Genomic DNA, 57,671 nt, shown 5'->3' on the forward strand with positions numbered 1-57,671 from the left:
TGTTTTGGGGACAGCTTATTTCAGTGCGCTTTTTCTGGCTGTATTCTGATTTTAAAGAGTACTGGAAGCCCAGTCTGTTTTATTGTATTGCATAATAATGATGAAATATGCATTGCAAAATGCATGACAAAATATATTGCAAATAAAGGGAGGATGTATTACACTAAAAGAAATACAACAGAAGAAGGAGGAAAATGAAATGTTCATTGCTCTGCTCAGCTAATGATTGAGATGCAGAGCAAGAAAAGCCGCCTTTCCATTGACGGAAGGCACCAAGGATCCTGAAGACAGCATAAGCGGCAGATATTCAGAGAAAAAGGATCGAAATTTTACATTTACGAGGGAGAAGACGTATGAAAGTGTGGAAGAAATTACAAGTTGTCTTTCTGGCACTGCTTTTATGCACCGGAATGATGACACAGCCTGCTCTTGCAGCATCGCTGCTTCAGGATGGAATAGAAGCAGCCTTGACAACAGACAAAGAAACTTACCAGCAGGGTGAAGAAATCAAAGTTACTTTAACTGTAACCAATACAAATGATACAGCAGTAACGAATCTGTCACTGGAAAATATTTTGCCGGAAAATTTTGTGCTGGCCGAAAATGCGGAGACAACAAAAAAGATGGAATCTCTGCAGGCTGGAGAAACCGTTACGTTGACAACGGTTTGTACGGTAAAAGCATCAGATGATAAGAAGGATGATGAAAATAAGGAAAATCCTTCTGGAGATGACAAAAAGAATCCGACAGATAATGAAAAGCCAGGAAATGGAAACGTAGCAAATGACACGAAGAATCCTGGTACGACAACGGGCAGCAAGGATTCCGGAACGACATTAACAAAAGATCAGGGAACTGGAAACGCAAAGCAAAATGGCCAGTCCTTAAAGGCTGAGAAACTGAAATCTGCACCGAAAATGGGTGACAACACCAAAATTATTGTTTGGGTTGTACTGCTGGTGCTGGCAGGAGCAGCCGTTGTTGTTGCACTGAAGAAAAAAAACAGAAGAAATAAAATGTTGGCGTGGTTTCTGTGCCTGATTATGACGGGAAGCACCGTTGCAGGCGTATTTCCGGAACGGGCAAGAGCAGAAGCACAAAGTGTAAACATAGGAAAGGTCATGGAGCTTTCCAAGAATATTCTTGTGGATCAGACTACCGTGGAGCTGAAAGCAAAAGTTGAATATACCTACGTGAAGTCAGATGATCCATCGGACGATACCAAAACATATACACGCGGTGAGTGGGTGCAGATGCTCGCTGAAAAGGTTGAAATGAACCTGGATACAGATCCGGATTCCTTAAACCATTATTATGCGGATACGGCAGGAAATGCGTATGAAGCAGCAATCGAAATTGCAGAGAAATATGGAATCCTGCCGCCACCGGATATCGAAGATCTGGAGCAGGATATCCCGTTTTTCTATCCAGATGAACCGGCAACACGCGAATTTGCGGCTTATACGGCAGTACATGCAATGGGATTCAATGGAATACATTCGTATGATACGAACAGTTGGACGGATTGGGATAGTATTACATATCAAAATGAAGCAGCAATTGCAGTAGGGAAAGGATTTTTGGAATTAAATACAGAAAACCAGTTCCAGCCGCATGCGTTGCTCTCCAAGAAAGATGTTAAATCGATTTTCTGTGAAATTGATGAAATCAGACAGGAAGACACAACAATTGGTGAAGAGCCGCATGATAATACACAGTACGTAGATGGTGTATTGAAAAAAGAACTGGAAAATATCACAGATTATACAGTTGTAGAGAATGCGGATGGAACCTATACAGTTACACTTCCGAAAACAACCGAGACAGAAAAAATCGGAGAAGGAAGTGTTATGATCCTTCCTGCGAATGAAGTTTATATTTCAGGTATCGCGCTCAAAGCAACTACGGTAACAGAGGATGGCGAGAAACTGATTCTGACATGCATAAAGCCAGAATTATGGGAAGTGGTCAGCAAAATTGATTTTGTCGGAGGCGGTACAGCACTTATCGGAGGAGCTGCCGACACGGATGAATATGGAATTGCAACACAGGCTAATATAGGAGCAGGTGGTGTTATTGATGTTGGCTACGAAAAGAATTTTGAATTTAATATTGGTTCGAATGATGAAGGAAAAGGAAAAATTGATTTTGAAATTCCTGAAATTCTGTGCGTTGTAAATGTTGACGTTGGAGTAAATGGTGTTTCGGTAAATGAACTTAAACTTGCTGTCACGGAAAATGCAAATGAAGATATTACGGCGGAAAAAGAATTTGCTGACAGTGGTCAGGTAGAATTAATGCGTTTTCCAATTACAATAGGGGCTACCGGTTTTACCTTTGATGTTGTACTTTTCTGTTCATACAAAGCAGATGGATCCTTACATATTTCATATAGCGTTGAATCAACACAGGGATTTGAATATAAAGATGGAACATGGAGAGGCATTTTCGATTTTCATCATGGTGTTGATACCCTTGAGGTAAAGGGAAATATGGAAGGCGGTATTGGCATAAAAGGTCTGTTGACTTTGTACAGTGTTTTTGATTTAGCAGGCTATTATGCAGATTTAGGCTTAGGCGTTGAGGCAGAATTTGCATACCATGATTTAGAAAATGGAAGTCTCGCATGCGAGGATATCAAGGTATATCCATACTCAACAAATGGACTCGATACAGATTCCCTGCTTGGAGATGTATTGAAGAAATATTTCGATTTTGATCTGGAATTCAAACCGCTTCAAAATGATGAAAACAACAACTTGAGAATAAAAATGCATAAGGAAAATGGAGTCCGCGTTGAAAAATGTACGTACGCCAGCGGCGGTATCACAGGATATGTTTACTCGGGCAAAACACGTTTGCCGATAGAAAACGCGAGAGTCAGAATTTCCAGAAAAGTCAGAGCAGGCAGCGGCAATGGTGGAAACAGCGTAGCCGGAGGCGGCAGTGGAGGCGGAAGCCATGGAGCCTGGAGCCTTGAAACAGAAGAAAATGAAATTGCTGTTTTTTCAGGAGGAGCTGGAGCCTGGAGAGAGGAAGGAACAGAAACAGAAAGAATTCTCTATACCGATGTGTTTGGCAAGTACAGCACCAAAAATCTGCAGGATGGAACTTATGAAATTACAGTATCCGCAACGTCTTATCAGACGTACAAGGTTGCGGAAGTTCTGGTTCAGAACAGTGAAATCAGATATGTAGAAGATATCTATATGGTGGAGCGCCATGATGATTTTAATACAGGCTCTGTAGAGGGAACGATAACCGATGCAGTCACGGGAGATGGTATTACAGAAACAGCCTACATTGTACGCAAAGGCTGGAACAATCAAACGGGTGATGCTGTGACAGAAGGAGTATTTGAAAATGCAGGCTATACTCTTTCAATGGAAAATGGAAATTATACGCTTGAAATCAGCAAAGAAGGCTATGTGACGAATTACAAAAATATCACAGTAGCGGGAGACCAGATTGAAACAGCAAATATTGTTCTTGTACCGGGAGATGGGGACGGTGAAACCGCAGGAGAATTCCGCATCGTATTAACCTGGGGCGAAGAGCCGTGGGATCTGGATTCTCATCTTGCATGCTACTCGTCGGACAAACCGTATCATATCTGGTTCGGACAGACAGATTTCGAAGGAAATTCTGTTGGAAACTTAGACGTAGATGATACAAGTAGTTATGGTCCGGAAACCATTACAGTACGTAACGTAAAAGCAGACGAAAAGTTCAGCTACTTCGTACACGATTATACCAACAGTTACAGTGAAGTGGCCAATGAAATGTCTCTTTCCGGAGCAAAAGTTCAGGTTTACCTCGAAGGCAAAAACATTGCAACATACACGATTCCGACAAATCAGCCAGGAACCTTATGGCATGTTTTCGATTTCGATGGAGCGACCAAAACCATTAAATCTGTAAACACGCTTGAATATCAGAATGACCCATACACCATCGGCGGAATTGATCAGGAAATGGATGATGTGGATGACACAGAAGAGATTGAAATGTACGCTGGAAAGGTACGAAACAAAAAACAGCCAGAGCAGAAAGTGGTTGTTGAGGAAACTCCATTACCGGAAACAACATCAGAGAGCGTGATTTCAGAGTCGGAAGCAGAAAAACCTGGTGAAGCAGTATCCAAATCAGAATCAGAGCCAGATGATGAAAACGTGGCAGAAGATGAAACGGTAACTCCGTAATACAAAGAAGCTTAAAATGTGGTGAATCAGTAAATCTGGTGCACCACATTTTAAACGAATCAAGCAAGTAGCGAAGCGGATTGCGAATATTCGCTTTGACAGGCAGAATAAGGAGCAGGTACAGATGAAAAAATGGATCCGCGCAGTATTGGCAGGCACAATCATTCTGGCATTGATTCTGTTTGGAATTTTTGCTGCTCAAAGTACACAGAAGAGTACAAAGCCGGAACAGAATCCGGAAGAACAGAATACAAGTGTATCGGAAAACAGCACATCGGATGAGAACACAGCAGAAAACAGTACGGATGATCCTGACATCATTGTAAAAGACAATGTAAAGGTGATTACCAATGAGATGAAATCAGAAGATCAGCCAACGGAAGTTTCTGACAACAGTCTCACCTTTGAAAAAGATCCTGGTTACCAGACCGGAGATGTTCTTGTTGCGGGAGAAATCAGTGCAGCGCCTTCTGGATTTATTCGAAAAGTAGTGCAGAAAGAAAAAACGAATCAGGGTTACCGGGTAGAAACAGAGCCGGCGACCCTGCTGGATGTATTCGAAAAGGCACATATTATCAAACAGTTCCGGCTGACGGAGGATGGTGCAAGTGAAACAGGAAATAACAGCGCTTATACCATTAAAAGACTGTCCGAAGATGAATCGGAAGAAGAGACAGAGGAAGAAAACAGTGATTACGATTACAGTGTCTCAATCAATGTTGAAGAAGAACCCGTTCAGTTTTCCGGAGAGGCAGGATGGGGATGCTGGCTGGAACTTCAGATTGATATCGAAGACGGTGAAGTCCAGTGTGGAATTGCAGTAAGGAGCAAAGCCGGTATTGCCCTGGAATGCGGCGCAAACAGCGAGAAAGAATTTGAAAAGGAAAAAACCGTTTACGAACGAAAACTGCCGAATATCGAGTTCAACGCCGGTATTGTACCGATTGTTATTACAAATCATCTGGAAGCCGTTGTCGGGGCAGCGGGAAGTCTGGAGGGCGGCATTCACAGCTCTTACGGTGCAACAGCCGACAGCACCCTGGGATTCCAGTATGACAGCAGAACAGGCAAAGTAGAAGAAGTCAAAGAAGGAAATCTGAATTCAGACGGACTTGAGTGGAGTACGGTTGAGGTGAACGGTAGGCTGGAAGCATACATTGCCATCCGGCCGAGCGCAAAATTATATGACAGCGCTGGCCTGAATCTTTCCGGCGGAGCAGTTGGAAAAGCAGAAGGCCAGGCAAAGGTATCCATGAAGGACGACCTGGGTGGATATGCGGGCTCACTGGAGCTTTCCATCAGCCCGAGAATCAAAGGAAAAGCAGTGGTTGATATCCCGGTCATTGATAAAAAAATGCAGGAAACAGATCTTTTTGACCGGACCTTTGATCCAATCTGGTCAAAACACTGGGAGTCAAGTGCAGACTGGCAGAAGGATATGGAATGGACGGAAACTGGGGAGCAGGGAGATATCTATGTTACACGGTATGGAGAAGTAAATCAGTGTGACAGCACGGCATTCCAGTTTGAAATCCCAAAAGGCTGGGAAATTCAGACGGAGGAAGTTGGCGGTTCCATGGATGCGGTCAGAGAAAACGTTGTTCTGACAAACGATAGAGGTGTTACCGTTTCGTTTTGGTACTGCCAAGGCGCGCTTGGCGGCTATTCGCGTGATATGCTGAAGGCACAGGTTTCACAGGCAGACACTTCTAATTTTGTGCCTGGATATCCATGGGGAACCGATCGTGACTGTTCAGATCTTGGCGAATTTATGGTAGCACGAGTACATATCACAGGCGAGATGATGGCTGGTATTGATGATGATTATGTTCCTGTAGACAGCACGTTGTTCGCAGTGATACCGACATCCCGTCTTGGCGAGATTGAATTTGCAGGTCAGGCTGGGGACGTAGACGAATTTTCTTTTGACTATCCGACACCAGTTGCATTTATCGCAGAAGCACCAGACGGTACATTTACAGAAAAAGAAGAAGAACAGGTGATTCGCATTTTGAAGAGCTTTAAAGTGGCTGAATTAGATTAAGAGGTACCCCGGAGGGCAGGAAGAGATGAACTGTGTTCCGGGGTATTTCAACATCACGTAAGATAAGATGGAAGGAAAGTACTATTTTAAAATCTTGTGAGATCAAAGAGTGGGGATTTTTTGGAAATTACATAAAAAGAAATAGTAAAGAGAAACGAGCTGCGATATAATGAATGTGATGAAAAATGAGTAACGAAGAATCAATAAAAATATGGAAAAGAACATAGAAAACATGGATTTTTCGGGAAACAAAAAGAAAAAGGGAGGAGTGTTTCGAGATGGAAACAAAGAACAAAAACAAAAAGAAAGCCATCATGCTTGCTGTAATTGGTATTGCGATTGTCTGCATTTGTGTCATCGGAGTTTTTGCAAAGAAAGCGTATGACCGCCATCAGGAGGAGCTTCGTTTACAGGCGATTGAAACAAAAAACAGTGAGATTGATGAGGAATATCAGAGATTTGAAAAAGGAGAAGACAGAGATAAAAAACTGGAAGCATTGAAACAAGAGATGGAGAGTGCGGAAAAATATAAAAAGACAGAAGGCGCTTATAAGGAATGCTCTGTACACTATGAAAAAATCATTGCGCAGATGAAGAATTCCTTTGTATCCGAATATGACGACACGATCAAAATAATTGCGGATAAAATTGGTGATGATGTTGAAAAAGTGGACGATAAGGAAGCACTCAAAAACGCTACCAGCGAATTTACGACATTCAAAGATACCTTGAAAAATGACTTCGAAAATTATAATACCGTTGAGCAGGACAGATTTGACAAATATAACAGTACGATTGATGATTATGTAATAAAATACAATGACAGAGTAACTGCTATTGAAAAAGCCGAGGAAGAAGCTCGTAAGAAAGCTGAAGAGGAAGCAAAGAAGAAAGCAGAAGAAGAGGCTGCTGCCAAAGCTGCTCAGGAAGAAGCAGAAAGAAAAGCTGCTGAAGAAGCTGCTGAACAAAGTTCCGGATCATCTTCAAGTGGTTCTAGTTACTATGACGACAGCAATGATTATAGTTACAGCAGTGGAAATTCCAGTTCTGGCTATAGCGATTCTGGTTCTGGTAGTGATTCCAGTGGTGGATTGAGTTCATCTGATGGAAGCTCAAGTAGCGGAAGCGGAATTCCTTCTGGCGCAAATTATGGTTGGGCTGAAGATGGGGCTGGAAGAGTTGAAAATTATTATGATCCATCTACAGGAGATACATGGGATGCAAATGGTAACTATAGTGGAAATATGAACGATTGGCTTTGGGACTAATATTTATTTCCTTTTACTGCCTTTAACACTTTTTGAGAGAACCATTCAGAACCAATATAAGATCATAAAAAATTGGACAGATTAGAAACCGATAAGAACCATTGCCAAAGCAAATAAAACCCGTTAAAATAGAGATCAGAACATAAGCACAGCCGCAGGTGTCAAAAGCCGCAAAAGTTGGAAAGGAAGGTTTCAAGATGAGAAAACCAAAACTCCCGACCGGGATTGACAACTTTAAAAAGATTCGCAATGGAAATTACTATTATGTAGATAAAACTTCCCTTGTAGAACAGATTTTAAATAACGGAAGTGAGGTCACGCTTTTTACGCGCCCACGCCGTTTTGGAAAATCCCTGAATATGAGTATGATTCAGCATTTCTTTGAAATTGGAACGGATCCAGCACTTTTTGACGGCTTGAAGATTTCTAAGAATACAGAGATTTGTGAACAATATATGGGAAAATATCCCGTTATTTCCATCAGCTTAAAAGGAATTGATGCCGATTCCTATGAAAAAGCCCGTGCGCAGCTCATAAAAACAATCAATCGTGAGGCAAGAAGATTTCAATTTCTTCTGGAAAGCGACAAATTGAGCCAGGTTGATAAAGCACTTTTTTCAGAACTTCTGACAAGAAATATGGAAGAAGACACCATTACCAGCAGTCTTCAGGAACTGACAGAACTGTTGGAAGTTCACTATGAACAGCAAGTGGTTGTCCTGATTGACGAATACGATGTTCCGATGGCAAAAGCCCATGAAAATGGATATTATGATGAAATGGTATTGCTGCTTCGAAATATGTTCGGAAATGTTCTGAAAACAAACAGCAGTCTCGCTTTTGCCGTTTTGACGGGCTGCCTGCGCATTGCAAAAGAAAGCATCTTTACCGGACTGAACAATTTCAAAGTATATTCGATTACAAATACAGAATTTGATGAAACCTTCGGTTTTACAGATGAAGAAGTAAAGACCATGCTGCATGACTATGAAATGGATGACCGATACGACGAGGTAAAAGAGTGGTATGACGGATACCGATTCGGAAAAGCAGATGTGTACTGTCCGTGGGATGTTGTGAATTACTGCAATGATCATATCCATAATCCAGAGGCCGAGCCGGAAAATTACTGGATGAATACAAGCGGGAACAGTGTGATTCATCATTTTATAGACAGTATCAACGAGCCGGATATGCTCACAAAAACAGAACTGGAATGGCTGATAAACGGAAAAACAGTGATCAAACCAATCGATGAAATGGTTACCTACAATGACCTGTATTCGACCATGGATCACCTGTGGAGTACACTTTTCATGACTGGATACCTGACACAGCGCGGAAGAGAAAGCGATGGCCGCTATTGCCTTGCAATTCCAAACCGGGAAATTCGAAATATCATAACAGAACGGATTCTTACACTATTTCAGCAGGAAGTGAAAAAAGACGGGAAAATGGCAGAACAGTTCTGCCAGGCACTCTTTGACGGAAAAGCAGCAGAGGTGGAAAGACTTTTGAATTTGTATTTGCAGAAGACAGTCAGCGTACGCGATACCTTTGTGCGGAAATCACTGAAAGAAAATTTCTATCATGGAATTCTGCTTGGAATCTTAAGCTATAAAAATGACTGGCGTGTATCTTCCAATCGAGAATCGGGAGAAGGATTCAGCGATATTGTGATTGAAACGGGAGATGCAGAAACAGGAATTGTGATAGAAGTGAAGTATACAGATGAGAAAAAAGATCTGGAAAGAGATTGCCGGAAGGCATTGGAGCAGATTCGAGATAAAGATTATACACAGACACTGTGGCAGGATGGCTATAAGAAAATGGTGCAGTATGGGATTTCATTTCATTTGAAACAGTGTTGTGTGATGGAAGAAGAGATGCAGCGCAAGCGGAATCGAGATGGGGATCTGAATAGTTATAATTTGTTATAAAATTCAGGGCAGAGATATTGCCCTGAATTTTATATACGGACAAGTTTCTGTCAACATTTTCCGTTCGACATGAGATAAAATGGCAATATTCAAAAGAAAAGGCCTATCATGAGGAGAAAAAAGATGGAAGAAAAGACAGTAAACATGGCAGAAAATATTCGCGTTACATTCACCGGATTCCACTACATAAAGGATGATGATTATCCAAATGACTTCGAGGTATACTTACTGATCCTGAAAGACAACAGCTTATCAGCAGGCTGCTGGGATACAGGATTATATGCCACGGAAGGCGGCAAGCAGCTAGGTGCATTCCGACAGGCAAGGGGCTGCTTTATCGATGCGGACTATGTAAAAGCCTGGACGAAGCTGGAGGATAAGGTGTATAATTTTCAGCAGAACAGCATTGTGTGACTGGGATACGAGAGGAGAATTGCAATGGACAGAAGAAGTAATAATATCGCGATCTTTCAGGACTCCATGGATTTGATAAAAGCAAACCAGAAGCTCCAGCAGGCAGTTCAGTTTTCGATTCAGAACCAAAAGCTGTATGTTCCATCGCAGGCAATTGCACTTCCAGAACCTGGAAAATTATCTTGCAAAACGATTGTTTCATCTAAAAGAAGCTTTGAAGCCGCCTCTGCATATGCAAAAGCCGGAAAACGAGTCTGTGTCCTGAATTTCGCCTCTGCAACCAACCCCGGCGGCGGTGTAACACGGGGAAGTACGGCGCAGGAAGAATGCCTTTGCCGATGCAGCACACTGTATCCATGCCTGGACACAGAAACGATGTGGCATCAGTTCTATCAACCGCACCGAAAAGCAGGCGATCCACTTTATAATGATGATCTTCTGTACACACCAGAAGTCGTCGTATTTAAGAACGATATCGCTGCACCGGAACGAATGGAAGAAAAAGACTGGTATCAGGTAGACATCATTACCTGCGCAGCCCCGAATCTCCGAAAGAAACCAAGCAATGCCATGAACCCGTCTGCAGGAAATGCGCCGGTTAAGATTAGTGAGAAAGCACTGTACGAACTTCAGATGCAAAGGCTGGAACGTGTTTTTCAGGCGGCAGCATCGAACGGAGCGGAAGTTCTGATTTTAGGAGCGTTTGGCTGCGGCGCTTTCTGCAACCCGCCAAGAATTGTAGCACATGCATTTCGGAGTGCACAGGAAAAATATGCATCCTATTTTGAAACGATAGAATATGCGGTGTTCTGCGGCAGAAATGATACGTTGAATTATGATGCATTCAATATGGTGCTTGGAAGTAGAAAATAGAATCTAAATGGTGTTCTGAAAGAACACAAAAGCGAACAGAAGATACGGGCGTATGAAAAGCACAAACAACAAAAATGAGAGGGACGGCTGTAGAATATGAAAGTTCTGAACTTCGAGGACAGTGTTTATAAGGCGAATGCAATTCGAAAAATATTAGGTAACCGCTGTGGTGTGGCATCGGTTGAGCAGGTGTCTAATGTGGAAGATGGTCTGAAGATGTTGAAAGATGCAGAAAACGCAGGAGAGCCGTTCGATCTGATTATCACAGATATGCATTTTCCAATGAGGTCAGGATCCATCAGCGACACAGAAGCGGGAGAAAAATTAGTTCGGATTCTACAGGAGCGGGGAAATCAAACCAACATTATCGTATGTTCCTCAAGGAATATGAAACTTCCAGGTATGTATGGATGTATCTGGTATTCGGAAATCAGCGACTGGGAAGAAGAACTTTGTGATCTTGTAAGAGAGATGGAAAAAAGTAAATGATTTATGCGATGAGTGATATTCACGGACAATATGAGCTGTTCAGGAACCTGATGGAGCAGATAACTCTTGGAAAAGATGATATACTCTATGTACTTGGTGACGTAGTCGACCGGGGGCCGGATTCCATGAAGATCTTGAAATATATGATGGCAAATCCTAATATCATTCCCATTATGGGCAACCATGAGCTCATGGCTCTTCCGTGTCTGAAACTTCTGGTACCGGGACTTTCGAATGGCTTTCTTCATAAACTGTCATCACAGGCACGTCAGTCTTTTGCAGAATGGACGTTGAACGGCGGAATCAGCACAATTCAGGAGTTCTTGAAACTTCCGCAGGAAGAGCGTCGACAGGTAGTGGAATATATAGAATCATTTCGTCTGTATGGGAAGAAAATCATAAATAATGGGGAATATTGGCTGATTCACGCAGGGCTGGAACATTTTTCGGAATCAAGGCGGCTTGAGGAGTATTCCGTGGAAGAACTTGTGTGGAAAAGAACCGATTTTGACATCACATATTTCAAAAACATTACTGTGGTAAGCGGACACACCCCTACGCAGAATATTCTTGGAAACAGCAGACCCGGATATATCTTTAAGAAAAATAATCATATTGCGATTGACTGCGGAGCAGGCGGAAATAATGGAAGACTGGCGGTGATTTGCCTGGATACAGGGGAAGAATATTATGCAAAATAAGATGCATCAGAACAAATTAGGCGGACAGAAGAGAAATACTTTATGGTGGAAAATATGAGAACAGTATTATGATAAAGTTGTAGAGAAATTTCTTGTTTTCGCTTGCAGAATAACGGAAAGTGCGACATAATTTGTTGTGGTCAAGCTTTTTTGTGAGAAAAAGTCTGTAAATAAGATTCTTCTATGATATGCAAGGGTGGCAAGCCTGAAAATCAGGCTTCTCACCCTTGTTTTATATATAACAGTTGTTGAATGGCATGTCAAGAGCAGGCGGTTTTCCGCCCGTCTTATTCGCCTGTTTATTCGTTACTCTGGGAGGCGTCCTTCGTACATAATACTTTCTACACTTTGAATTATACAGGAAGCTATTCAGCTCTTTTTTGTGACAGGAGCCAATATAAGATCATAAAAAATTGGATAGATTGGATAGATTAGGCTTTTTTCGACTGGTGGAGAGGTGGTTTGTATGGTAAAATAGAATCTAAGAAATTGGCAGTTGTTGTGCTAAAAAATGCCGTATTTCTGCAGCTTATGGCGTTTCGTAAACGCCTAGAATTTGAAAAAGAGAAAGGTTGATAAAATGACATTAGAACAATATATGAGAGAACTATGGCTGATGGATAAACAGTATGGACAAGAGGAAGAATTATATCCACTAATTAATATGCTTTTGAGAGATGGTGTGAACACGGAAAACCTTTCGATACGTGATGTTCATAAGAGTGAAAGAATCAAGGCGGATAATGAGAAGAATGTTAAGTCAAGAAAATATATAGATGGGTTTGGAAGTTTTCCAGATCTTGCGATTTTTGATGAAAGTTTTCCAGAGGGAAAGGAACCTAAAATTGATGAGGTAGAAAACACAATTTTAAAAAATATATATGGTTGCGTGGAAGCAAAGTGCATTGGCAAAGACCTCATAGAATGCCTAGACACAAACACAATTGATATAAGTTGTGATAAGAAGAAAAAATATTATGTAAATAAAAAAAATACAAGTTCTTTGAATAAATCGAATGGTGAAGCAAATGATGCAGGACAATTATTGGGAGAGTTATTATGGTATGGAAAAGTTCTATATACAAATGGAGTGATATGGAAATATTATAAACTTTCTCAAAAATCAGGAAAAAAGATTAATGCTTTACGGGGAAAATGGTTTACTGCTGATAGAAATAATGGTGATACTTCCCAAAACGGAATGCACCCGCATAAAGAGTGGAATGAAGAACGTAAAACATGGATTTTTGAACAGTGTAAAGAGGAAAATTTGGAGATTACAATTAAATCAGAGGAAATCGGAAATTTAACAGAAATATATGAAAAGATAAAAGATAAACCGAGTATACCAACATTTGATTCCCAAGATTCCCAAGAATGGAAAAATTTTAAAACAAACCTTGCAGCAATTGATTGGACTGAAGTTATTTTTTAGTGTAACAGGAGCTAATAGCCCTACTAACCAAAGAGGAGTAATATCATGCCAGACATTAGACAAAAAATTATAACGATTAATGCCCAGGCTTTTTTCAACTTTTGTTCAAAGAGGCCTGGCGAAGAAAAAGAACGGTTCAAGCTTTATCTTGAGAATTATTCGTTGCGAAGATACGTTATAAAACAGGAAGACGAGCGAGAAGACTGTGCGCTATTTTATCAATTCTGCAAAGAAATAGAATCTGTATGGCGTGATAAAGAGAAGCAATCTTTTAAACGTACAGATAAAACATTATATGACAAGTTAGTGATTGTAGATTTTGGTAAAATATTTCAGCCACTTGATAAAGAGAATGCTGGGGCATGGAAGATAGAGAACCAAAAAGTTTTGCTGAACGATTCAAAAGATCTTGTAAAAAATGGATTTGATATGTATTTTGAAGGTTTTGAAAATCCGGTCCATATGGTTGCTTTTGATAAGAGCGGAAGCATGAGCCGGAATAGTCGTATTTCGTTTATTGATGAAGATTTTTATGAAGGATTGAATACACGTCTTAACTTAGGAATGGATTTTTCAAAGATATCGGTAATTGAAAGTAAATATTACGCATACAGAGGTTTATATCTTTCTTCTTCTAAAAGAGTTAAACATCCAAAGTTTGTGATAAATCCGGAGGCTATTGTAATAATAAAGGATGTACGAACAAAGAGGGATAATCCTGAAATGCCAGTTACAAGGTATAATTATGAAAAAAAAGTTCCATTAGCAACTACAGAAATTAAAGTAGTAAAAGATGCAGATTTTAGAGAAGTGTTGCAATGCAATTTTCAGAAACCTCAAATAAAAGATTTTGAGTATGTGGATATCCCATTCGATGGTTCTGGTTTTATTACGCCGGAATATGCTTCTTACATTAATGAAGCATTGAACATAAAAGGAGCCACTTCCTTTCAGATTAGGTTACCGTTTATGAAGGGAATGCTTCATGAAGTGGATGTGCATGAGTTTTTAGAGACTTATAACGGAAAAAAAGGTGAACAGTTGTATGAAGATGCTTTTGGTATAAAGAGAGATTTGAGCAAGGCTCATATTTTTATCACAGAAAGTATGTTTAAAGGTATGAAATGGATCCGACAGTATTTGGATAGTGCATCTGATAAAGCTAATAATATGGATCCTATGGTATTCTATTGTGATGCAATGAAAAAATATGATCATGCATTGTATATTTCAGGGACAAATTTACCTTACGGAAACTCCCAATATACACATCTGAGCTATCAGATGATCAATACACTGCATTTTACGGAAGGGCAATTTAAAAAGATTGTAAAAAGACATTGTTTTTTTATACAAAATCCTATCGAGTATCTGAAAGATTGCGAAGAAATGACAGTGGATGATGATGATAACAATATCCAAGAGGAGGATAGTGATACACAGGAGAATGATGAGGAAACGATAGTTATAAGACAGATATCTAATTGGAAACGGGCGTTATTTAAGAATTCTGCTTTAAAAAGCGACGGATATATAAAATCACAATTAAAAAATGTACAGAAAGGACTTTTAACAAAGCTTGCAACAGGAAAATTAGTTGTGGAAGGACAGAATCGATATCTGTGCAGAGATTTACTGCCATTGCTTGCGAGTTTATTGGAGGATGAGAACGTTATATCTAAATTCTGGCCCAAATATAGATATTTTCGTTTTTATCTGCCTGTAGGTACACAGAGTGGTTGTTGGGAAGATTTGAAGTTAAATTGTGATTCTTATTATGCATTCTTTCGGAGTCCGCATTTGTCAAGAAATGAACAAGTAATAATGAAGCGTTTTGAAATGACTACAGAGGATTTATATGCAGACAGGGTCAACTATAACTCTTTCAAAGGACATATTGAATTATATGATAAGTATTTTAAGAAGCTGACTGGTATTGTCATGGTTCCGAGGGGATCATCGGCTCCGCTATGTCTGGGAGGTGCCGATTTTGACGGGGATCTGGTCAATGTTGTGGCGAATCAGGATGTAGTAGAAGCGGTTGCATCTGGAGCATATGAGGCTGGAAATTATCTGGGTTATAGAACGAATAGATTAGTACCGTATTTTAAGCGAACACTTCCGGTTATTAAAATACCTACTTCTAAAGGAAATCCAGTTACAATTCAGAAGCATGTTCCGTTTTTTCATATCCAGAATACATTTTCTAATCGGATTGGACAAATATCCGATGCTGCAATTGCTATCGGGCAGATAGAATATGAGAGAAATCAGAAATTACCAAGCAAAGACGAATCAGGTTTGGTATTTACCTCAAATAGTCCCACATGTGCAAAATGTACGATATTAACAGGGTTGGAGATTGATGCGGCTAAAAACGGCCTACATCCTGATTTAGACATTGTACTTAAAGCAGGGATTGATAAGAGTGCTTATATTATATTTTTGAGAGACATAGAAAAGTTGCGGGGAGAAGAAGGGTATAATCTTGATAATCTGTCAATGACTCGGAAAAATATTGTGGGAAAAAGATGTCTTTGCGTGTCTGCAAAAAATTGTAAAACACAAGCTACGTTTGAAATTCAGGATGGTGGTACATATATCAACGAATTACCATTATATTTTGAAGAAGGACTAAAACAATATAAAAAGAAGAAAGAAACGAAAAGGGTACAGTTCTTTAAATATTCAAAAAAAATCTCAGATACAGACAAAGAAAACATTGAAAGATTCAAATTAAGATGTCAAGGGATTTTAAATTCGTATGCGTTTTATGTAAATAAGTTTTTGCGAGTCTTAAAGAATGAAAAGAAAGATACTTTTTATGCACCGGAGAATCTGCAAACAATCTTATTTGAAATATATGATGAAGAAAATGTAATAAAAATTCAAAGAACAGTGCTTCCATGTATACAGAAAAAAATAGAAGCATGTTTAAGTAATGATAATATGATTGAAGATATGAGAGATCGCTTGAATCAGATGCAGTGGTTATTACAACCAATGCAAAATAGAGGAAAAGCATTAGAACAGATTATAGGTAATGGATTTAATGCTCAAAGTTTGAAAAAAGAAGAACAGGAAGTTCTGTTTCATTTTGAACAACGGGGATATAAAACTTTATGGAATGTACTTACTTTAATAGAAGGTCCAAAAGTTACACCGTTTAAGACTTTAAAAGAGAGAGTTGAAAAAAATAGAACAGAAATGCAAGAATTGGATAAATCATTAGAAAAAGATCTGGAAAGTATTGTTCAAGGATTTTATGAAAAAAATGAGACAGATCCGAAAAACAAATTATATGGGGTATGTCTTCAGAAACTTAAACAAATAGTGACGGAAACCCAAGAGTTACCTTTGAAATTAAAGATTGCAACATTATATGAAATTACAAAGAAGTCAGAAGATTATGGCAGATTTTTTTGGGAAGTATTTGAATGGAAAGAGATGGAACCATATATAGAAGAGGCAAAAGAAGATGTTAAATGAAATTTTAGAATTTGAAGCATATGTAAAGGCTCCGGAATCTGCTGACCCCAGAATTCAGCCTAAAATGTTAACTAAAAATTATGAAAGTGATGATTTGAATGGAATTGGAGGAATTCTTGTAATTCTTGCAAGAGGTTTTATTTTTGGATTTGAAACAGAACAAAAGATTTATAACGAAGATGGACTTGTTAATGAGAACATCTTAAATGATACAAAGTACATTTTACTTCAATGGTGTGGATTTGATCTTAATGTTTTAGAATCCAAAGAAAAAGCAATCAATGATGATTTGGAAAATCATAGACAGTGTATTTTAGAATGGCAAAAAACATATCCGGAAGCGGATGGATGGTTAAAAAAATATTGGTTACACCATTGTCCGGAAAAAAAGAAAGAACAGTGGGAAAACGTCGAAAGTGAGTGGAACAAAAAGTTATGCAGTAAGAATAAGGAGTATAGTCAAAAGCAAATTACTTTAACTTCAGTAATAGCCATTGCGTTGGAACGTGGCCCATTGCGGAAAAGATATATGACATTAAGAAAAGATACATCCGAAAAGCCGGAAAAAGATCCGAAGAAGCGTTTTGGGTATTTATATAGTAGGATAGAGCCGCATAAAGATGGATCGGGAACAAGTATTCACGAAACAACACGGGAACAAATATTAAAGAATATTGCAGCATATCTTATAGGTAAAGAATATCATCCGAAAAATCAAAGGTTTATTCTATTAGATAGAGGACGACTTATGGGGTGGTATGGGAAGGATGATTATGGTTATGCTGATGAAGCATGGTATAGGCCAAGAGTTATCTGGGAAGAAAAACAGATTATGGAGGCTCATAGTGGGGATAGAGGATGGAACTTCATCAAATTATCTATAAACCAGGAGTTTCTGGAACATTTTGAATTTCAATTAATCAGCGAAGAACAGATTGCTGATATAGACAAATCTGGATACTGGATTTTGGAAGATATAGGACATGGAACCAAGAGCTTAAAGTGTCTGGAATACTATTAAATAATACCCCAAAGAAAAAATAATTGCAGAAAAAGATCAGATATACTTAACAGATATCTGGTCTTTTTATATTGCGCTACGTTCAGTGGAAGTTGCTGATAATGGAGTAGATGGGAGTTTTATTTTTAAACATAAAAGAAAAGAGGTGGCAAGAAGAGATGTATAATGAAAATGAAGAAATTGAGAAAGAGTTGACATTATCTCAGTATATCGATGAACTGGACATTCCAGAAGAAGTCTTAGAAGACAATGTATTTGGATTGTAAAGAAAAAATCCAAAAGGACGATTTATGCATTTTTATAAACAGATTGCGGTGGATATTCTGGAGACTATGGAGATGTGCTTCTGACATCAGATAACGGAGCTTTGAACCGTCGGGTATAGGGAAAGTAGCAAGTTAGAAGAAATAAGATGCAGCTACCTTTATGGTGGCTGTATTTTATTGGTTGCAAATGGAGAAGAATATGACCTTACCCAAAAAGTGTTTTTGGCAGAGACAAAAAGTAGGTTATTGCAAAATGTCATGTATGTAGATTGTTGCAAACAGACCTTGGGGGCTACACCCCCAAGGTCTGTGAAATCAACGAATGCGGCAAATTAGAACCTCCATTTACCCCATCCGTTGATTTCGTCAGAGGATTTGATACTGACTACTTTTCGGGAAAAATAAAAAAATGGAGGACATCCAACATGTTAAATTCTAAGTTATTTGAAAATCCAGAATATGAAGAACTGCAGTTAAATCTGAATGTGTATTTAAGGGCACAGCGATATGCAGATGAATACGAGTGCCCACATTGCGGCTTCAAAGGCGGTCTGGTCGTGAGTCAATCTGATTGCGACAAATATGAATGCATGAACTGCGGTCATCAAGGCAGCTTCGATCAGGAAATTGCTGATCGAAATGATGTGGAGAGTGAGTGGTTGTCATCGTACACAGAAGAAGAGCGAGAAGAAGTATACGATAAGGACTGCAGTGAATGGTGATAAAAACACCAGATAATTAAAACAATAAAAATAAAACTCCCGGAAAAGCAGTCGGATAGATTTGATCTATTCGGCTGCTTTTTTGCAAGGGCAGGGAAAGGAGAACACAAATGGGCAAAAAACATAAGAACTTTGTAGTATTTCTGGATGTCGATGGCGTCCTGAATACCAGAACCACCGTCCGGCAAACCCCAAAAGGATATCAGGGAATTGACGATGCGCGCGTGGAGGTTCTGGCAAAGACAATCAGCAAGTTTGGCGGAGCGGATATCGTTCTGTCATCTGACTGGAAGGAACTAGAACCCACAGATGAAGATTACAGATATCTGTTTTCCAAGCTCGCCCGATATGGCCTGATTATATCGGGACACACGCAGGAAAGGATGTACAAAAGAGGTGCCGGAATTGCAGCATACCTGGAAGAACATCCAGAGATCAAAGAATATGTGATTCTGGATGATTGCAGATTTGATTTCCAGAGTTATCCAAAACTTTGGGAGCGGCTGTTACTTACCGAGGGGATAGAGCATGCTCGGTTCGCAGCCGGAACGCCGGCTGTGGAGACGATGGTATTTCTGGATTATGTAAAATTATTTTAATCAAATGGAGGAAAAGCAAATGAAGAGCAAAGTAATTGGATGGAACATCAATCAGCGCAGTGGTATGGGAAAGGGGATTCCACAGTTTGTGATCGATGAACTGATCGACCAGAATGCAGACATTATTGTGTTAACAGAACTGTTTCAGCACAGCACGATTGGCTATTTCTGGGCTGAGATGGAGAGAGCCGGATATCAGCACGCAGTCACACAGAATAATGGAACAAATGAAGTTGGAATTCTCTGGAAGAGGGACGTATATACTTTTCATGCAGTGGATGATTCGGTGGTTACAACGATGAAAAACAATCATCCGAATTTCTTACTGGTGGATCTGGAAGACCAGGACGGACAGCTTCTTACCATTGCCGGATTTCGGATTCGAATGGTGGATTACAGCCAGCGTGCCGAAGAACTGGAATTTGTTGTGAATAAGGCAAAGGAAAAGAAACATCCAGTGCTTATGATTGCAGACTGCAATAACCTGCGGCGGGAGACGACGGAGGCAAGCTGGAATCTGCAAGTGGTTGACCATATTCTTTCACAGGGTGGATTCGAGAGACACACGCCATGCGGTCAAAGCATCTTTGAGGAACACGCAGACAGAGGATATGCATATGAATTTGCAGAAGATCATTTGATTACACGCGATATTGTAGTTGAGCTTGGAGATTATGACAGAGAATTTGTAAGGCGCGATCGGATTGCGTATCTGTGGGGGAAAGATTTTCAAACCTATGATAAAGAACACAGCCGAAGAGTATCCGTGGAACCTGGATTTCCGGACCATGCGATCGTAAAGGGATATCTTAGTACAGAGAAAGATCAGAAAAAGTAAATCTGATGAAGCTGTAGACTATAAAGATAACACCCCCGGAAAAGTGTGACCGTTGTGTAGCAAGATGTTTGCTGATGCAGCGGTTACACTTTTTATGGGGCAAAAGGAAAGGAGGAGAATGAAAATGTTAGGAAAACTGCTTACCTTTTTGCTCACACTGTTCCTACCCTTTTTAGAAGGAACAAATATTGTATGATAAAATCGCGGATTAAAGAAAAAGGAGGAAGCGAAATGATGAAATTTGATAATGCAAAATATAGAACCGTACTCAATCTGATCAAGAAAACGGGCGAATTCAAGGGGAAAGCAGTACCCAGTAAGGCAAGGCTTCATGAGATGATTGGCGACGCACTTGGGATATCACATAATACGGTAAAGGACTGGGAAAGAGCAACATCAAATGGGCCAGATCCGAGAATTCCAGGCTTGCTGGAACAGCTGGAAGCATATCTGGAATTACCGGAGGGTGGACTGCGGGAAAGAACAGCTGAACCAATTAAACTGAATGAAGAGGAGAGAAAGATCATGAATACAACAACTGATTTTCAGAAACAGCAGATTATGGAGTGCTATGAAAGACTCAGAAAATTTGTCAGCGACATGGATATTGAGGATGAAAACGTATATTACGACATTCGCAATATGATCGAGGTGAAGAAAATTGCATTGCCGACAGCAGTATACAAGGCAATGATGAACTTCATGGATCAGGTCGTTGAACCATATGTATTTGAAGATACGACGGAGATCTTTTCCGAAGAGGAAGCAAAGCGCAATGAGAAAGGAATTGTGGAAATAAAGTCGGAGCAGGCATTTCAAAAGCTGATGGTTCGATTTATGGAGAAGCTGTCAGAACTGGATGAGAAGATCGAAACGTTTGCAGAGAGTGAGTTAAAGCCTTATCTCGAACGATAAGGCCGTGAAACAGGGCGGAGAGATATTGTCGATTTCGGTCGGGATATCTCTCCCACAACAAAGACAAGATCAGAAGAAAAAAGTTGGAGGGACAAAATGGGAAAACAAATTCAATTTACTAAGAAAGATGCTTATCATACCCCGGGCAAGGCAAAACGGGAGCGGATTAAAGTTACAACCATTCAGAAAGCCCATCTGCTGAAGAAATTCTCGAATGTCCTGCGGGATAACAAGGATGGTATCAGTTTCTGGTTCAATACAGAAAGATTCATGACAACGGCAAGAAGATATAATTTTGTAGCCTCCAGCATCCTGCGGGATATAGAATTATCAGAATATATTGAAGAGGATGAATCAGTGAGCCTCAAGACAATACGGAGATTGTTAAACTATTGTCAATACCCGGAGGAAGAGGAGCTTATGGTTGGAATTCAGGCGATCAAACATATTGGCAAGGCGTTATACGGGGATGAAGATGCCTTCCTGGAGGTCATTGACGAGGAAAGTCTGTGCTGCATGGCAGAGCAATATCTGGCAATGTAAGAGCCATAAATTTCAGAGTGCGGAAGTTCGGACAAAAGTCTGACACCAGAAGGACAGTGAGTCATGATAAGATACTGCACAGAACTTCAGTCTGTGCAGTATCTGGACCCACATGCAGTATCAGTACAGGAGGAAGAGCATATGAAAAAAGAGAGCATGGAAGTCGTAGGAAGAATTGTAAAACGCGAGAGGGAGCTATTTGGCATTCGTGTAATAAAAAAGGACAACACATCAAAAGTGCGTCAGATGTACCCGGAAGCATGGCACATGTTTTACTTGTTAGAGAATGAAAATAATCTGGTTCCGCCGCTGGAAATCCAAGGCACGATGGAGGTGCTGAAAAATGATCAGATCCGCCTGCTGTGGTTCATTCATCCCATCATGATCAATGAGTGGAATATGGAGAACTGCATTTTGTTTGCCAATGAAGTAAACAGAGAGCTTGGCAACGGCGGCCGTTTCTGGGTAGATACGGAGTATTTTGATTTTGCGTATGAAGAGCGTTTTGAAGAAGAAATGCTGCAGCTTAGTGGGATGAATGTATTAGAACGGCATATGTTCGAATGGCCGCTTGGACAGTTCCGGGATATTCACATTCCGCTTATGATGCTTCTGCAGGGAAAATGGGGAGCTGAAACAGCCATTCGGTTTATCAAAGAACTCAGAGAAAATGGTTTCGTCGAAAATGAAAAATACGATCTGTTTCCGGATGCGTGATTTGAGAGCTGTTTTGGAAATGCAGCGAAATAAATGAGTACAAAGAATGGAGAAAGAAAAATGGCTAAAAAAGTGGATTACAAAAAATATAACTGCGTATTAGAGATGAGCAAATGGATGGGAAGCACACCGAAAGCCTTTAAAGCGGCAATCCTGAAAGAGGCTGTGCGCCAGAATGCGAACAGCGGTGGGAAGGTGGAAAAGAAGGAAATAAGAGCATGCAGAGCCGAAAAGCATAAGAAAAGGACATGTAAATAAAAATATGGTGGAGGCGAAAGATATGACGACAATTATCTGTGAGATGGATTCTATGGAGTTGTGTGTCTGGAAGGAAAAGCATCTGCAAAGGGCATGCAGCGGAGATGAATGGATTTTCTGGGAGAAAGAAAAAGAACCGGAAGGCATCCGGGTGAATTTTGATGTGACGCATGCATATGAGATATTCAGCTGTCTGGGCAGGTATTGGGGCGATTTCAATTCTTGCCCGGACAGCGAAACCATGGGACGGGTGGCAAAAAGATGGGAAGAAAAATATGGATTAAAGCTGGTGGAGCTTTCGCATGATACGCTGACCTTTCAAAGTGATCGTCGGATTTCGAAAAAGGAGGCGGTCGAGATTACAGAAGAAACGGTGGAGCTTTGTGCAGAAATTGTAAACGGAAAAGAAAATCAGCAGATCGAGACAATCAGCAGAACAGGGAGGATTACATTATGGTGGGATTAGTGCATAGCTTAAAAAATAAAAAAGAGGTTTTTATGAATGTAAATGATCTGGCAAAACAAGTTTCTTCAATCATCACACCGCAAACCGACAATTTTTACCGCGACATCCGCATCTATGGTCATTTCTTCCACAATACAAACGACACGATGTGGTGGGGCGATGTAGGAATGAAATTTCTGACGCGCGCTCCGTTTGATGTCCGGTGGCTGCGAGAGGAAAGATTAGACGATCCATATGGCGGATTTCTGTATGACGCCACGGTAGAAGATAAAGCCCTTATTATGTTTAAACATAAATACAACCAGGAAAAATATGATAAACCTGGGGCTGATTTTTCATCCTGTTCCTACGAATTTTTCTATTCCAATCATCCGTTTTTGCGAACCGGATTGTGGAGTGGAACCATGCGTCCACGCTATGCGTATGTTGTCGATTTGAAAAACAAAAGCTTCAAACTGGCATCCCAATGGAAAACAAAGGTACCGCCTTACGACACGAAAGAGAAGTACGAACGCACGGAGCTGAATGAAATTTACAACACGCTGCAAAAGGAACTGGATGGAATCGCAGATCAGGTGCAGGCAGAATATCTTGAGATGCAGCGGAAAGCAGCCAGAGCAGCGTATGTGAGGGCATGTTTTGATCCGGTTAACGGACGTGAGGATAAAGAAGCCTTAGAAGAATATTATCGTGCCGAGCAGGAATTTGTGAAAGCTTTGTATACCTTGGCGGAAGCTGTCCTGAAAAGAAAGGAATGCACAGTGATTTATGATTTTCTGTCGGAATCCGGTACACTGACCAATAACAGAATTTCTATGCTGGCATTTCTTGCGGCAATTGAGAAAACAAGAATCTGGTAATGGACAGAAACTTCCCGATGTAAAAGAAAGGCAACAGAAGAAGTGGCCAAAAGAGTGTCCACATGCAGGAACGGTTCCATGATAAGATAAGGCATACCCGGAAAGTAAACCACAAGTTCAATGCAACCGCCGGGAAAAAGTGGAATAATAGGAGTACATCAGAACACCGGCGAATGCATTCGAATACCGAACAGATCAGGAGGAACAACTCGATATGACGTTGAACGAACTTTTCGCAATTCAGGAAGCAGACGTAACAGGAGAATTATTACTGAAAGCCGGCTAGAGTGAGATCGCAGAAGAACCGGCGGAGATATTCCGGCGGAGCAGGCTGGTTCCTGACGGGGTGGAATCACATAAGGAATACAAAAGTTAAAAGAGAAATATGAGTGAGGTAGCTCAGCCATGGTAGAGCAGAGAAACCAAGCCGATCATGGGTGTGGTCGGTACAGCAAAAGATCTATTGTCGCTGGTTCGATTCCAGCCCTCACTCCTGAAGCATGAAAACTCACAGCCAATGTACAAAAGAATGGAGACGAGATCACAAATGAACACAGGATCCGCAATCGAAACTGAAAGATTATTCCTTCTCCCAAGCCGGACGGACAGAGACTCCGAGGCATTTTTACAAATGCTGCGGGATGATGGCGACTTCTACATATTCTGCGGAGTCAGCCCATCCGAAAAACATGTGATGGGGTTTGCCAACTATTTTGAGAGAACTGATCACGAGCTTTGCACCTATTCCATTTTTCCCAAACAGCAGAAAGACAAGTTTATCGGCTACGTAGGCGTACATAGAGAAATGGAAGACGAATACAAAATTGAATTTTATATCGCCAGAGAATACCGAAGAAACGGCTACTGTGAAGAAGCCAGCCGAGAGCTGATTAATCAGCTCTTTGGTGATGGGGTTTCTGCAAACGGAAAGAATCTTTTCGTCGATAAGCTGTATGTGACGACCCAGACAGAAAATGAACCAACGATCAGCCTGCTGCGGAAGCTGGGATTCAGAGAAGTAGAGGACGGCCCGATCATGGTTGTGCTGGGTAACATTTTCGAAAAAGAAGATAATTTTTTCGCACACGAAGTAGTAAAACTGGTACTGACAAAGGAGGAGTTTTCTGATGGCAATTAAATTTGAAGAACTGAGAAAATATGTTGCACGCAATGTCTGCTTATCCATCTGTTTTGAGGATGGTTATTACCACGATTATCTGATGCTGTCAGACATTCCAGAACAGAAATATGCTGGCTTTTACATCTATGGAGTCGGAATGGTGGATGTGGAATTTTCCAGAGATGTCTATATGGCTTTGCCGGAACCGGAAGGAGAATGCTGGTGCAGCAAAGATGATACAATGAAACCTGCGATGGAACTTATGATTTCGGAAGAACCGCGGGATATCAAACGGAGTGTGGAACAGAAGCTTTTGTTCCGTGACCTAAAACCGTATCTGCAGATCGGCAGACATTTTTCTATCGTAAATAGAAATGACGGGTCATCTGAATACTATGAATATCGGAGTGAGATACCGGAGAAATACGATGATATGTATGTGTACGGCATCGGAATGGAAGAGTGTCCGCATGCTGAAAAAACGTGGATGGATGTTCAGTATGAAACGGTTCACAGAAAGCAGATGGTGATTGTGCTTTCCAATCAGCCGAGAGAAGATCTGAGAACAGAATAAAAGAGAACTTTTTATGCAACGGAAAAAGGAAAGGAAGAGAGCCAGAGATATGGATAGAGATCACACGTTTGATTTACCAGATTTAACAGAAGACTTCTGGAAAACCGTTGTGTTTGCACAGGAGGATCCCCCTTCTGGAATGGGCGGCCCGGGATGTGTATGTCTGCTCAGCAAAGAGGGAAAAGAGTATATTTTCGGATTTGAAGAGACACCATTTTACAAAAGTACCGAGCTTTTCCCGATCTTTGAGACGACCGATGAAAGAATTGGTTATCGTCATAAATATAAAGCAGAAGATCACGGCTGGAAATATCTGGAGAAAGAAAATGCACTGATCCGGGAAGATATTCTGGATGAGTACAGCAAAGCGGCTGCGGAGGCGAAACGGGAAAAGGAAAATTTCTGGCATTTTTATGCCATCAATCTGGCCGGCCGGGCAATTGGCGTGGAGCATCTGGAACGATATGATTACATCGGAAGCGTTCTGTACAGGGAAAGAATGGATCGGGAAATGGCGGAACGCCGGAAAAAACGCGAGAAGGAGAAACTGACGGAGAACGAATTTAACTGGAAGCCGATGCATGTGAACAATATTCCGGACAATTCTGAGATGGGCGTTTACGCACTGTTGATGAGAAGGAATGACGGAAAAATCAAGGGTGTAAAATACTCGATTCTGTATCAGTACGAGGAGCACAGCCCGATGCTGATATACAGTGATGCAAAGGTGGAAGCCTATATTCTTTTCTACGCGGATTACGATGATATCATCGGTCCGTGGGATTATCATTCTGTCAGCAGACAGGAATGTGCAGAGCTTTACGGAAAAGAAAATCATTTTCCGCCGGAATTGGCATATTATGACTGGATTACGTTTTCAGATGGTGATATTCATAACTTCGGCAGATTTCTCCGCACATTCCAAAGTCTGGAAGAAGCTAAAGCATATGCGATGTATTATGCGAATGTGAACAGCGGCGGAATCAACAAGAAAACAATTCTGAAACAGGAGGAGGAATCCAGAATCGAAGATCATGTGAACCGTATTGCACATTACGAAGCATATCAGATGTATCGAAAATATTATAAAAAAATTCTGGATGCCATCAGCGAAGAAAACTGTTTCCCGGATTCCTGCAGCGGAGGCGGTGTGTATCTCCGAGAGGCTATTTTAAAGAAAGTACCGGAAATCACAGAAGAACAGCTCAGAATGATCTGGAGAGAACTTCCATTTGTACTCGAGAAGAGAACACAGGACTGGATCGAACGGGAAAGGCAGTTCAGCGAGAAGTATATCCGGGAGCAAAGGAAAGAGACAGAAGGAGTTTTTTAAGACAAGAACCTGTCCACATACGGGATACGGCAGGTGGTAAGATAGCAGATAGAAAGAGACAACAGCAGGATTACCGGTAGAGCTCACAAGGGAGGTATCATCGAATGATTCTTTACAAATACACGGCAGACTGTTCAAAACTGAATCTGGAACAGGAAGGTACAACGAAGGAAGGATATGAGGGCCTCTATCCCCGGCGAAGTGACATTGCGGAATGGAACAGTAAATTTTACACAGCCTACCGTACAGAAAAGAAGTTTTTCATTATGATCAGTGATATTCGGAAGGATAAGATGACGATTGTAGCTGAACTTGAAATGGAAGTGGATCCTCGGGAATGTGTGGATTATATTCGGAAGATACTGCCAGAAATGGAGCTGCTTGCATGTGAGGAAATCACAAGTGATGAGTTTTACAAAGAAATGGTCCGGACAGAACGGAATAACTGGACGGAGTGCTATATCCGGTCAATGAAAGAGGACTTAAAGCTTGCTACGGAACCGGAGCACAGCTATTATGAACCTGTTGCGTATCAGGTAAGTGAACGGATTTACACGTCCCAAGATATGAACAGACAAAAGCAGTCAGAACAGATGCAGGAAATTATGGCATCGGAGAGTTTCTATGAAGAGATGGAGCGGATTTATGCTCTGGAAAATGAAAAACGTTTTGTTGGGCATCCCGTGCATTATCTGATCACAGCCGGGGACAAAGCGGCTGCGGATGATATGATTGATATTCTGATTCCAGCCCTTCTGGAGAATCAGAGACTGCTGAGTGGCAGGGCTTATGATGTACAGAAGATGACACATAAAGCAGAACAGGAAGGAAATTTTGAAAATATTTTCTCCGGTGCCAAAGGTGGTACGGTGATCTTAAGTCTGGAAGGTGAAAAGAGTACCGGAATGTATGCCACCGGCAATTATGATCTGGCGAAAGCACTTGGGAATAAGCTGAATGAGTATGGAAATTCTACCTTATTTATCTTTGTAGATATTTCCGGAAACCGCAGTGTATCGGATGATACGATAGCGGAAATTCTTTCCAATGCGGATCTGATTCAAATTCAGGAAGGCCAGGGAGATCTGAAGCGGGCGTCTGCTTATCTGAAACGTCTGGCGGAGAAAACGGAGTATCACGATTACACGATAGACGAGCTGACGCAGTATCTCCCGAAAGAGAAGAAGCTGTATTCGGTTTCGGATATTTATAACGCTTACAACCGCTGGTATGGCCGCGGATTGAAAACCCATATCTACAAGGCCTATAAGGAAAAAGACCTGATCAAAATTGAGCTGAAAAAGAAGACAGATAAGCCTTACCTGGAGCTGCAGAAAATGGTAGGCCTGTCGGAGGTAAAGAAAGTGACAGACGAGATTCTGGCGGCGGCCAAGATGCAGAAAATGCGGAAACAGATGGGTCTTCCGGGGGTTCAGTCATCCATGCATATGCTGTTTTCCGGAAATCCAGGGACAGCAAAGACAACCGTGGCGCGTCTGCTATCCCAGGTCTTGAAGGAAGAGGAAGTGCTGAAATATGGCCACATTGTAGAGTGCGGCAGGCAGGATCTGGTCGGAAAGTACGTCGGCTGGACAGCACAGATTGTTGAGAGTAAATTTCAGGCGGCGCGTGGCGGCATTCTGTTTATCAATGAGGCGTATTCTCTTGTAGAAGACAACCGCACGTATGGCGCCGAGGCAATCAATACCATTGTGCAGGAGATGGAGAATTACCGGGATGAGGTCATTGTCATTTTTGCAGGATATCCGGAGAAGATGAAGGAGTTTCTGGAGCAGAATGAAGGTCTTGCAAGCCGCATTGCCTTTCACCTGAATTTCCCGGATTACTCGCCGGAAGAACTGACGCAGATTCTGGATCTGATGCTGGAAAAATCGGAATACCGGATGGACGAAAGAACAAGGGAAAAATGCTTTTCCATCTGCGCCGATGCATGCCGGGAAGAAAATTACGGCAATGGACGGTTTGTCAGAAACCTGCTGGACCACGCTATCATGCGCCAGGCAGACCGCCTCATTCGGGAACATCAGAATGGTACGCTGGAAAAAGAGGAGGCCTGTCTTCTGACGGCGGACGATTTCGAGATGATCGGCCTGAAAAAGAAACCGCAGAGCCGGCAGATCGGATTTTGTGCCGGGTGAACAGCATAAAAAATCAGCAAAAAAAATTAAACCAGCGGTTAAGTGCAGAAAACGAAAGCATGTGATACAGTATATACATGAAGATTGCGGGAGTGCAAAGCACGTAGCAATCTGGTATCAAAGGGGTCAAAAAACCTTTTGACCCCAACGTCTATATATAACAAAACACAGATATTCACAAAAAGACCAGAAAGGGGGAGTGAACACATGAAGTTAAGCGAGCTGTTGAATGTGTTGAAAACAGCAGAAACTGCGGAAGAGATGGATGTGAGACGAGAAGAAATCGCAGCGCTGATTCCGGCCGTACGAACCATGTTTGGCTATGATCAGAAGAACAGTGCACATCAGTATGACTTATGGATGCATTCCCTCCATGTGGTCTGCAATCTTCCGCGGAGGATGGAAAATGACATGGTCTATCTGGCGGCGCTGCTGCACGATATCGGAAAGCCGGAAGCGCAGTGCAGGGGAAAACGCGAGGGTGATCCGGACATGCATTACTACGGTCATCCCGAAAAAAGCATGGAAATCGTGCGCGACATCGTGGTCCCGGAGCTGGACCGGCAGGGGTATGTGATTCCGTGTTTCGATGTACAGGAGCTCCTGTATTATGTGAAGTATCATGATGACCACGTCAGTGTAAAATTAAAGCACGTCAGACGCCATACGAAAATGGCCAGCTTTGCGATGTTTCAAAACCTGATGCTGCTACAGCTGGCAGATGCCAAAGCACATATCCAGATCCCTGTTATCGCCGAACGGGCAGAAATCTGCGGACGGCTTGCCGGGGAGGAAGGCAGACTTCTCTATCAGAAAATTCTGGATGGGGAGTAGGCTGATGAGCCGAAGCTGTAAAAAAACGCCCGTCAGCAAAGGCCGATGCAAAAATTTCCGTTGGGCAAAGCGCGCGGCAAATAAGAGGGTTCGACGGGCGAAAACACTGTGGGGAAAATCAAAAGCATTTCGAAAAATTTCTGAGACATGGGATATCTGCGACTGGAAATTTTACGGTGAGAGACCCTGAAATCCGAATCGGGAAGAAAAAAAATCACTGGGGAAAATGCTATTACAGAAAATGATCTGGAAAAGATGCATGAAACCATGGATGAATTATGAATCAAGATCCCGAAAGGAAATCCTGAGCTGGGGACAGAAGACAGAAACACTAAAATAACAGAATAAGGCGGTAGTTTAACGGGCAAAACCTGTGCAGAAAAAAAGGTTTCATGTTTGTGGAACACACAGCAACTTTTTGAGGAGAATAGGGAGGCACAGAATGCAGGTTCAAGTCCTGCCCGCCTTACGCGAGTGAGGTAGCTTAAAAGAAAGAGCGCGAAAAAACGGTCATGTGCGTGACCGTAACGGCAAACTTTTTTCCAGTGGTAATGGCGAAGATGCCGGTTCAAATCCGGCCCTCACTCAGAAAAAAACAGAAGAGCAAACGAGAAAGAATGGAGTCCATAGATCCAGAAAAGGATGTCTGGAGAAAACAGTGGAACGAAGGAAAGGAGCGGCAGCGATGGATTTTGCAGAATGGATACGGGAGCAGGCGACAAAAACTTATACAGAAAATGGAGCAGTAGCACGGAACACAACCGGCGATGCGCGGCTGGATCTGTTTGCGACAATTGGATCCCTGCGCAGAGCGGATCCGGAAAGAATTGAGCTTCTGTTTGCGGAAGCATATCAGGCAGACCCGCTGTTCGCATTGAAAATCCTGTTTTATGCGCGTGATATCCGGGAAGGTCTCGGCGAGAGACGTGTCTTTCGGATTCTACTACAGTATCTTGCCGAGTACCATCCGCAGGCAGTTATTGCCAACCTTGATCTGATTGGTGTTTTCGGCCGTTTTGACGACTGGTACTGCCTGATCGGAACTGGCGTTGAGGACGAGATGTGGAGTGCCATGAAGCAGCAGCTGGAAGCAGATCTGAAAAACTTTCAGGAGAGAAAAAGCGTTTCCCTGCTTGCTAAATGGATCAAAACGGCAGACTCTAAAAATACGGAGACGAGAAAACTCGGCATTCTGACGGCGCAGAAACTCGGCTATCCTGTTTACAACTTCAAAAGAATCGTCCGTTCTCTGCGGAAATATATCGGTGTGCTGGAAGTGAAAATGTCAGAAAGAAAGTGGGAGGAGATCGTTTACCCGGAGGTCTCCGGAAGAGCCATGATGATTTACAGGAGCGCATTTCGAAAACATGATGAAAAGCGTTTTAACCAGTATCTGTCGAAGGCACTGGATGGAAAAGAAAAGATTCATGCGGAGACGCTGTACCCGTACGATCTCGTGGAAAAAGTTCTGTATGGACGTCAATGGAATCAGGTATTGGAGGCGCAGTGGAGGCAGCTGCCGGATTATGTGGCGCAGGAAACGAATGCAATTGTCATTGCAGATGTTTCCGGTTCCATGAGTGGAAGACCCTTGGCGACATCCATTGGTCTTGCTATTTACTTTGCAGAGCGGAACCGGGGCGCTTACCACAATCTTTTCATGACGTTCAGCCAGAAGCCGGAATTTGTTTCTCTGAGAGGGGAAACCTTGCTGCAGAAAATCAAATACGTCGAGCGTACGGAATGGGGGATGAATACTAATCTTCAGGCTGCATTTGAGCGGGTTCTGGAAACAGCGATGGATCACGATGTACCGCCGGAAGAAATGCCGAAAGCGCTGATCGTTGTATCTGACATGGAGATCGACAGATGCGGAGACCGCAATTGGATGTTTTATGATCATATGAAAGAAAAGTACGAGTATTGCGGCTACCAATTACCGAATATTATTTTCTGGAATGTAGACAGTCGAAACGATATTTTCCATGCCGACAGTCGGAGAAAAGGTGTCCAGCTATACAGCGGCCAGTCGGTTACGACATTCCAGAATCTCCTGAACAATATTGACAGCACGCCGGTTAAATCGATGGAAAAAGTGATTGAGAGCGAGCGGTACGCATGCGTCAGAATTGGAAATGCGGCATAAAAATGTTAAAGTTAGCAGTATGGATAGAAAGCTTTCAAAAGATGTAAAGCTGATATTGAAAAAAAGAATGCAGAAGAATAAAGGAAAAGAGGACACTATGGCATCAAGCATGATTCACTTGGCAATTGTACAGGAGATGAGAAAGAAAGTCTCGTTTCGAGATATCAACCGCCTGTTCCTTGGGGTGATTCTGCCGGATGGGGCGGTGGCGGGAAATAGCCATTTAAAGAAGAAAATCTGCGAAAATACCAGATACACATACGATCTCGAATGTTTCCGCGACAGATACGGGAAATACATGGAGAAGGATGATTTATATCTCGGCTATTATCTTCATCTGATCCAGGATATGCTGTATCGGAGATTTATGTATGGGGAGCATGGCTGGAATTCGAGCGTTCCTGGAAATGTAGAAAAACTGCATCGTGACTACGAGATATTAAATGAATATGTTTCGAAAAAATATGGACTTTTCCAGGAAATGATCCAGGAGCTGGATCTTACAGAAGAGCCATTGGCACAGCTTGCTGAATTCGATGTGAAAGGTCTTATAAAAGAAGTCCGCGGGGAATTCGTCCAGAGAAAAGAAGAGAAATTGTCCATCCTTACCAGACAAATGGCCAACGAGTACATCGTACGCGCGACGGAATTCTGCGTGGAAGAGCTAAAGGCACTGTCCAAAGGGAAATCAGGTCTGGACAGTACTGTGTGGAGCTGGGAAAAACCAGAAACCATATCACATGAAAAATTAAACCAGAAGTTAAATGCAAAAATCGAAAATATGTAATATAGTATATACAGAACAAAGCACGGACATTCACAAAAAGAACAGAGACGTGCAGAAAGCAGGAATGCAGCAGACACATTTATGAGTGCAGACCGCAGGCATACAATGTGGGATGTATGAAGCCATGGATGAATTATGAACCAAGGTCTCTGAAGGAAATCCTGAGCTTTAGAGAGAAGGCTGAGGCAGGAAAATAGCATCTCCACCGATGATATAAAGCAAGTCAGAGTGGAACAGCATTTGATACACATCAGTATCCACAAAAAATGTGGCTGAAAATAAGGCGGTAGTTTAACGGGCAAAACCTGTGCAGAAAAATGTTTCATGTTTGTGGAACGTACAGCAAATTTTTCGTAGAGGATAAGGCACAGAATGCAGGTTCAAGTCCTGCCCGCCTTATGCGATTGAGATAGCTCAAAAGAAAGGAGCGGCAGCGATGGAACAGATCATCGAAAGCGAGCGGTATGCGTGTGTCAGAACAGGGATGTGGAAGAAAAGATGTAAAGTTGTGATTGGAAAACAGGATGTAGGAGAATAAAAGAAAAACGGACGCTGCGTTTCAAAGATGAAGCAGTGTCCGTTTTTTACTATATGTAAGATACCGGGGTCAAAGGGGTCAAAAAGCCTTTTGACCCCAACATCTATTTAAGAAAAGTTGACAGTTGAAAAATTATCCAAAATACTCTCCCGCCAGTTCCTTAAACGCCGGCAGTGCCCGCTCAATCTGTGCGGTGGTAACGCAATAAGCAATCCGCACGAATCCCGGTGCACCGAAATCGTCGCCTGGTACCAGAAGAAGTTCGTACTTTTTCGCTTTCTCACAGAACGCATACGCATCCGGTTCCGGAGTTTTCATGAAGAGATAGAAAGCGCCGTCCGGGTGAACGCAGGTGAAGCCGTAGGCGGTTAATGAATCATACAGCAGATCGCGGTTTTTCTTGTAGACCGAAAGATCAGAAACCTGTCCTGCGCATTTGGCGATGACGTGTTGGATCAGGCTTGGTGCGCAGACGAAGCCGAGGGCGCGTCCGGCGCCGCAGACGGCTGCGTAGATGGTTCTTGCATCATCGACCTCATCCGGAACGAGAACGTAGCCGATACGCTCGCCCGGCAGGGAGAGGGATTTGCTGTAGGAGTAGCAGACCAGCGTGTTTTTGTAATATTTTGTCAGATACGGAACTTCCACGTCTCCGTAGACAAGCTCGCGGTACGGTTCATCAACGATCAGATAAATCGGATGACCGTATTCGGAAGATTTTGTTTCCAGAAAAGCAGCGAGCTTCTGAATGTTTTCTTCGGTGTAGACAACGCCGGACGGATTGTTCGGGGAATTGACGAAAACACCTTTGGTGTGCGCTGTGACAGCGGCCGAGAGGCGGTCAAAGTCGATCTGGAACGTGGAAGAATCAGCCGGCGTTTCGATCATGGCTGCGCCTGCAGATTCGATGAAAACACGGTATTCCGGAAAGTACGGGGTAAATACGATATACTCGTCGCCCGGAACGGTTAAAGCGCCAAGGACGATGCGGAGCGAAGCGGCTGCACCGCAGGTCATGTAGAAGTTGTCGGCATGGAACGCGGTACCAAAGCGTTTGTTCAGGTCGGCTGCAACGGCGGCGCGGGTATCGGCATCGCCCTGCGCGGAGGTGTAGCCGAAGAGATAGTAATCGTCTTTGGAATCGAGCAGCTCCTTGATGGTCTCATGAACGGAGGCCGGAGCCGGCACGTTTGGGTTTCCGATACTGAAATCAAAGACATTTTCGGAGCCGATCTCGGCAGCGCGTTTTTTACTGTATTCGAAAATCTCGCGGATTACCGATTTTTTTGTGCCGAGAGTTACCATTTTTTCTGAAATCATGTGTCAATCCTCCTGAAGTAAATTGTTTGCCGCTGTTTTAAATGAACTGTAAATATTATTCTTTTTTCTGCTTTTTCCTTATTTTAGCAGACAAAGACTGAATTGTAAATGCAGCATTTTCGGTCTCATGCTCCCGCAGGCTGAAAAGATGGCGGAGGCAGACCACGAGCGATACCAGCAGACTGCCGAGCCGCACGGACGGAAGAAAGCGGGAAATTTGTGCGGCAACGGCAAACCCGGAGAACGAAACGATCGAGCGCAGACTGTGTGGCTGGATAATGAGAATCAACGAAAACGTCAGATAAAACGCCGCCAGAAGAAGCGCCGGTCGCAGATACGGCAGGAGGCCGAGCAGCACGCCGAACGAGACAGAGATCGCCTTTCCGCCTTTCGCAGGCTGCAGAAACGGCCATGCGTGTCCGGCCACCGGGGCGAGCAGAATCAGGGCGAAAATCCAGGAACCCATCGAAACAGCGGAACTGTGCGCCGCCAGAAACACCGGCAGAAATCCCTTCCCGATATCGCACAGGACGCAGAGCAGCCCAATCCGCGGTCCGGCCACTGAAAAGGCGTTGAAGGCACCGGGATTCTGATCTTCATTCACAGTTCGGACATCCACGTGGCAGAAGTATTTTGGAATCAGGTACGAATACAGTACGCTGCCCGAGAGGTACCCGAAGAAACTATAAAACAGATAAGCAGTAAGCATCATAAGCAGTTACTCCGAAACTAATTTTTCCAAAAGGTGTGTAATTGACGTTCCCGCCTGCGGATGGCTGTTTTTTCGCTGGGCATCGCGCATCGCAATCTGACGTGCATCATCGTGGGCAAGCGAAATACCGGCCTCTGCCAGCTCTTTCTGATGTGCGCCGGTCACGGACATTCCGCGTGAGACAAAAAAAGCACGGTTTTTTGTTTCGCAACCCGGAATCGGATCAGTGTGGACGAGCGGAACGCGCCGCACAGCGGCCTCGGTACTGCTTAAGCCCCCAGGCTTTGTAAACAGCACATCGGCAGCGGCCATATATTCCGCAACGTGGCGTGTAAAACCGATGATATGTACATTTGGGTTCTTATGGAACTGCAGCCGGAGCGAACGCATCCGTTTTTTATTATTTCCGCAGATGATCACAGCCTGTTCGCCGTTTTCCAGCCGGGAAACGAGTTCATGTGCGAGCAGATGCACTTTGCCGAATCCCATACTGCCGCTCATGACGAGAAACAGCGGAGCATTCTCGGGAAGACCGAGATGGCGGCGCACATCCTCTTTGGATGCAGGGCGCGCAAATGCGGGCCGCACCGGAATACCGAGAGGAAGCAGTTTTTCTTCCGGGATACCGCAGGATGCAAACTCCGGGATCAGATCCTTGTGCGGAACCACATAGTAATCGCAGTTCGTCTCTTCCCAGAACGGAATGCACGCGTAATCGGTGGCAACGGCAACGCAGGGAATCGTCAGCCGTCCTTTCTGTTTCATCCAGGTCAGTGTTTCCGCCGGATAAAGATGTGTGGTGACAACGGCATTAAAATGGTTTTGATCAATATAATCTGCAAGCGCATTTCCAAGCCGCGCATTTGCATAGTAAACGGGGGATTTCCAGGGAAATTTCCGTACCAGCTCACCAAGCTGATAGAGTGCGCCGAAGCCGGCCGGAAAAACGGAGACAAGCTTCACATAAGCTCCGCCGACCAGTGCGGAGGTATGCTTTCGCCCGAGGCTCATCAGATCCAGAACCTCGGCTTCGTGGTGATAAAAATTCAGACTTTCTTTTAATGCAGAGGCCGCAGCATTGTGGCCACCGCCAGTATTGCAGGATAAAATCAGTACCTTCATAAGAAAACTCCATTCTTTTGTTGTATCCCGAAGAGAACCTGAAAAAGGGGATGCCGATGTTTTGTTTTCAGACACGCTTTAGTATAGAACGCTGTTATTTTTCGGACAATCCACAAAATGAGAAAAGTGTCTGATATAACAGAAAAGCGACAGGCAGCAGAAACACCGGGGAGACGCAGACGGAGCATCCACCTACGGATCAAGATATTGAGAGAAAGGAAAGAAACGACGGATGCCTGAAAAATTGGCAAAATAGAATAAAATCGAAAGAAAAAGAAACGAAAAACAGGATAAAATGCTGAAAAATCAATTGACATCCACTCCAAAACTTCGTATCATAAAGACAGAATGGGGCGCGTTCGGAAAGCAATCTGCGCACCGGAAAATACAGGAGGTAAGCTTAAAATGGGTAAATGGCAGAGAAGTCTTTACCAGCCGGTTCTGCCGCTGGGAAAAGACGGAAAAAGGGTAACAGGAAGCGCGGAACATATCGCACTTTCCAGAAAAGCAGCAGGCGAGGGTATGGTTCTGGTGAAAAACGAGAACGAGACATTGCCGCTCGCAAAAGGCACAAAAGTAGCTTTATTTGGAAAAGGAACGATTGATTACGTAAAAGGCGGCGGCGGAAGCGGTGACGTTACCGTTGCGTATATCCGCAACTTCTACGAAGGCATGAAGATCAAAGAGGCCGAGGGGGAGGTTTCTCTGTTCCATGAACTTCCGGAATTCTATGAGAAAAATGTAAAAGAACAGTATGCTGCAGGCGCTGTACCGGGCATGACAAGAGAGCCGGAAGTACCGGACGAGCTGGTAACAAAAGCGAAAGCATATACCGATACCGCAATCATCACCATCTGCCGTTTCTCCGGCGAGGGCTGGGACCGCAAATGCCAGATCAACGATGAAGGCTATGAGCTGTTTGAGGATGAGAAAAAACAGATCGAGCTGAGCGCCAGCATCTTCGAAAACGGCGACTTCTGCCTGACAAACGGCGAAGCAGCCATGGTAGAAAAAGTAAAAGCAAACTTTAAAAATGTCATCGTTGTCATGAACGTCGGCGGTATGGTTGATACCAGCTGGTTCAAAGACTGCAAAGAGATTCCGGCGGTGCTGATGGCATGGCAGGGCGGCATGGAAGGCGGCCTCGCGGCAGCGGACGTTGTAACAGGCGACGTCAACCCATCCGGTAAACTGGTTGATACCTACGCAGCAACCCTCGAGGATTATCCATCCACCGAGAACTTCCATAAATCCGTTTATTACGTGGATTACAACGAGGATATCTACGTTGGCTACCGTTATTTCGAGACGATTCCTGGCGCAGCGGAGAAGGTCAATTATCCGTTCGGCTTCGGCCTTTCCTACACCAGCTTTGAGACAGAAGTTCTGGGTGCAGAAGAGAAGGATGGAAAGATTGTTGTAAAAGCATCTGTTACCAACACTGGAAAACGTGCCGGAAAAGAAGTTGTACAGCTCTACTATGGCGCACCGCAGGGCAAGCTTGGCAAACCGGCCAAAGAGCTCGGCGCTTACCGGAAAACAAGACTGCTGCAGCCAGGCGAGACACAGAGAGTCGTTCTTTCCTTTACAGTGGAAGATATGGCATCTTTTGATGATCTTGGAAAGGTTGCAAAATCTGCCTATGTTCTTGAGGCAGGAAGCTACGTCTTCTACGTTGGAAACAATGTAAGAGATGCGAAGAAACTGGACTTCACCTACGATCTGGCAGAGGCAAAAGTGACTGCACAGTACACCAGCCTTGCTGCTCCGCATAAGCTGGAAAAACGTCTCCTTGCGGATGGAACCTACGAAGCGCTTCCGACCGATAACGGCCTTGTCGAGGAAGAAGGACTGGAGCGTCAGGATAAGCTGACTCTGGAAGGTTTCCTCCCGGCAGTCAAGGCACAGGAGAGAAAGAGTTTTGGCGAGCTTATGGAGGCAGCAAAGACGAATCCGAACCTGATGAATGTGGTCGAAGGAAAAGAAACGCTCGACGAGTTTGTAGATAAGCTTCCGACAGAAGCACTCATTCATCTGCTCGGCGGTCAGCCGAACACTGGAGTTGCCAACACGTTTGGCATGGGAAATCTGCCTGAGTACGGCATCCCGAATATCATGACCGCAGACGGACCGGCAGGCCTTCGCATTCAGCCGCAGTGTGGCGTCAACACGACCGCATGGCCGTGCGCAACATTGCTTGCCTGCACCTGGGATCCGGAGCTGATCGAAGAAATCGGTAAAGCCGGCGGAGAGGAAGTCAAAGAAAACAACATCGGCATCTGGCTGACCCCGGCTGTCAACATTCACAGAAGCCCGCTCTGCGGAAGAAACTTTGAGTATTATTCCGAGGATCCGCTTGTAGCCGGAAAATCCGGTGCGGCAATGGTACGCGGTATGCAGTCCGAGCATATCGGGGCAAGTGTGAAACACTTCTGCTGCAACAACAAAGAAACAAACCGAAAAGACAGCGATTCCCGCGTTTCCGAGCGTGCGCTGCGTGAGATTTACCTGAAAGCCTTCGAAATCATCGTAAAAGAGGCAGATCCATACACAATCATGTCGTCCTACAACCTGATCAACGGCGTTCAGGCATCTGAGAACAAGGATCTTTTGACCGGTATTCTGCGCGGTGAGTGGGACTTTAAGGGAATGGTAACGACCGACTGGTGGACACACGGCGAGCATTACCGCGAGACAAAAGCCGGAAATGATATCAAGATGGCAAATGGATACGAGGAGCGCGTACAGGAGGCATTTGAGAAGGGATACATCACCCGCGACGAAATCGCTCTTTGTGCAAAACGAATCCTGACCATGATTCTTCGCATGGACTGATGTGGATGCATGTGAATAAATAAAGAAAAGTGTGGATAACACATAAAAAAATCGTATGCTGTTGTGGAAAAAGCAACAGCATACGATTTTTTACTTTCCGGACAGGATTCTTTCCTGTTTACACGGCAATGATCTGTAGCAAGACTCTGGCGACCGCAGCGCAGTAAAAACGAGCGGAAACTACAGGAAAAAAACTGTTTTCAGGCGGCAGCCTTCTGTAGCTCTGCCATAATCTTAAATTCCCGCACGACCATAACGATGCTGACTGATGCGGCTGCAAGGTCTGCAATCGGTGCAGTGTACATCACGCCGTCAATGCCGAAGAGATACGGAAAAATCAGCAGCAGCGGAAGCAGGAAAATAATCTGTCTCGTCAGCGAAAGAAAAATACCCTTCTTCGGTGCTCCGATTGAGGTAAAGAAATTCGAGCTGACCGGCTGGATACCGTTCAGGAATGTGAAAAACAGGAAAATGCGGAAGTACCGCTCTGCAAAATGCAGGTACTCTTCTGAACCGGAACCAAAAATGCCGATAATCTGGCGCGGAAAGAACTGGAAGCAGAGGAAGGCGACAATGGAAATGGCAGTCGCCGCAAAAACTGCTTTTTTATAGGCGTCCTTCACGCGGTCATATTTCTGCGCACCGAAGTTGAAGCTGACAATCGGCTGAAGTCCCTGGGAAATGCCGATGACAAAGGAGAAGAACAGCATATTCACCTTTGAAATAATGCCGGCGCATGCAAGCGGAATGTCGCTTCCATAGACGGAATTGGAGCCGTAGTAGGTCAGTGTGTTGTTCATAACGATCTGAACAACCATCATTGCCACCTGATTGAATGCCGGAGTTGCACCAAGCGCAGCGATCCGTGCCCAGCAGGCCATGTTCGGCTTCAGATCGGAAAGAGAAAGCGGCAGCGTTTTAAAACCGCGCAGATAGAGGACAACAAGCGCGAACGATAAAATCTGTCCGGTGATTGTGGCGAGCGCTGCACCTGCCATGCCCATGTGGAAAACGAAGATGAACAGCGGGTCGAGAATCGTGTTGACGATCGCGCCGACCAGGTTGCACAGCATGGAAAATTTCGGACTGCCATCCGCGCGGATCAGGTTGGAGCCGCCGATTGTGACGATCAGAAACGGGAAGCCGATGGAGGTGATTCTGGTGTAAGTACAGGCGTAATCAATGACGTCCGGTGTTGCACCAAAGAGAAGCATCATCGGGCGCAGAAAAAGCTGAACGGCAACGCAGAGAATCACACCGAGGATTGCCAGCATGGAGATGGCACTTCCAACATAAGATTTCGCGTGCTCCGGCTCTCGTCTGCCCATGCAGAGATTGAAGTTTGCAGCACCGCCGATGCCGCAGAGCAGACCGATGGATGTGCAGACCATGCTGAGTGGGAACGCTACGTTGGTCGCTGCGTTTCCGAGCACGCCGATGCTGTGACCGATAAAGAGCTGGTCTACCATGTTATAGAGGGCGCTGACGAGCATCGCGATGACGCTCGGAATCGCAAAACGCCGCAAAAGAGAGCTGACCGGTTCCGAGCCGAGAGGATTTTCGGAAGGTTTCATAGAGGGTATCTCCTTTCAAATGAGGTAAAAGTTCATCGTTTGTATCGGGTGAAAATTCCCGGAAAAACTCCGAGACTATATAGTATACCATAGAAAGAAAACAGAAAACAAGAGGGTGACCGCTATTTTCAGGAAGTGTAACAGAATCGTAGCAGAACTCTCTGCATTTTTAAAAAAGAGATTGACAAAAATGAAATATTAACCTATATTGTAACAAGGTTAACAATTCAAAGACAGAAAGAATTGCATACAAGAACCTACGAGGAGGACTTACATTCATGAAAAAATCAAAACTTACAACAAAACAGATTGTACTGACCGGCATGATGACGGCAGTGCTTGCGGTACTGTCCATTGTGACGATTCCGCTTCCGACCGGCGTTCCGGTGACGCTGCAGACCTTTGCAATGGCATTTTGCGGCTACGTGCTTGGCTGGAAATTGGGAGGTGCATCGTCCGCTCTTTATCTGATCCTCGGCGCGATCGGCGTTCCGGTTTATGCCGGCATGAGCGGTGGCTTCGGCGCTCTTCTCGGACCGGCCGGCGGCTTTATTTTCGGATTTATTCCGATGGCAATGCTCTGCGGTGCCGGAATTAAAAAAGGCTTCCCGGGCAAACCATTCGTTCTTGGAATCGCAGGTCTTGCGGTATGTCACGCATTCGGTGTGGTACAGTTTTCCATTGTAACAGGAAACACGATCCCGGCTTCGTTCCTTGCAGTTTCCGTTCCGTACATCGTAAAAGATGTGATTTCCGTTGTAGTAGCTGAAATTCTCGGTGTAGCCGTTCGAAAAGCACTGTCAGCAGCTCATGTAATGAACTACGGAACCGCAGCATAATCACAGAGCGTTTCTGAAAAACCAAAAGATAAAAACAAGAGACAGGCATCCTGACAATCTGCCAGGTGTCTGTCTTTTTCTGTTTTGTCAAGCGGATATTCGCAATCCGCTTCGCTACTTGCCTGATTCGGTTAAAGTATTCCGCAGCAGCAGCGGTTATTTGAAAACGTGCAAAATGCATTTCATACAGTTTCAAAATTTTAATGAATTCCTAAGAAAGAGGCAAGAAGGCGTTAAGGGAGATATGGTAGGATAGAAAGCAGGAAAGAACAACAAAGGGGTTTGAAACCATGAGAAAAAGAACACGAAAACACCGGGGAACAGCGGGAAAAATGGTTGGAGGTTTTCTGGCATTTTTCTGCCTGATCCTGCTGACGGCCGGAATGTTCTGGGCAATCCAGGGATATGTTTCCTATCAGAAGGCAGTGAAGGAAAAGCCGCTCGCGCAGGCGGTAGAGGAAATCAGAAGCGAAGCACAGTGGGTTCCCCTGAAACAGGTGCCGGAGCTGTACAAAAAAGCGGTGCTTGCTGTCGAGGATCACCGGTATTACACACATCACGGGATAGACTGGATCAGCATGGCGCGCGCGGTTGTACATGACATCCGCGTGATGAAACCGGAGCAGGGAGGCAGTACTATCACACAGCAGCTGGTAAAAAACATGTATTACGATCAGAATAAGACACTTGCCAGAAAAGCGGCAGAGGCGTGGACAGCACTCTATGTGGAACGACAGCTCTCCAAGGAAGAAATTCTGGAGCTGTACATCAACACTATTTATTTCGGGGATGGCTATTACGGACTCAAAGAAGCATCGCGTGGTTATTTCGGAAAAGAGCCGCAGGATCTGACCGACAGCGAAGCCGTTCTCCTCGCCGGAATCCCGAATGCACCGTCCGCCTACGCGCCGTCGCGCCACGCGGATCTGGCGCTGCAGCGGGAAAAGCAGGTGCTGGCGGCAATGGTAAAATATGGATACCTGGAACAAAGTGAGACGGACAGCCTGCTGTGGGATGCGGCAGCCGATCCGGTTCTGGCACGATAGAAAGAAAAGTGAGGAAAAAAGAATGGGAAAACTGATCAGACTGGGGGCAACAGCGCTGTCCATGATTGGAATTTTGGTGATGATTCTCTGTGTGCAGGCGGCGATTTTATTTGTGAGGCTGTGCATCCGAAGAAAGCAGAAAAAAATTGAGCTGAAATAAGAGAAAGAAAAATGTGAGCAGAATTGCCGGAAGAAAAACGGTGATTCTGCTCGCGTTTTTTTCTGTGAGCAATCCGATTGCGTTTCCGCCGGGAAAAAGGTATAATGAAAAACAGGTAAAAAAATGGTAAAACAGACAGCTTTTGAGGAAAAATAAATGGAACAGAAAGACCGCGCAGAACGGATTTTAAAACAGATTCCCTATGAGATCGTGTATTCCGCCCGCAAAACGCTCGCCGTCCAGGTCAAAGCGGATGGAAGCGTGGTGGTGCGCGCACCGAAACGGATGGCAAAATACAAAATCGAAGCATTCTTAAAAGAAAAACAGGATTGGATTCACACACACCGGGAAAAAGCGTTGGCGGCCGCAGAGCAGAAAGCAGCGAACCGTCTGACGGAAGCAGAACGAAAAGCGGCGGTTAAACGTGCGGCGCAGATGCTGGCGGAAAAGACGGCACATTTTGCAAAAGAGATGGGCGTAACGTATGGCAGAATCACAATTCGTGAGCAGAAAACCCGCTGGGGCAGCTGCAGCAGCGCCGGAAACCTGAACTACAACTGGAAACTGGTGCTGATGCCGGAGCGCGTGATGGATTACGTCGTTATCCACGAGCTGGCGCACCAGAAAGAGATGAACCATTCCGCGCGGTTTTACGCGGTGGTGGCACAGCAGATGCCCGATTACAAAGTGTGGCAGAGCTGGCTGAAGGAGCATGGAAGAGAGTACTGAAAAAGAGAGGCAAAACAAATGATACTGACCGAAGAAAAAACATATATCATCAATGTGACGGAAGTCGATACCGACGCAGAGCTCGGTTTAAATAAGAAAGATATTATGATCAAATACACGAATCTGGAGCTGCTGCACGCGGTTCTTGCAAGCACGATGCCGTACGGCCGTCTGTCGGCGCGCTACCGCGGAAAACGGAAGGCGGAGCTGCAGTCACGGATTGCGATGGTGGAGAGTGTGCTCGAAACACGCGGCGACCAGCTGGTAAAAGCGGAGCAGATTATGTATCTCGACACGGCGGAGCGCAGTGCAATCTGTCATTATCTCGGCATCATCTACACGCGGCTGATTGCGCAGAAGCTGTACGGAATTGACTGTATGGTACCGCTGAACCTGATCGAGCAGCCGGGGGAGAAAAAATTTGTAAAATACAACGGTGCATACCGCCAGGATCTGATCGGATACGGAAAGCAGAACGCATGGAGCGTCTGGGAGCCGGTCGGCAGGAGCGAGAACAGCCAGGCGGCCTTTGGAAACGGATGCCGGGCGGCGTCGGAGATCGAGAAGATCAATGAAAATCCGCTGGCGAAGAGCGCGGCGTGCATGACGTATTACGAGAGAGGCTATCTGAATGCCGTTGTAAAAGAGCCGGAGCGGACCGGGGACGGGACACTTTGGTTTCCAGAGGAGAATTATTTCAAAGCATATTATCAGCCGCTTTTCGAGCTGTTTGCGGACGAACAGCTGGGTGAGCTGTACGGAAGCAGCGGCGGCTTTGAACTGGAGCTGACTCTGCCGTGGACGGAGGAAGGAAAACGCGGCTTCCGCCATCTGCAGATCGGAACGGATCAGGTGACGATTGCATTGATGCGGGAAGGGAAGTACGATCAGATCTTAAAGCGGATGGAAAACGTTTTGGATTTATCAAAAGAGCGCAGATTCTGCGGGAAAGACGGCATCTGGGTAGGCGCAGAGTAAATGTCATCGGAAGTGCCGAAGCTGCCGGGGATGATGGTACACAGATTCTGTGTGGGAAAAGCGAAAAAGAAAGGACAAGAGCAATGGCAAAAGAAATGGAAACTCTAAAGGACGAAGGGCTGCAGGGGAATGAAACGATAGAGGAAGCAATTCTGGGACTGCAAAAGGAGCCGACGCCGGAACTGCTGGCACATGTGCTGACGGTAATCCGCCGCAGAATGAAAGAGGGCGGACAGGCGATTCTTTCCGTGGAACCGCCATCCGGCGACGATCAGATCCGGATCGGAACGGTAAAGAGCGCAGACGGAAAAGTCTGGTGGGCCGCGTTTACGAGCTTTGATGAGGAATTAAAGGGCACCGGCAGCGTGAAATCTACGTTTCTCGTGAGCCTGGAACAGCTGATCCACATGGCATCCGAAACAAAGGAGATCAGCGGTGTGATTTTCAATCCGTGGAACCGCACGATCATGCTGGATCATACGCTGCTTTCGATTATCATCGGGGAAGAGAATGCGGGGCACTGAATTGCCGAAAGGAAAAAAGCAAGCACAGAAAGACTCCGAGGGTACATTATTATTTTAAGGAGGTTTTACATCATGGAGGGTTTTCAGGTAACAGAAATCGGGGAAAAAATTTACTGTATTTTGGACGCAGGAAATTCATCGTTCTATGTAGTAGAAGGTGAAGAAAAAGCGGCTGTCATTGATACCGGCATTACGGCAGGCACAAAGATTCTGCCGGTGATCCGTGAGCTGACGGACAAGCCGCTTCTGCTGGTCATCACGCATGCGCATCCGGATCACATGTATCACATGGATGAGTTTGATGAGGTGTACATGTGCCACGATGAAAAGAAGATGGATCCAGAGACGCTTGTGATGCTGACAGCGGGAAAATTAAAACCGTGGGAGGAGATTCATGACATCCGTACCGATTCCGTGATTCCGCTCGGCGGCACAGAGCTGGCCGTCTGTCAGACACCGGGCCATACGCCGGGCAGCGTCGTTGTGCTGGAGACGAAACAGAATTACCTGTTCACCGGAGATGCGATCGGAAGCGGCTGCGGTGTCTGGATGCAGGTGCCGGGCGGAACGAGCCTGGAAGAGTATTACGACGGGCTGGTCGGACTGATGGTGTGGCTTGTGAAGAGGGGCGGCCGCATGAAATTCTTCGGCGGTCATCACACGCAGGTGTTTGAATCGACGGCGCATCCGGTTTACAATCCGCTCAGCCTCGGTGTTCTCGCAGATCTCATCGACCTTGTGGATCAGGTGATCCACGGCGAAAACCTAGGACGGCCAAGCAATGCGAAGCCGTTTTCGAAAGAACAGGTCCGCTACGCGTCGTACGGCCGCGCAGAAATGCAGTACTGTGCATCGCGGATTCACCGAAAATAAGCGCGTGAAATCTTAAAACTTCCATAAGAAGAAAGGTTTTTGCCCGCGGCGGCTTGACAAAATAAAAAAACGCGATTATGATAAATGCAGTTTCTATTCCAACAGAAAAAGAAAAGGTTATGAGAAAGAGGAGTACATGGCAGACCCCAAAAGAGAGGACGGTTCACCGGCTGAAAGGCTGTCCGGGAAGGTGGTCATGGAAGGTAGCTTCTGAACCGGAGAGCTGAAAAGCACAGAAGATGTGATGACTAGGTTCTCACGCATGAGTCACGTTACAGACTCCGAAACGAGATACAAATTAAGGTGGTACCGCGGAATTTTCGCCCTTTGCATGCATGTTATGTGTATGTGAAGGGCGTTTTTGATTTAAGACAAGCCTCTGCGGGAATAAATACCACAATACACCAAACATAAAAGGAGGATCTCATGAGCAAAGAACTCGCAAAGACCTACGATCCGAAAGGACTCGAGGACAGACTGTATCAGAAATGGCTGGATAAAGGATATTTCCACGCCACTGTAAACCCGAACAAAAAACCGTTTACCATTATGATGCCGCCTCCGAACGTAACCGGACAGCTTCACATGGGCCATGCACTCGACAACACCATGCAGGATATTCTCTGCCGTTTCAAACGGATGGAGGGATATGAAGTCCTCTGGCAGCCGGGAACCGACCATGCGGCGATTGCAACCGAGGTAAAGGTTACCAATATGCTCAAAGAGCAGGGCATCGACAAAGATGAAATCGGACGCGAAAAATTCCTGGAGCACTGCTGGGAGTGGAAGAAAGAGTACGGCGGACGCATCAACAGCCAGTTAAGAAAGATCGGCTCCTCCGCAGACTGGGAGAGAGAACGCTTCACCATGGACGAGGGATGCTCCAAAGCCGTAGAAGAAGTATTCTGCCGTCTGTATGAAAAAGGATGGATCTACAAAGGAAGCCGCATCATCAACTGGTGCCCGGTATGCCAGACTTCCATCTCCGATGCAGAGGTTGAATATCAGGAGCAGGCAGGCCACTTCTGGCACATCAACTACCCGGTAGTTGGAGAAGAAGGCCGCTTCGTAGAAATCGCAACGACCCGTCCGGAGACTCTGCTCGGCGATACTGCCGTAGCTGTCAATCCGGAGGATGAAAGATACACCGATATTGTAGGAAAAATGCTGAAACTGCCGCTGACCGACCGTGAAATCCCGGTTATCGCAGATGCTTACGTAGACAAAGAGTTCGGAACCGGATGCGTAAAAATCACACCGGCACACGACCCGAACGATTTTGAGGTAGGAAAACGCCACAACCTCGAAGAGATCAACATCTTAAACGATGACGGAACCATGAACAACAAGTGCGGCAAATACGCCGGCATGGACCGCTACGAGGCAAGAAAAGCCATGGTAGAGGATCTCGAGAAGCTTGGCCTTCTGGTAAAGGTTCAGGATCACGTTCATAACGTAGGAACTCACGACAGATGTAAGACAACCGTAGAGCCGATGATCAAACCGCAGTGGTTTGTAAAAATGGCAGATATGGCAAAAGCTGCCAGCGAAGCAGAGAAGAACGGGGAAGTAAACTTCATCCCGGATCGTTTCAGCAAGATTTATCAGAACTGGCTGAACAATATCCACGACTGGTGTATTTCCCGTCAGCTCTGGTGGGGTCATCGTATCCCGGCCTATACCTGTGATGACTGTGGCGAGATCACGGTTGTAAGAGGCGGAATGCCGGAAAAATGCCCGAAATGCGGCAGCACCCATCTCACTCAGGACCCGGATACCCTGGACACCTGGTTCAGTTCTGCTCTGTGGCCGTTCTCCACGTTAGGATGGCCGGAGAAAACACCGGAATTTGATTACTTCTATCCGACCGACGTACTCGTAACCGGATACGACATCATCTTCTTCTGGGTTATCCGTATGGTATTCTCCGCACTGGAGCAGACCAAACAGGTTCCGTTCCACCACGTACTGATCCACGGACTCGTTCGTGATTCCCAGGGACGCAAGATGAGTAAATCCCTCGGAAACGGTATCGATCCGCTCGAAGTCATTGACAAATACGGTGCAGATGCTCTCCGTCTGACTTTGATGACCGGTAATGCACCTGGAAACGATATGCGTTTCTACTGGGAGCGTGTAGAAGCCAGCCGTAACTTCGCAAACAAAGTATGGAACGCTTCCAGGTTCATCATGATGAACCTGGAAAAAGCAGAAGTTCCGTCTGAAATGCCAAAAGACAAACTGACACTGGCAGATAAATGGATTCTTTCTAAGGTAAACACGCTGGCAACGGAAGTAACGGACAACATGGACCGCTACGAGCTCGGTATCGCCGTACAGAAGGTTTACGACTTTATCTGGGAGGAGTTCTGCGACTGGTACATCGAGATGGTAAAACCGCGTCTGTACAGCGAGACCGACGAGACGAAGGGCGCTGCACTGTGGACCTTAAAAACCGTTCTTGGCAATGCATTAAAGCTGCTGCATCCGTTTATGCCGTTCATCACAGAGGAAATCTACTGCACACTGAATCCGGACGAGGATTCCATCATGATCGCCGCATGGCCGAAAGAGACCGAAGACTTTGCATACGCAGAGGATGAGGCAGCCGTTGAGATGATGAAAGAGGCGGTAAGAAGCATCCGTGGTGTCCGCACCAGTATGAACGTACCGCCGTCAAAGAAAGCAAGCGTATTCGTTGTAACGGAAGATGCTGCTGTACAGGAAACCTTCAAAAACGGTGCTGTATTCTTCGGAACTCTGGCAGGAGCAAGCGAAGTTCACGTACAGGCAGACAAAGCCGGCATCGCAGACGATGCGGTATCCGCAGTGATCCCGCAGGCAACGATCTACATTCCGTTTGCCGAGCTGGTTGACCTGGAAAAAGAGATCGCCCGCCTTACGAAAGAGGAAGAGCGTCTGACAAAAGAGATCGCACGTTCCAACGGCATGCTTGGCAACCCGAACTTTATCAACAAAGCTCCGGAAGCAAAAGTTCAGGCAGAGAAAGAAAAACTGGCGAACTATCAGCAGATGATGGAGCAGGTTCAGACAAGATTGGAGCAGCTGAAAAAATAAATGAAAAAAGGAAAAAAACTGCATGGAAACAAGGAAACCGTAGTGAAAGTCTGCAACTGGCTCTCTTTGCCGCTGCAGGCCCTGGGATGCTGTATTCTGTATCTGGTGATTGAAGCATTTTCCCGCCATTCGCTGGCATCTGCATGGAGCTACATGGTGGAAAGCCCATGGGTCTTTTTGTACAATGCATTTTTGATCTTCACTACTTTTATGGTAGTTTATCTGTTCCGCAGACGTGTGCTGGTACGGCTGGTGATGAGCTGTTTCTGGCTGCTGCTCGGCATCATTAACGGTGTGATTCTGGCAAACCGCGTCACGCCGTTTACCGGACCGGACTTGCGGAATTTAAGTGACGGCGCAAAGGTCGTGACGAAGTATCTGTCGAAAGGTACCATGATCCTCGTCGTAGCAGCCCTTGTGGCATTATTGGCATTTTTTGTATGGGTCTGGATCAAAGGACCGAAATTTCAGGGGAAAATCCGCTGGTATCTGAATGTGCCGTTAATTGCTCTGGTAATTGTACTCTTTACGGGAGCAACGAATCTGGCGCTTGCAAAGCGTGTGCTTTCCAGCTATTTCGTCAACATCGCATTTGCCTACCAGGATTACGGCTATCCGTACTGTCTGGCAGTCACCCTGTTTGATACGGGAATTTCAGAGCCGAACGGCTATTCCGAACAGCTCGTGAAACAGATTGAGACGAGTGAAGGCGAACAAAAAGAGGATGATACGGTAAAACCGAATATTATCTTTTTGCAGCTGGAGTCCTTTTTCGATCCGGAGCTGGTTAATTTCCTCAACATTTCCGAGGATCCGATCCCGTATTACCGGCAGCTGATGAAGGATTATTCTTCCGGTTATCTCCGCGTGCCGGTGGTGGGAGCCGGAACAGCAAACACAGAGTTTGAAACTATTTCCGGCATGAGCCTCCGGTATTTCGGAGCGGGTGAGTATCCGTACAAATCGGTGCTTTCAGAGGAGACCTGTGAGAGTGCGCCGTATGTTTTAAAGAATCTTGGCTATGCGACCCATGCGATCCACAACAATGAAGCAAACTTCTATTCCAGAAGAAGTGTATTCTCACGTCTTGGTTTTGATACCTTTACCTCGGAGGAATATATGCCGGATATCTCGGATGTGACGGCGACAGGATGGGTAAAAGACCATATTCTGACAAAAGAGATCATAAAAACGCTCGATGCGACAGACGAACCGGATTATATCTATACGATTTCGGTACAGGGCCACGGTGATTATCCGACAGAGCCGGTGCTTGACGATCCGGAGATTACAGTGACAGGCGCGGAAGACCGGGAAAAAAATAATTATTCCTGGGAATATTATGTAAATCAGATTCATGAGATGGACATATTTGTCAAAGAGCTGACGACAAAGCTTGCGGATTATCCGGAGCCGGTGGTACTTGTGATGTACGGGGACCATCTGCCAACGATGGGACTGAAAGTAGAAGATCTGGAGAACCGCTATCTGTATCAGACCGAATACGTAATCTGGGATAATATGGGACTGAAAAGAAAACAGGAAAACATTGCTTCCTACCAGATTGCAGCAGAGGTTATGAACCGTGTGGGAATTCATGACGGAACCATTTTCCGGTATCATCAGACGAGACGGAATACGAAGAATTATCAGGTGGATCTCGAGGTGCTGCAGTATGATATGCTGTATGGAAAACGGTACGTTTACGGAGAAGACGGAGAGACACCGTATGAGCGTGTGAAGCTGCAGATGGGTGCTCTGCCGGTAACACTGGAACGAATTGAAAAATCCGGAGAAGATACCTGGTATTTTTACGGAGAAAACTTTACGGCATCGAGCCGTGTGGAAGTCAACGAGGAGATACAGGATACCGTTTATGTCAGCCCGTCGATTCTGATGGTGCATAGTCTGACCCTGGAAGACGGTGATCAGATTACAATCGCGCAGCAGAGCAACAGCTCGACGAAGAAGGTGCTGACAAGGACAGAGCCGATGATGTATGAAGAGCCAAAAACGGTATCTACACCGACGCCGACGCCGAACCCGGACAGCACGAAAACAGATGTGACGCAGGAAAATGCCAATACGAGCACTGCGCCGCAGGATGAACTGACGGCAGCGCCGTCCGGTGCGCCGGAGGGCGAAGGCGACAAGATTGAGCCGTCAAAAACAGAAAACAGCGATAAACCGGCCGAAGACGGCGGTCTGCAGAATTAAAAAGAGTGTCCGAAAGATCATACAGTGGGGCGGATTTTGACGTCCCACTGTATCTTTTTACGGGGAAAGTCGAAAAGTCGGGACAAAATTTTGAAAATTGCTATGGACATATCCGGTCACTCGATTATAATGATACTAGGGTTTGAAAGCAGCCCTAAAATACTGAAGAATGGTGAAATAAAGTGAATTATACAGAAGCAGTTGATTATATCGAAACAATACCGAAATTTACGGTGAAGCATCCGCCGGAACATACGAGGGAGCTTCTTTCGCGCCTTGGGAATCCGCAGGAAGGGATCAAAATTATCCATGTGGCGGGCACGAACGGAAAGGGAAGCGTCTGCGCGTACTTGAATGCGATGCTGCTTGCAGGCGGCAAAAAGACAGGACTTTTTACCTCCCCGCACCTTGTACGCATCAACGAGCGGTTCCAGATCAACGGGGAAGATGTGTCGGATGAGCAGTTTCTCGACGCATTTCTCAAAGTGGAAAAAGCAGCCAAAGAATACGAGGCGGAGGGCGAAGGCCATCCGAGCTATTTTGAGACGCTGTTCCTGATGGGAATGCTGATTTTCAAAGAAGCCGGCGTGGAATACCTGGTCATGGAGACCGGCCTTGGCGGACGGCTGGATGCGACAAATGTGGTCGAAAAGCCGCTGGCATGCATCATCACGTCCATCAGCCGCGACCACACCGAGTATCTCGGCGATACCCTCGAGGCGATTGCGGGAGAGAAAGCCGGCATCATCAAAGCCGGTGTCCCGGTAATCTACGACGCCAGCCAGCCAGGTCCGGCTTCTGTCATTGCCGCAAAGGCGAAAGAGATGGGAAGCCCGGCATGGCCGATGGAGCCGTCGTTCTATGAGATGAAAACACAGAGCCGCGAGGGCATCACCTTTACCTTTGCATACCCAGGCGGCGAAAAAGCAGAGCTTGCGATTCCGTACGTGGCAAAATACCAGATGATGAATGCAAGCCTTGCGTTCTACACGATGCATATTCTGCAGGACGTGCACGACATTCCTAAGAACGTGCTTGCGGAAGGCCTTTCGAAGATCAAATGGCCGTGCCGTATGGAAATGGCTGCGCCGGGCGTCATCATCGACGGCGCGCACAACGAGGACGGCATTGCACAGTTTGTCAGCACGGCAGGCTATTTTGCGAAAGAAAACGAGATCACGATTCTGTTCACGGCAGTTGCAGACAAGCACTATCATGAGATGATCGGTGAAATCTGCGAGGGCATCCATCCGTCCCATGTTGTTGCAACGCAGATCGACGGAAGCCGCGTCGTACCGGCGGAAGTGCTTGCAGAGGACTTCAGAAAAGCAGGATGCACGGATGTCTGCGCGGAACCGGAGATCGGGGCAGCGTATGAGAAGGCACTGGGCAAAAAGGGCAGCGGCATGCTGTTCTGCGTGGGTTCTCTGTATCTGGCGGGCGAACTGAAAGCATATCTTGCAAAGCGGAATGGTTAGCGAATACAGGAAGGAATTTTTTGTTTATGTTAAATTACGAAGAAGAACTGAAGAAGTTTAAACCGTGTCTCGATGTGGACGAGGTGGAGGATGCGATTTACAGCCGTGATCTGACGGATGTGATCGACATTTTGAAAGAAATGATGAAAAACGACAAGCCGGAACAGGAAAACGAGACAGAAGCGGAAAAGGAAGAGTAAGGTGCCGGAATGAACTGTATGAATTGTAAATCGGTTGTGGACGTCGGAATGGAGATCTGTCCCAACTGTGGTTTTAACCTGAGAGTACAGAGAAAATGTTTTTCTCTTTCGAATATGTACTACAATCTGGGCCTCGACAAGGCAGAGATCCGGGATCTTTCCGGAGCGATCGATATGCTGCGGCGGAGTCTGAAGTTTAACAAATACAACATCCATGCGCGGAACTTGTTAGGCCTTGTCTATTTTGAGACGGGTGAAGCGGTTGCGGCGTTAAGTGAGTGGATCATCAGCAAGAATATTATGCCGGAGAATAATGTGGCGACGGAGTATATTGCGACGCTGCAGGCGGAGCAGGCGAAGCTGGATATGATCAATCAGACGATCAAGAAATACAACAGTGCGCTGAAATGCTGCCGCGAGAACAATGAGGATGTGGCTGCAATCCAGCTGCGCAAGATTCTGAACCAGAATCCGAAGCTGATCAAGGGATATCATCTGCTGGCGCTGATTTATATTCACAAGGGTGAGTATGAGAAAGCGCGGAAGATTCTGAAAAAGGCGGCGAAAATTGACAAGACAAATTCGACGACGCTGCGTTTCCTGAAGGAGGTTGACTTCCAGACGGGTACGCAGACATCGCTGGAGCCGAGGCGGTTCGGACGCAGGGAGCGGACGGAAGAGCAGCGGGAGGACGAAAGAGAGCGGGTAGTAAGCGGCGATACGGTGATTATTCCGCCGACGTTCCGCGAGACATCGACGGCGGCTACCATGCTGAATATCGGCATTGGACTGATGCTCGGCGCACTGGTTGTGTGGTTTCTCGTCGGGCCGGCGAATACGCAGAGAATTAACCGCCAGGCGGATGAAAAGGTTGTGGAATACAGCGGAAAAATGGCGAGCCAGGAGGCGCAGCTGAATCAGCTTCAGAGCCAGGTGGATTCCCTGAACGAAACGACGGCATCTGCCCAGCAGCAGATCCAGACGGCACAGGACACGGTGGCTTCGTATGAAAACCTTTTGAAAGCAGTGGAAGCGCAGCAGCAGGGCAATACAAGCAATGCAACCAATGCACTGACGGAGGTCAACCCGGAGGCCCTCTCTGTAGATGCAAGAGCCGTTTACGATACGATCTACAAGAGCATGCAGTCGACGATGTTCCAGGAACTCTCAGATTCTGGCGTCAGTGCGTTTGATGATTCGAATTACACGGAGGCGATTGATAAGCTTTCGAAGGCTAAGAATATCAACGACAGTGACTATACGGTGCTTAACTATCTGGCGCATGCGTATCGGCTGAGTGGGGATACCGATAATGCGATTTCGGTGTTCCAGGAGATCATCGATAAGTTCCCGGGAACCCAGAAGGCTACTAAGGCCGAGCAGCAGATTGAGGCGCTGGGGGGGACTGTGAAGACGGAGGAATAGTGAGGACGGATGCCCGCGGGGCAGAATGCCGCAGGAGATGCGGCGCTGTTTCGTCGGGCTGATACCACTGACTACGCGGAGGGTGCGTGGGACGAAGGGCAAAAAAGTATAAAAGTGAGAAGATAAAACACAAAAGATGAAATTCGCTTTACGGCGAAAAATCTTTTGTGTTTTTTATTTTATGACAGGAAAAGGGGAGGATGGGAAATGGATAATCGTGTTTGGGTGAAGGATGCGGTGATGACGATTCGGCTTCCGGAAGAGGTGGATCATTTTGTGGCTGACCGGCTTCGGGAGGAGGCGGGGGAGATTTTGGTGGAGAGGAATGTGAGGGAGGTGGTGTTTGATTTTCGGAAGACGGTGTTTATGGACAGTTCGGGGATTGGACTGGTGATGGGGAGGTTTCGGGAGATGGAGCTGATTGGCGGGAAGGTGAGAGCGGTGCATGTGGGAGAGCGGATGCGGAGGATTCTGGTGATGTCGGGGGTGACGCGGGTGATTGAGGTGGAAGAGGAGAAGACGTGGAAGTAGGTTTTGGACGGGGAGTGGGCAGAAAGGGGAATGGGATGATGCGAGAAAGGATGAAAACAGAAGAGAAGATGCGGTGGAATACGATGACGCTGGAATTTGAGAGCCGTCCCTGCAATGAGAGTTTTGCGCGGGTGTCTGCGGCGGCGTTTCTGGCGCAGCTGAATCCGACGGTGGAGGAAGTGGCGGATGTCAAGACGGCGATTTCGGAGGCGGTTACGAATGCGATGATTCACGGATACCGGCAGGAAAAAGGGAAAATTCAGATGAAGTGTGTGCTGGATCTGGAGGAGAAGGTGTTTCAGGTGACGGTAAAAGATACCGGCGTCGGGATCGAAAATGTGGAGAAGGCGATGGAGCCGATGTTTACGACCTGCCCGGAGCTGGAGCGGTCGGGGATGGGGTTTTCGTTTATGGAGGCGTTTATGGATGAGCTGGAAGTAAGGTCGCATCCGGGATGGGGGACGGAAGTGGTGATGAAACGGAAAATCGGTGTGCATCCGGAAATGTAAGGGCCGGATCGGAAGTCATAGGAGTCAGAATGCATGGAACATACGCTTGCCCTGATCGAAAAGGCACACGAAGGGGATAAAGCGGCAAGGGATACACTGGCAGAGGAAAATATGGGACTGGTCTGGAGCATGGTGAGGCGGTTTGCAAACCGCGGGGTGGAGATGGAGGATCTGTGCCAGATCGGGAGCATTGGGCTGTTGAAGGCGATTGATAAATTTGATCCTTCGTTTGAAGTCTGTTTTTCGACGTATGCGGTTCCGATGATTGCGGGGGAGATCCGGCGGTTTCTGCGGTCGGAGGGGATGGTGAAGGTGAGCCGCCCGATCCGGGAACTGGCGTGGAAAGCGTATGCGGTGCGGGAGCGGCTGGAGCGGGAGAACGGGCGCGATCCGACGCTGGCGGAGATAGCGGGGGAGCTTGATGTTACCGTGGAGGAAATCGTGGAGGCGATGGAGTCCGGCGCGGAGGTGGAATCGCTGCAGAAGACCATCTATCAGGGGGAAAACCACGATATTTCTCTGATGGACCGCATTCCGGAAAAAGAGAACGGGCAGGAAAAGCTGCTGAACCGGATTTTCTTGGAAGAGCTGTTGGGACGACTGCCCGCGAAGGAGCGGCAGCTCATCTACATGCGCTATTTTCAGGACATGACGCAGGCGCAGATCGCCGGAAAACTGGGGATTTCGCAGGTGCAGGTGTCGCGGATGGAAAAGAAGATTCTGCGGCAGATGCGGATGGAAAAGGTCTGACAAAAATACAAATCCGGCGGAAGGGCGCTTTTCTTGGGAAAGGCAGAGAAAAGCGCCTGAAACCCGGGCGGATAAAGGAAGAAAAGAAAGGCGAAGCGGGGAAAGGCGGCAGAAAGTTTAAAAATATTCACTGGAATATCGGAGGAAGGTGTGCTACAATGAGCGAAATACGAAGAAAGGCAGGTGGAAGAACATGGATTATCTGACAGAAAATGTGGCGGTCAATCTGAAACGGATCCGGCAGTCGAAAGGGATGAGTCTCGACCATGTCTCAGAGCAGACCGGGGTCAGCAAGAGTATGCTCTCGCAGATCGAAAAGGGAACGGCGAACCCGTCGCTTGGCGTGCTTGGGAAGATTACGAGCGGCCTGCGGATTGAATTTCAGGAGCTGATTGCAACGCCGCTGGTGGATAGTTATCTTGTGACACCGGAGGATCTGGTTCCGACGAAAGAGCTGGAGGGGCAGTACACTGTGTGGACGTGCTTTCCGTATGAGGACACGCGGCTTGTGGAAATCTACCGCATCGACATCGAACCGGGCGGAACGTATGTGAGCGGCGGCCACGGAGAGAAAACAAGAGAGTACCTGGTGGTGACAGACGGCGTGATGACAGTGGAGTGCAATGGAAAAGAGCATGAGATCCACCTGAAGCAGGCATTCCGTTTCGAGACAGACCAGACCCACATCTACCGCAACAGAGGGACGGAGAAGACGAGCTGCATGTGTTTCTTTCTCGACTATCACTAAAAGCCGCAGAATAACAGGCTTTCTTTTTTTGAATGAACTGTTCAATATAATGGACAAAAATTCGCTGGAACATCAGAATAAAAAACAACGGATATGAAAAAAATACGGCGGAAGACGAAAAAGCATCAAAAAAGAATAGAAAAATCGGGCATTAAAGAAAAAACAAAAATAAAAAACTTTTTAAAAAAAGTAATTGACAAATATAGGGAGTGGTGCTATTGTATGGTTGTACAAAATAATAAACGAAAAACAAAGCAAAGACGCTTACCAACGAGTAGTCTTTGCTTTTTTGTTTTTTATTTAAAAAATCTTTTCAACGCTATGGGAGGATAACACTATGAGATTAAAAGACACAGGATTAACGGTTCAGGACATCAAAGACAAAGTAAACAAGTACATGATCGAGACCTACGAGCGTTTCGATTTCCTTGCAGAAACCGCAGAGGGGATGTACATGTACGACGAAAACGGA

49 protein-coding genes and 3 tRNA genes (1 of these 52 only partly in view) are annotated in these 57,671 nt (G+C 45.4%); 48 read left to right on the forward strand and 4 right to left on the reverse strand.

The annotated features are described in order from the left end of the window. Nucleotides 1–353: 353 nt before the first annotated feature. The 30 genes from DWX26_RS05465 (at nucleotide 354) to DWX26_RS16715 (ending at nucleotide 33,412) form a co-directional block, all read left to right on the forward strand. Complete coding sequence (locus tag DWX26_RS05465; protein ID WP_118601017.1) at nucleotides 354–4,202, forward strand: PEGA domain-containing protein; 3,849 nt, start codon at nucleotides 354–356, stop codon at nucleotides 4,200–4,202. Between the two features lie 124 nt (nucleotides 4,203–4,326). Next, nucleotides 4,327–6,246 carry a hypothetical protein gene (locus DWX26_RS05470; RefSeq protein WP_118601018.1) on the forward strand — a complete coding sequence of 640 codons (1,920 nt, stop codon included), beginning with the start codon at nucleotides 4,327–4,329 and terminating at the stop codon, nucleotides 6,244–6,246. Nucleotides 6,247–6,524: 278 nt separating this feature from the next. Continuing rightward, nucleotides 6,525–7,514, forward strand: a complete 990-nt coding sequence (locus DWX26_RS16645) for a hypothetical protein (protein ID WP_147398109.1) — start codon at nucleotides 6,525–6,527, stop codon at nucleotides 7,512–7,514. Between the two features lie 197 nt (nucleotides 7,515–7,711). Then, entirely contained in the window at nucleotides 7,712–9,454 is a 1,743-nt protein-coding gene (locus tag DWX26_RS05480) for an AAA family ATPase (protein WP_118601020.1), read from the forward strand. 123 nt (nucleotides 9,455–9,577) lie between these two features. After that, nucleotides 9,578–9,868 (forward strand): hypothetical protein, encoded by a 291-nt coding sequence (locus DWX26_RS05485; protein ID WP_118601021.1) that lies wholly within the window; start codon nucleotides 9,578–9,580, stop codon nucleotides 9,866–9,868. Between the two features lie 24 nt (nucleotides 9,869–9,892). Then, on the forward strand, nucleotides 9,893–10,741 hold the full coding sequence (locus tag DWX26_RS05490; protein ID WP_118601022.1) for a TIGR02452 family protein: 849 nt from the start codon (nucleotides 9,893–9,895) through the stop codon (nucleotides 10,739–10,741). 96 nt (nucleotides 10,742–10,837) lie between these two features. Continuing rightward, a complete protein-coding gene (locus DWX26_RS05495) occupies nucleotides 10,838–11,230 on the forward strand; it encodes a response regulator (RefSeq protein ID WP_118601023.1) in 393 nt (130 codons plus the stop codon). After that, nucleotides 11,227–11,931 (forward strand): metallophosphoesterase, encoded by a 705-nt coding sequence (locus tag DWX26_RS05500; RefSeq protein WP_118601024.1) that lies wholly within the window; start codon nucleotides 11,227–11,229, stop codon nucleotides 11,929–11,931. Before DWX26_RS05495 ends, DWX26_RS05500 begins: the two co-directional genes overlap by 4 nt. A 580-nt stretch (nucleotides 11,932–12,511) precedes the next feature. Next, on the forward strand, nucleotides 12,512–13,366 hold the full coding sequence (locus tag DWX26_RS05505; protein ID WP_118601025.1) for a hypothetical protein: 855 nt from the start codon (nucleotides 12,512–12,514) through the stop codon (nucleotides 13,364–13,366). A 45-nt stretch (nucleotides 13,367–13,411) separates the two neighbouring features. Continuing rightward, the gene (locus tag DWX26_RS05510) at nucleotides 13,412–16,855 is read left to right on the forward strand and encodes an RNA dependent RNA polymerase (protein WP_118601026.1); all 3,444 of its coding nucleotides are present in this window, start codon (nucleotides 13,412–13,414) and stop codon (nucleotides 16,853–16,855) included. Then, entirely contained in the window at nucleotides 16,845–17,876 is a 1,032-nt protein-coding gene (locus DWX26_RS05515; RefSeq protein WP_118601027.1) for a hypothetical protein, read from the forward strand. Before DWX26_RS05510 ends, DWX26_RS05515 begins: the two co-directional genes overlap by 11 nt. Nucleotides 17,877–18,567: 691 nt before the next feature. Beyond that, nucleotides 18,568–18,864 carry a hypothetical protein gene (locus DWX26_RS05520; protein ID WP_118601028.1) on the forward strand — a complete coding sequence of 99 codons (297 nt, stop codon included), beginning with the start codon at nucleotides 18,568–18,570 and terminating at the stop codon, nucleotides 18,862–18,864. A 110-nt stretch (nucleotides 18,865–18,974) separates the two neighbouring features. Next, the gene (locus tag DWX26_RS05525) at nucleotides 18,975–19,463 is read left to right on the forward strand and encodes an HAD domain-containing protein (RefSeq protein ID WP_118601029.1); all 489 of its coding nucleotides are present in this window, start codon (nucleotides 18,975–18,977) and stop codon (nucleotides 19,461–19,463) included. A 19-nt stretch (nucleotides 19,464–19,482) separates the two neighbouring features. Further along, the gene (locus DWX26_RS05530) at nucleotides 19,483–20,301 is read left to right on the forward strand and encodes an endonuclease/exonuclease/phosphatase family protein (protein ID WP_118601030.1); all 819 of its coding nucleotides are present in this window, start codon (nucleotides 19,483–19,485) and stop codon (nucleotides 20,299–20,301) included. Nucleotides 20,302–20,532: 231 nt separating this feature from the next. Further along, a complete protein-coding gene (locus tag DWX26_RS05535) occupies nucleotides 20,533–21,216 on the forward strand; it encodes a hypothetical protein (RefSeq protein ID WP_147398110.1) in 684 nt (227 codons plus the stop codon). A gap of 96 nt (nucleotides 21,217–21,312) precedes the next feature. Further along, a complete protein-coding gene (locus tag DWX26_RS05540) occupies nucleotides 21,313–21,759 on the forward strand; it encodes a hypothetical protein (protein WP_055228067.1) in 447 nt (148 codons plus the stop codon). Between the two features lie 141 nt (nucleotides 21,760–21,900). Further along, nucleotides 21,901–22,476: a hypothetical protein gene (locus tag DWX26_RS05545; RefSeq protein ID WP_055228066.1), complete on the forward strand. Its 576-nt coding sequence runs from the start codon at nucleotides 21,901–21,903 to the stop codon at nucleotides 22,474–22,476. 60 nt (nucleotides 22,477–22,536) lie between these two features. After that, nucleotides 22,537–22,734 (forward strand): hypothetical protein, encoded by a 198-nt coding sequence (locus tag DWX26_RS05550; RefSeq protein ID WP_055228065.1) that lies wholly within the window; start codon nucleotides 22,537–22,539, stop codon nucleotides 22,732–22,734. 22 nt (nucleotides 22,735–22,756) lie between these two features. Further along, entirely contained in the window at nucleotides 22,757–23,200 is a 444-nt protein-coding gene (locus tag DWX26_RS05555) for a DUF4253 domain-containing protein (protein ID WP_158580589.1), read from the forward strand. A gap of 32 nt (nucleotides 23,201–23,232) precedes the next feature. Beyond that, the gene (locus tag DWX26_RS05560) at nucleotides 23,233–24,060 is read left to right on the forward strand and encodes a hypothetical protein (RefSeq protein ID WP_147398111.1); all 828 of its coding nucleotides are present in this window, start codon (nucleotides 23,233–23,235) and stop codon (nucleotides 24,058–24,060) included. A 388-nt stretch (nucleotides 24,061–24,448) separates the two neighbouring features. After that, nucleotides 24,449–24,553 (forward strand) — tRNA-OTHER (locus DWX26_RS16705). Nucleotides 24,554–24,607: 54 nt separating this feature from the next. Beyond that, the gene (locus DWX26_RS05565) at nucleotides 24,608–25,198 is read left to right on the forward strand and encodes a GNAT family N-acetyltransferase (protein WP_158580590.1); all 591 of its coding nucleotides are present in this window, start codon (nucleotides 24,608–24,610) and stop codon (nucleotides 25,196–25,198) included. Then, nucleotides 25,188–25,754, forward strand: a complete 567-nt coding sequence (locus tag DWX26_RS05570) for a hypothetical protein (RefSeq protein ID WP_118601035.1) — start codon at nucleotides 25,188–25,190, stop codon at nucleotides 25,752–25,754. The genes DWX26_RS05565 and DWX26_RS05570 overlap by 11 nt, the downstream gene beginning before the upstream one ends. 49 nt (nucleotides 25,755–25,803) lie before the next feature. Further along, nucleotides 25,804–27,087, forward strand: coding sequence for a hypothetical protein (locus tag DWX26_RS05575; RefSeq protein ID WP_118601036.1), 1,284 nt, complete (start codon nucleotides 25,804–25,806; stop codon nucleotides 27,085–27,087). 104 nt (nucleotides 27,088–27,191) lie between these two features. Next, a complete protein-coding gene (locus DWX26_RS05580; protein WP_118601037.1) occupies nucleotides 27,192–29,246 on the forward strand; it encodes an AAA family ATPase in 2,055 nt (684 codons plus the stop codon). A gap of 207 nt (nucleotides 29,247–29,453) precedes the next feature. Continuing rightward, complete coding sequence (locus DWX26_RS05585) at nucleotides 29,454–30,080, forward strand: HD domain-containing protein (RefSeq protein WP_118601038.1); 627 nt, start codon at nucleotides 29,454–29,456, stop codon at nucleotides 30,078–30,080. A gap of 346 nt (nucleotides 30,081–30,426) precedes the next feature. Next, nucleotides 30,427–30,549: transfer RNA gene (locus DWX26_RS16710), tRNA-Phe, on the forward strand. Nucleotides 30,550–30,738: 189 nt separating this feature from the next. Next, nucleotides 30,739–32,226 (forward strand): DUF2828 family protein, encoded by a 1,488-nt coding sequence (locus tag DWX26_RS05590; RefSeq protein ID WP_243030547.1) that lies wholly within the window; start codon nucleotides 30,739–30,741, stop codon nucleotides 32,224–32,226. 97 nt (nucleotides 32,227–32,323) lie between these two features. Next, a complete protein-coding gene (locus DWX26_RS05595) occupies nucleotides 32,324–33,013 on the forward strand; it encodes a hypothetical protein (RefSeq protein WP_147398112.1) in 690 nt (229 codons plus the stop codon). Nucleotides 33,014–33,293: 280 nt separating this feature from the next. Continuing rightward, nucleotides 33,294–33,412: transfer RNA gene (locus tag DWX26_RS16715), tRNA-Phe, on the forward strand. A 271-nt stretch (nucleotides 33,413–33,683) separates the two neighbouring features. On the opposite strand, the gene DWX26_RS05600 is transcribed toward DWX26_RS16715, so the two are convergent. Genes DWX26_RS05600 through DWX26_RS05610 form a run of 3 tightly spaced genes read right to left on the reverse strand, consistent with a single transcriptional unit; the run spans nucleotide 33,684 to nucleotide 36,705 of the window. Next, a complete protein-coding gene (locus tag DWX26_RS05600; protein WP_118601040.1) occupies nucleotides 33,684–34,871 on the reverse strand; it encodes a pyridoxal phosphate-dependent aminotransferase in 1,188 nt (395 codons plus the stop codon). 55 nt (nucleotides 34,872–34,926) lie between these two features. Further along, the gene (locus DWX26_RS05605) at nucleotides 34,927–35,583 is read right to left on the reverse strand and encodes a glycerol-3-phosphate acyltransferase (RefSeq protein ID WP_243030549.1); all 657 of its coding nucleotides are present in this window, start codon (nucleotides 35,581–35,583) and stop codon (nucleotides 34,927–34,929) included. 6 nt (nucleotides 35,584–35,589) lie between these two features. Next, entirely contained in the window at nucleotides 35,590–36,705 is a 1,116-nt protein-coding gene (locus DWX26_RS05610) for an MGDG synthase family glycosyltransferase (RefSeq protein WP_118601041.1), read from the reverse strand. Between the two features lie 405 nt (nucleotides 36,706–37,110). Here DWX26_RS05610 and DWX26_RS05615 point away from each other — a divergent pair, with 405 nt between their 5' ends. Continuing rightward, nucleotides 37,111–39,540, forward strand: a complete 2,430-nt coding sequence (locus DWX26_RS05615; RefSeq protein ID WP_118601042.1) for a glycoside hydrolase family 3 protein — start codon at nucleotides 37,111–37,113, stop codon at nucleotides 39,538–39,540. A 200-nt stretch (nucleotides 39,541–39,740) separates the two neighbouring features. On the opposite strand, the gene DWX26_RS05620 is transcribed toward DWX26_RS05615, so the two are convergent. Further along, on the reverse strand, nucleotides 39,741–41,114 hold the full coding sequence (locus tag DWX26_RS05620) for an MATE family efflux transporter (protein ID WP_118601043.1): 1,374 nt from the start codon (nucleotides 41,112–41,114) through the stop codon (nucleotides 39,741–39,743). 278 nt (nucleotides 41,115–41,392) lie between these two features. Between DWX26_RS05620 and DWX26_RS05625 the strand changes: the two genes are divergently transcribed. From DWX26_RS05625 to DWX26_RS05700, 17 genes are all read left to right on the forward strand, one after another. After that, on the forward strand, nucleotides 41,393–41,953 hold the full coding sequence (locus tag DWX26_RS05625; protein WP_022461328.1) for a biotin transporter BioY: 561 nt from the start codon (nucleotides 41,393–41,395) through the stop codon (nucleotides 41,951–41,953). A gap of 290 nt (nucleotides 41,954–42,243) precedes the next feature. Then, nucleotides 42,244–42,999 carry a transglycosylase domain-containing protein gene (locus DWX26_RS05630; RefSeq protein WP_330415228.1) on the forward strand — a complete coding sequence of 252 codons (756 nt, stop codon included), beginning with the start codon at nucleotides 42,244–42,246 and terminating at the stop codon, nucleotides 42,997–42,999. Nucleotides 43,000–43,021: 22 nt separating this feature from the next. Next, the gene (locus DWX26_RS16720; RefSeq protein WP_156327580.1) at nucleotides 43,022–43,159 is read left to right on the forward strand and encodes a hypothetical protein; all 138 of its coding nucleotides are present in this window, start codon (nucleotides 43,022–43,024) and stop codon (nucleotides 43,157–43,159) included. A 156-nt stretch (nucleotides 43,160–43,315) separates the two neighbouring features. Continuing rightward, nucleotides 43,316–43,888, forward strand: coding sequence for a M48 family metallopeptidase (locus DWX26_RS05635; RefSeq protein ID WP_118601044.1), 573 nt, complete (start codon nucleotides 43,316–43,318; stop codon nucleotides 43,886–43,888). An 18-nt stretch (nucleotides 43,889–43,906) separates the two neighbouring features. Further along, a complete protein-coding gene (locus tag DWX26_RS05640; protein ID WP_118601045.1) occupies nucleotides 43,907–44,866 on the forward strand; it encodes a hypothetical protein in 960 nt (319 codons plus the stop codon). 83 nt (nucleotides 44,867–44,949) lie between these two features. Beyond that, nucleotides 44,950–45,390 carry an SseB family protein gene (locus DWX26_RS05645; RefSeq protein ID WP_243030551.1) on the forward strand — a complete coding sequence of 147 codons (441 nt, stop codon included), beginning with the start codon at nucleotides 44,950–44,952 and terminating at the stop codon, nucleotides 45,388–45,390. Between the two features lie 72 nt (nucleotides 45,391–45,462). Beyond that, the gene (locus tag DWX26_RS05650) at nucleotides 45,463–46,263 is read left to right on the forward strand and encodes an MBL fold metallo-hydrolase (protein ID WP_055220012.1); all 801 of its coding nucleotides are present in this window, start codon (nucleotides 45,463–45,465) and stop codon (nucleotides 46,261–46,263) included. A gap of 426 nt (nucleotides 46,264–46,689) precedes the next feature. Continuing rightward, nucleotides 46,690–49,341 carry a valine--tRNA ligase gene (locus DWX26_RS05655; protein WP_055266296.1) on the forward strand — a complete coding sequence of 884 codons (2,652 nt, stop codon included), beginning with the start codon at nucleotides 46,690–46,692 and terminating at the stop codon, nucleotides 49,339–49,341. Next, complete coding sequence (locus tag DWX26_RS05660) at nucleotides 49,342–51,558, forward strand: LTA synthase family protein (RefSeq protein WP_117802353.1); 2,217 nt, start codon at nucleotides 49,342–49,344, stop codon at nucleotides 51,556–51,558. Nucleotides 51,559–51,740: 182 nt separating this feature from the next. Then, on the forward strand, nucleotides 51,741–53,036 hold the full coding sequence (locus DWX26_RS05665; protein WP_055228045.1) for a bifunctional folylpolyglutamate synthase/dihydrofolate synthase: 1,296 nt from the start codon (nucleotides 51,741–51,743) through the stop codon (nucleotides 53,034–53,036). Nucleotides 53,037–53,062: 26 nt separating this feature from the next. Continuing rightward, nucleotides 53,063–53,236 (forward strand): hypothetical protein, encoded by a 174-nt coding sequence (locus DWX26_RS16855; protein WP_022461761.1) that lies wholly within the window; start codon nucleotides 53,063–53,065, stop codon nucleotides 53,234–53,236. A gap of 9 nt (nucleotides 53,237–53,245) precedes the next feature. Continuing rightward, nucleotides 53,246–54,661: a tetratricopeptide repeat protein gene (locus tag DWX26_RS05670; RefSeq protein ID WP_118601046.1), complete on the forward strand. Its 1,416-nt coding sequence runs from the start codon at nucleotides 53,246–53,248 to the stop codon at nucleotides 54,659–54,661. Nucleotides 54,662–54,868: 207 nt separating this feature from the next. Next, nucleotides 54,869–55,192 (forward strand): anti-sigma factor antagonist, encoded by a 324-nt coding sequence (locus DWX26_RS05675; protein WP_022461763.1) that lies wholly within the window; start codon nucleotides 54,869–54,871, stop codon nucleotides 55,190–55,192. Nucleotides 55,193–55,230: 38 nt separating this feature from the next. Continuing rightward, nucleotides 55,231–55,701, forward strand: a complete 471-nt coding sequence (gene spoIIAB / locus DWX26_RS05680; protein ID WP_270423031.1) for an anti-sigma F factor — start codon at nucleotides 55,231–55,233, stop codon at nucleotides 55,699–55,701. A gap of 33 nt (nucleotides 55,702–55,734) precedes the next feature. Further along, the gene (locus tag DWX26_RS05685) at nucleotides 55,735–56,451 is read left to right on the forward strand and encodes a SigB/SigF/SigG family RNA polymerase sigma factor (RefSeq protein WP_055220004.1); all 717 of its coding nucleotides are present in this window, start codon (nucleotides 55,735–55,737) and stop codon (nucleotides 56,449–56,451) included. Nucleotides 56,452–56,644: 193 nt separating this feature from the next. Then, on the forward strand, nucleotides 56,645–57,199 hold the full coding sequence (locus DWX26_RS05690) for a helix-turn-helix domain-containing protein (protein ID WP_118601047.1): 555 nt from the start codon (nucleotides 56,645–56,647) through the stop codon (nucleotides 57,197–57,199). 337 nt (nucleotides 57,200–57,536) lie between these two features. Continuing rightward, nucleotides 57,537–57,671, forward strand: the start of a protein-coding gene (locus tag DWX26_RS05700) for an aspartate aminotransferase family protein (protein WP_118601049.1). The gene runs 1,083 nt beyond the window's last position; 135 of the gene's 1,218 nt are visible here — the first part of the coding sequence; its start codon is at nucleotides 57,537–57,539; its stop codon lies off the right edge, out of view.

Origin of the sequence: Blautia sp. AF19-1, from assembly GCF_003479155.1 — a bacterium.
In the GTDB taxonomy this organism is placed as follows: domain Bacteria; phylum Bacillota; class Clostridia; order Lachnospirales; family Lachnospiraceae; genus Fusicatenibacter; species Fusicatenibacter saccharivorans.

Coding starts and splice junctions, on each gene's coding strand:
- DWX26_RS05685 (WP_055220004.1), top strand. CDS start 55,735: ATGGAACATACGCTTGCCCTGATCGAAAAGGCACACGAAGGGGATAAA.
- DWX26_RS05550 (WP_055228065.1), top strand. CDS start 22,537: ATGGCTAAAAAAGTGGATTACAAAAAATATAACTGCGTATTAGAGATG.
- DWX26_RS05535 (WP_147398110.1), top strand. CDS start 20,533: ATGATGAAATTTGATAATGCAAAATATAGAACCGTACTCAATCTGATC.
- DWX26_RS05585 (WP_118601038.1), top strand. CDS start 29,454: ATGAAGTTAAGCGAGCTGTTGAATGTGTTGAAAACAGCAGAAACTGCG.
- DWX26_RS05530 (WP_118601030.1), top strand. CDS start 19,483: ATGAAGAGCAAAGTAATTGGATGGAACATCAATCAGCGCAGTGGTATG.
- DWX26_RS05660 (WP_117802353.1), top strand. CDS start 49,342: ATGAAAAAAGGAAAAAAACTGCATGGAAACAAGGAAACCGTAGTGAAA.
- DWX26_RS05650 (WP_055220012.1), top strand. CDS start 45,463: ATGGAGGGTTTTCAGGTAACAGAAATCGGGGAAAAAATTTACTGTATT.
- DWX26_RS05490 (WP_118601022.1), top strand. CDS start 9,893: ATGGACAGAAGAAGTAATAATATCGCGATCTTTCAGGACTCCATGGAT.
- DWX26_RS16720 (WP_156327580.1), top strand. CDS start 43,022: ATGGGAAAACTGATCAGACTGGGGGCAACAGCGCTGTCCATGATTGGA.
- DWX26_RS05670 (WP_118601046.1), top strand. CDS start 53,246: ATGAACTGTATGAATTGTAAATCGGTTGTGGACGTCGGAATGGAGATC.
- DWX26_RS05645 (WP_243030551.1), top strand. CDS start 44,950: ATGGCAAAAGAAATGGAAACTCTAAAGGACGAAGGGCTGCAGGGGAAT.
- DWX26_RS05640 (WP_118601045.1), top strand. CDS start 43,907: ATGATACTGACCGAAGAAAAAACATATATCATCAATGTGACGGAAGTC.
- DWX26_RS05525 (WP_118601029.1), top strand. CDS start 18,975: ATGGGCAAAAAACATAAGAACTTTGTAGTATTTCTGGATGTCGATGGC.
- DWX26_RS05600 (WP_118601040.1), bottom strand. CDS start 34,871: ATGATTTCAGAAAAAATGGTAACTCTCGGCACAAAAAAATCGGTAATC.
- DWX26_RS05500 (WP_118601024.1), top strand. CDS start 11,227: ATGATTTATGCGATGAGTGATATTCACGGACAATATGAGCTGTTCAGG.
- DWX26_RS05565 (WP_158580590.1), top strand. CDS start 24,608: ATGAACACAGGATCCGCAATCGAAACTGAAAGATTATTCCTTCTCCCA.
- DWX26_RS16645 (WP_147398109.1), top strand. CDS start 6,525: ATGGAAACAAAGAACAAAAACAAAAAGAAAGCCATCATGCTTGCTGTA.
- spoIIAB (WP_270423031.1), top strand. CDS start 55,231: ATGCGAGAAAGGATGAAAACAGAAGAGAAGATGCGGTGGAATACGATG.
- DWX26_RS05630 (WP_330415228.1), top strand. CDS start 42,244: ATGAGAAAAAGAACACGAAAACACCGGGGAACAGCGGGAAAAATGGTT.
- DWX26_RS05465 (WP_118601017.1), top strand. CDS start 354: ATGAAAGTGTGGAAGAAATTACAAGTTGTCTTTCTGGCACTGCTTTTA.
- DWX26_RS05570 (WP_118601035.1), top strand. CDS start 25,188: ATGGCAATTAAATTTGAAGAACTGAGAAAATATGTTGCACGCAATGTC.
- DWX26_RS05560 (WP_147398111.1), top strand. CDS start 23,233: ATGAATGTAAATGATCTGGCAAAACAAGTTTCTTCAATCATCACACCG.
- DWX26_RS05510 (WP_118601026.1), top strand. CDS start 13,412: ATGCCAGACATTAGACAAAAAATTATAACGATTAATGCCCAGGCTTTT.
- DWX26_RS05485 (WP_118601021.1), top strand. CDS start 9,578: ATGGAAGAAAAGACAGTAAACATGGCAGAAAATATTCGCGTTACATTC.
- DWX26_RS05690 (WP_118601047.1), top strand. CDS start 56,645: ATGGATTATCTGACAGAAAATGTGGCGGTCAATCTGAAACGGATCCGG.
- DWX26_RS05495 (WP_118601023.1), top strand. CDS start 10,838: ATGAAAGTTCTGAACTTCGAGGACAGTGTTTATAAGGCGAATGCAATT.
- DWX26_RS05470 (WP_118601018.1), top strand. CDS start 4,327: ATGAAAAAATGGATCCGCGCAGTATTGGCAGGCACAATCATTCTGGCA.
- DWX26_RS05635 (WP_118601044.1), top strand. CDS start 43,316: ATGGAACAGAAAGACCGCGCAGAACGGATTTTAAAACAGATTCCCTAT.
- DWX26_RS05615 (WP_118601042.1), top strand. CDS start 37,111: ATGGGTAAATGGCAGAGAAGTCTTTACCAGCCGGTTCTGCCGCTGGGA.
- DWX26_RS05675 (WP_022461763.1), top strand. CDS start 54,869: ATGGATAATCGTGTTTGGGTGAAGGATGCGGTGATGACGATTCGGCTT.
- DWX26_RS16855 (WP_022461761.1), top strand. CDS start 53,063: ATGTTAAATTACGAAGAAGAACTGAAGAAGTTTAAACCGTGTCTCGAT.
- DWX26_RS05545 (WP_055228066.1), top strand. CDS start 21,901: ATGAAAAAAGAGAGCATGGAAGTCGTAGGAAGAATTGTAAAACGCGAG.
- DWX26_RS05610 (WP_118601041.1), bottom strand. CDS start 36,705: ATGAAGGTACTGATTTTATCCTGCAATACTGGCGGTGGCCACAATGCT.
- DWX26_RS05655 (WP_055266296.1), top strand. CDS start 46,690: ATGAGCAAAGAACTCGCAAAGACCTACGATCCGAAAGGACTCGAGGAC.
- DWX26_RS05555 (WP_158580589.1), top strand. CDS start 22,757: ATGACGACAATTATCTGTGAGATGGATTCTATGGAGTTGTGTGTCTGG.
- DWX26_RS05595 (WP_147398112.1), top strand. CDS start 32,324: ATGGCATCAAGCATGATTCACTTGGCAATTGTACAGGAGATGAGAAAG.
- DWX26_RS05575 (WP_118601036.1), top strand. CDS start 25,804: ATGGATAGAGATCACACGTTTGATTTACCAGATTTAACAGAAGACTTC.
- DWX26_RS05620 (WP_118601043.1), bottom strand. CDS start 41,114: ATGAAACCTTCCGAAAATCCTCTCGGCTCGGAACCGGTCAGCTCTCTT.
- DWX26_RS05540 (WP_055228067.1), top strand. CDS start 21,313: ATGGGAAAACAAATTCAATTTACTAAGAAAGATGCTTATCATACCCCG.
- DWX26_RS05515 (WP_118601027.1), top strand. CDS start 16,845: ATGTTAAATGAAATTTTAGAATTTGAAGCATATGTAAAGGCTCCGGAA.
- DWX26_RS05580 (WP_118601037.1), top strand. CDS start 27,192: ATGATTCTTTACAAATACACGGCAGACTGTTCAAAACTGAATCTGGAA.
- DWX26_RS05605 (WP_243030549.1), bottom strand. CDS start 35,583: ATGATGCTTACTGCTTATCTGTTTTATAGTTTCTTCGGGTACCTCTCG.
- DWX26_RS05480 (WP_118601020.1), top strand. CDS start 7,712: ATGAGAAAACCAAAACTCCCGACCGGGATTGACAACTTTAAAAAGATT.
- DWX26_RS05505 (WP_118601025.1), top strand. CDS start 12,512: ATGACATTAGAACAATATATGAGAGAACTATGGCTGATGGATAAACAG.
- DWX26_RS05520 (WP_118601028.1), top strand. CDS start 18,568: ATGTTAAATTCTAAGTTATTTGAAAATCCAGAATATGAAGAACTGCAG.
- DWX26_RS05625 (WP_022461328.1), top strand. CDS start 41,393: ATGAAAAAATCAAAACTTACAACAAAACAGATTGTACTGACCGGCATG.